Source organism: Rhizobium sp. LC145, from assembly GCF_001005825.1.
In the GTDB taxonomy this organism is placed as follows: Bacteria; Pseudomonadota; Alphaproteobacteria; order Rhizobiales; family Rhizobiaceae; genus Neorhizobium.
Genome location: NZ_LBHV01000001.1, coordinates 612560 through 667295 on the forward strand (window position 1 = coordinate 612560; position 54736 = coordinate 667295).

Here is a 54736-nt window from a genome sequence, read left to right on the forward strand (position 1 = left end):
GGCGCCGTGGCGGCCTATGCGCTTTCGCCCGTCGACCTCATTCCGGATTTCGTACCGGTCCTCGGCTATCTCGACGACCTCGTCATCGTTCCGTTCGGCATCATGCTGGCGATCCGCCTCATTCCCCCGGCCCTGATGGAGGAGTTCCGCGCGGAGGCCATACTGCGGACCACACGCCCGAGCAGCCGCGGCGGCCTGGCGTTCATCCTCGCCCTTTGGGCGGCCGCCCTTATCTTCCTCGGCCTATGGCTCTTGCCGGACGCCTGAGCCGACCGTGCATCAACCGACAGAAAGGAGCACCCGATGCAGAGACTTACAGCCTTCGCCATCCTCACTCTGGCCGCGCTTACCTTCAATGCACCATCGATCCTCGCCGCCAGTTTCGATTGCGAAAAGCCTGAACTTGCACCGGACGAAACGGCGATCTGCGACAACCGGGCGCTCAACGATGCGGACGTGAAGATGGTCACGACCTTCGACCTGCTTGCCGGGCTGCTGGCCATGGGCGCGCGGGGCACGATGCAGGACGAGCAAAGCGCCTGGCTCAAGCGCCGGCAGGCCTGCGGCGGCGATGCCGCATGCATTCGCACCGCCTATGACGAGAGGCTGAAGCAATTGGATGACATCTATAACAACCTGACGCGGCCGCTTTAGCGGCGAACTCCACGATCGTCATGTTCCCCTCATAGCCCGGTCTTAGTATGCTGTTCATACCAGGGCCGCGATGCCGGAGGGGGATATGGAGGCTTTCAAGGTAACATCCTTCAATGTGGAATGGCTGACCAATGCGTTCGACGTCGTGCGCGGCGTCGTTCCGGAGCGATCGAGGCGCGGCCAGCGACGCATGCCCTCGATGACAGATGCGCAGGCGAAGCTCCAGGCATTGCGGGCAGAGATCCTGGAGATCGACGCGGACATTCTGTTCCTCATGGAAGCGGTTCCGGGCAGCGCGGACATGACGGCCTTCCGCGACGAATACCTGCCGGAATATAAGCTCATGACCCATCCGAATGGCGATGACAGGACATACGGCATTCAGGGCGAACAATGGCTGTGGTTCCTCGTCAAACCCGCGCTCGCCCAGGCGACACGGGCAAGCCTCCTCGATATAGCCACCTGGAAATCCTATACGGCCGACGAATCCAAGCTTTCACACAATGACGGCAAGTGGCAGTTTTCGGCTCCCCAACTCGACAACCGCGAGAAAACCGTCGGCGCAAATGTCCGCCGCTCCCATTCGCACTACCGCCACCCGCAAATCCTCGTCATGGATTACGAAGGCGTGCGCGTCGAGATCATCGGCGCACATTTCAAAAGCAAGCATATCGGTCTTTCCGTGCCGGCCCGGCGGCCGGAGGAAACCGACAAGGCCTATCATGACCGGCCGGATGTCGCGTGGTTCATGGCGAATGCACATGTGGCGCGCGCAAAGCTCAGCACCGAGGCCATGGACGTCCGCTACTACATCGACAAGCGGTTCTCACAGGAGGAACTGCCGATCATCATGGTCATCGGCGATCTCAACGACGGCCCAGGCAAGGAACTTCTCGAGCGGGAATATCTCCTGCATGACCTGATCAGCGTGCTTCAGGGCGATGTGTTCTTCGCCCGCAAGTTCCTGAACCACGGTCTGTTCGACTACCCGCAGCACCTGCGCTGGACGGCGATATTCGAGGACAAGCTCGATCCCGGACGCTCGCCGAACATCTTACTCGACCATATCGTCTTCACCGAGGCGCTGAGCCGGCGCGGGATCGGCCCCTTGCTGGTCGAGCCGCGATCCGGCTTCGTGGAGCATGAAATCCACGACCGCATCAACTCCACGCAGCCGGAAAACGCAAAGACGAGCGATCACCGGCCGGTCAGCCAGATCGTCGCCCGGCGGCCGCCTATCGCGTAGTCAACCCGATAACGGCATTTGCCTCGCGCAAGACTTCGTCTAGAACCTGTCGCGAAACTTTACCAACAGCTTCCACATGTTTCGCCTCCACTGTGACGATCTTTACCGGGCGGACGACGGATGGAGCCGGCAATCCGGCTTTCAAATGATCCGGAATACGGACGTCCCCAAGCCAGGGCCGGTTTTCCGCCGAAGTAATCATGACGACCCACAGCAGGGCGGCGTTTTCCCCGATCGGTCCATTTGACACCACGAGCGCCGGCCTGCGCTGCCGGGTGTCACGGTCTGTATAAGGAAAAGGAACGCGGACGACATCGCCTTGCTCAAAAATCGGCATAGGCCTTCCTGTCGGCCTCGCTATCCCACTCGCCGAACGTTGCGAATGGATCTTCTGCTTCCGGGGAGATGGGCGCGCGCGAGATCATCACACGTCCATCAGCCTGGATCGCATAAAGAATTTCGTCGCCCTCCCTGAGGTGAAGAGCGTTCCGGACCGGTTGCGGTATCGTGGTCTGTGCCTTGCTGGTAATTTTGCTCGTTATCATGACCTTACCCTCCCGTGCACAGTAAGGAATTTCCTTACCATGCACAAGACAGAAGCGCGTTTGAGCGGCACCCCGGCGAAGGTTGCGTCACGCCTCGGGCAGGATACGGACTGCGCCCTTGTCGGCGCTGGCGGCGAAGGCGGCATAAGCCTTCAGCGCCGTCGTGACATTGCGCTTGCGGGGCGCGGCCGGCTTCCAGCCGAGCACGTCCTGCTCGGCGCGGCGGGTGGCGAGTTCCGCATCCGGCACCGCGAGGTTGATCGTGCGGTTCGGGATGTCGATCTCGATCGGGTCGCCGTTACGCACGAGGCCGATCGCCCCGCCCTGGGCTGCTTCCGGCGAAGCATGGCCGATCGAGAGGCCGGACGTGCCGCCGGAGAAGCGGCCGTCGGTGACGAGCGCGCAGGCCTTGCCGAGGCCCTTCGACTTCAGATAGCTGGTCGGATAGAGCATTTCCTGCATGCCGGGGCCGCCCTTCGGGCCTTCGTAGCGGATGACGACGACATCGCCGGCCTTGACCTCGTTGCCGAGAATGCCCTTCACCGCCGCATCCTGGCTTTCGAAGACGACTGCCGGACCGGTGAATTTCAGGATCGACTCGTCCACGCCGGCAGTCTTCACGATGCAGCCGTCAAGCGCGATATTGCCGTAGAGAACGGCAAGACCGCCATCCTTGGAGAACGGCTTTTCGACCGAGCGGATGACACCCTTTTCGCTGTCGGTATCGAGATCATCCCAACGCGAGGATTGGCTGAAGGCGACCTGGGTCGGCACGCCGCCGGGCGCCGCCTTGAAGAATTCGCGGACCGTCTCGGAATTGGTGCGGGTGATATCCCAGCGATCGATCGCGTCGCCGAGCGTCGCCTCATGAACCGTGTAGCAGTCGCGATGGATAAGGCCGCCGCGTTCGAGTTCGCCGAGGATGCGCATGATGCCGCCCGCGCGATGCACGTCTTCCATATGGACATCCTGCTTGGCGGGTGCGACCTTGGAAAGGCACGGCACCTTGCGGGAAAGCCGGTCGATATCCTCCATCGTGAAATCGATGCCGCCCTCATAGGCCGCGGCAAGGATATGGAGAACGGTATTGGTGGAGCCGCCCATGGCGATATCGAGCGACATGGCGTTCTCGAAGGCCTTCTTGGTGGCAATCGAGCGGGGCAGAACGGTTTCGTCTTCCTGCTCGTAATAACGGCGGGCAAGATCGACGATCAGGTGGCCGGCCTCTACGAACAGGCGCTTGCGGTCGGCATGGGTTGCGAGCGTCGAACCATTCCCCGGCAGCGACAGGCCGAGCGCTTCGGTCAGACAGTTCATCGAGTTGGCCGTGAACATGCCCGAGCACGAGCCGCAGGTCGGGCAGGCCGAGCGTTCGATCGTGGCGACATCCTCGTCGGAAATCTTGTCGTCGGCAGCAGCGACCATGGCGTCGACGAGGTCGAGCGCGACCTTCTTGCCGTGCAGCACGACCTTGCCGGCTTCCATCGGGCCGCCGGAGACGAAGACGGCCGGGATATTGAGGCGCATGGCGGCGTTCAGCATGCCGGGCGTGATCTTGTCGCAGTTGGAGATGCAGACCATGGCGTCGGCGCAGTGTGCGTTGACCATGTATTCGACCGAGTCCGCGATGATTTCGCGCGAGGGCAGCGAATAGAGCATGCCGTCGTGGCCCATGGCGATACCGTCATCGACCGCGATCGTGTTAAATTCCTTGGCGACGCCGCCGGCGGCCTCGATCTCGCGGGCGACGAGCTGGCCGAGGTCCTTCAAGTGAACGTGACCGGGCACAAACTGCGTGAAGGAGTTCACGACCGCAATGATCGGTTTGCCGAAATCGCTGTCCTTCATGCCCGTCGCACGCCAAAGGCCGCGCGCGCCCGCCATGTTGCGGCCATGGGTCGTTGTTCTGGAGCGATAGGCTGGCATTGTCTTCATATCCTCGGGTGCGATCTTTATGGTTCCGCGCAGTTTAGCCCTTTCCTCCGGCAAGCGCAAAAACCCCTGACTTGGCAGCTTTCTAGGTCAAGTCCGGCAGGCTGTCACTATCAACGCGAGCCAAAGCGGTACGGTTGCTGGGAGCCGTGACCCAGCATTTGTTTTTCGCTGCTGCCGATCGAACCGGCTTGCTCTTCTTCACATAAACGTGGTTCCGTCCGATACCGTGAAACCTTTAGGCTGCGGGATACGTATAGGGAAGAAAAGGTTCGCCCAAGGAGAGTACGATGCCCGCCTTTCGTCCGCCCCATATCGCGGCTTCAGAGATCACGCCGCGTTCGATCTACATGTCTCGCCGAAGCTTCCTCGGCGCGGCCGCGGCGGGAATTGCCTTCGCCGGCGCGGGCGATGTGCTCGCGGCACCCCTCAGCGCCTCGCCGAGCATCTTCAAGACGGATGAGCCGCTGACGCCCAAGGAGGCGATCACCAGCTACAACAATTTCTACGAATTCGGCGTCAACAAGGAGGACCCGGCCGCCAATTCCGGCGACTTCAAGCCGCTCCCCTGGACGGTGAAGGTAGACGGCATGGTAGGCAAGCCGAAGGAATTCGGCATCGAGGAATTGATGAAGTTTCCGCTGGAGGACCGCACCTACCGGCTTCGCTGCGTCGAGGGCTGGTCGATGGTGATCCCCTGGATAGGTTTTCCGCTCTCCGCCCTGCTGGATCAGGTAGAGCCGCTCGGCAGCGCCAAATACGTCGCCTTCGAAACCGTGGTGCGGCCGGAGCAGATGCCCGGACAGCGCGGTTTCTTCCAGCCGCTTCCCTGGCCCTATATCGAGGGTCTCAGGCTCGACGAGGCCCGCCACCCGCTGACCATCCTTGCCGTCGGGCTCTATGGCGAAACCCTGCCGAACCAGAACGGCGCGCCGATCCGATTGGTGGTTCCGTGGAAATACGGCTTCAAGAGCATCAAGTCGATCGTCAAGATTTCGCTGGTGGAAGAGCAGCCGCAGACGACCTGGAAGAATTCCAACGCGCGCGAATACGGCTTTTACTCGAACGTCAATCCGGCGGTCGATCATCCGCGCTGGAGCCAGGCGACAGAGCAGCGGATCGGCGACGGCGGCTTCTTCAACGTCGCCCGGCGCGACACGCTGCCGTTCAACGGTTATGCGGACGAGGTGGCGAGCCTCTACGAAGGCATGGACCTGAAGGCGAACTATTGACGATGCTCACGCTGCCCACTCTGCCCCGCCGTTATCACAGCGCCAGCATATGGGGGCTCTACGCCATCGGACTGGTGCCGGCCGCCTGGTATTTCTACCTTGCGGCGACAGGCGGGCTGGGTTTCAATCCGGTCAAGGAATTTGAGCACCTTCTCGGCATATGGGCGCTGCGCTTCATCGTCGCCACGCTCGCCATCACGCCCTTGCGCGACCTTGCCGGTATCAACTGGATCCGCTACCGCCGTGCACTCGGGCTTCTCGCCTTCTATTACGTGCTGATGCATTTCTCGGTCTATGCCTCGCTCGACCTGCGCTTCAATGTGGGCGCGGTCGCCGCGGATATCGCGCGGCGGCCCTACATCACCATCGGCATGGCCTGTCTGCTGATGCTGATCCCGCTTGCGCTGACCTCCAACAACTGGTCGATCCGCAAGCTCGGGCCGCGCTGGACGAAATTGCACAAGCTGATCTACGTGATCGCGGCCGGCGGGCTCCTGCATTTCATCCTGGCGCGCAAGAGCCTGACGCTCGAGCCCCTCACCTATCTGGCCATCATCACCGGACTTCTCGCCTACCGTCCCCTGCGCAGGCCGATCATGAACTGGAAGCGCGGGAAAAAGTCCGGGGCCGCGCAAGCTGCCCGCTGAAAGCCCTCGCTTCAACGACTTTCAGTTTTGGCAGGTTCGGAAAGCAGGCCCAGCACTTCCGCGATGAACTGCGAACGGCCGCGCTCGGGACGATCGAGGTGGACATAGTGCGTGGCGCCGGGGATCGTGACGCTATGGACACCCGCCGCGTTGACGAGGTGGCCTTCAAGCGCGGTCACGTCATCGGGGCGACTCCAGAAATCGTTTTCCGAACGGATGATCAGCACGCGCGCGGTAATCGAGGCGGCATCCCAAAGCTGTCTTCCCGAAGCGAGATAGAAGCTATCTTCCATAGCCCCTGAAGGCGCGCGGAATGCCGGCGGTTCGTGATCGCCCGAGGCCGGATCGGATGCCAGAGCCGCCTGCTGATAGGCCTCGACCACCGCCGGGTCATGCCAGCTATCCTTGTCCTCGACGGGAATGGATCTGTCCCAGGAGGGGATGAGTGAGGCCGCCGTGTTCAACCGATAGGCACCGAACTTTGCGATGTTGAAACGGCTGCGATCATTCGGATCGGCGTTCTCGCCGTCCGATCCGAGCGTGGGATGTCCGGAAGTCGCCCCGTAAAGTGAATTATAGACGACCAGATGGCTGACCTTTTCCGGGAAAAGAGAGGCATACATGCCTGTCCAATGCCCGCCTGTCGCCCAGCCCAATAGGGCGACCTGCCGCCTGCCGGTCCTATCCTGGATCGCCTCGACCGCAGCATGGATATCTTGGACGACTTCGTTGGAATGAGTCAGCGGCCTGCCTTGCTGCGGGCCATCCTGCCCCGGACGGCTCGATCCGCCGTAGCCGCGGGCATCAAGAATGAACACCCGGTATCCTTCCATTGCCAGATCACCGGCGAGCGATCCCCCTTCCACCGGCAAATCGAAGGAGGCAACGCCCGGAACCCGCGCCCCATGGACGAGCATGACGGGAGGTCCCTTCGGCTCCACCCCGGCATTGCGGACTTCACGGATGGCGAGTTCGATATCGGCTCCAGCCTTTATCCGAAAATCCTCGCGTTCGATTTCCGCTAAGGCGGGAGCCCCGAAGGCAGCCGCGAGGGTAGCGCAATAAAAAGCAAGTCTTTGCATGGTCAACTCCTTGGGAAAGCCTTGTCAGCCATGGCTGACGTCACCCTCCCAGATCGTTGCGGCAGACAAACTTTTCCAATATCAAAACGGAGTTTATTGATACTCTTTCGGTATGATGACGATCGATCTGCACCATATGCGGCATTTCGTTGCCGTGGCCGAAGAACTGCATTTTGGGCGCGCCGCCGCCCGGCTCGGAATGGCTCAGCCCCCGCTCAGCCAGTCGATCAAGAGACTTGAAGACCGGCTGGGATTTTCGCTGTTCGAGCGGACCCAGCGCGTGGTGAGCCTCACCGCCGCCGGGCGTGTGTTTCTGGAGGAGGCGCGGCGAACCATTGCGCAATCCGAAGAGGCCGTCCGTCTGGCCCGCCGCGCGGCGTCCGACGAGCTTGCAGAGATTTCGATCGCCTTTGTCTCGGCAGCTCTCTACCGCCTGCTTCCGGCGACCATACGCGCCTTCCACGAAATTTGGCCGGATACGGCAATTCGGCTCGACGAACGCCCTACGGAAGCGCAATTGGTCGATCTCGCAAGCGGCGATATCGATCTCGGCTTTTTCCATCCGCCGATCCAAACCGTCGATGGCCTCGCCGTGGAACTGATCCACCGGGACAGGCTGATCGTCGCCGTGCCGGCTCATCATCCCCTCGCCGCCCTGGATTCCTGCCGGCTCGCCGATCTGGCCGGACGAGATTTCATCATGTTCCCTTACCAGCAGGGGCCGGTTCTGCACGGCAACATTACAAACGCCTGCAGGGCCGCGGGTTTCGTGCCGAATATTGTGCAGGAAGCTCGGCAGATGCATACCATCCTCAGCCTGGTGGCCGCGGGGCTCGGCGTATCGCTGGTGCCAAAAGGCGCAACGACGATGCAGATCGTCGGCGTGGCATTCGTCCCGCTGCTCGATGCACCGGAAAACGTGGCCTGGGAGCTGGCTATCGGCTGGCGGCCAAGAGGCGCGCGAAAAGCGCTGCGGAACTTCCTGGAGGTCGTGCGGTCGACAAGCCAGGGGCTTGAAGCATGAGGTGACCTCATCGCTCGGCAGCAAAAAGGCCGGGTGTTTCCACCCGGCCTTTTCATGTCCGACAATGCGGAATTATCAAGCGGCTTCGGCAGCTTCGGATTCAGCGGCAACGCGAGCCTTGTCGGCAGCGCCCTTGGCGTTGACGTCGCGCTCGACGAACTCGATGACGGCGAGAGCGGCGTTGTCGCCCTGGCGGAAGCCGGCCTTCATGATGCGAAGGTAGCCGCCGTTGCGGGTGGCGTAACGCGAAGCGATCGTGTCGAACAGCTTGCGGACGGCATCCTGATCCTGGATCTGCGAGATCGCCTGACGACGAGCATGCAGGTCGCCGCGCTTGCCGAGGGTGACGAGCTTCTCGACGATCGGACGGATTTCCTTTGCCTTCGGCAGGGTCGTTACGATCTGCTCATGGGTGATGAGCGAAGCAGCCATGTTGGCAAACATCGCCTTGCGGTGGCTTGCGGTGCGGTTGAGCTTGCGGCCGGCTTTCTGGTGGCGCATCTCTGGTCTCCTTTACTTGCAGGCATGCGCCTGCAGTTTAATGGTTAGTACTGGTCTTCGTAGCGCTTGGCGAGATCTTCGATGTTTTCCGGCGGCCAGGCGGGAACTTCCATGCCAAGATGGAGGCCCATGGATGCCAGAACTTCCTTGATCTCGTTCAGCGACTTGCGACCGAAATTCGGAGTGCGCAGCATTTCCGCCTCGGTCTTCTGAATGAGGTCGCCGATATAGACGATGTTGTCGTTCTTCAGGCAGTTCGCCGAACGGACGGAAAGTTCCAGTTCGTCGACCTTCTTGAGGAGAGCCGGGTTGAACGCGAGTTCGGTGACGGCTTCCTCTTCGGCTTCCTTCTGCGGCTCGTCGAAGTTGACGAAGACAGAAAGCTGGTCCTGAAGGATACGGGCGGCGAAGGCTACGGCGTCTTCACCAGAGACCGAACCATCGGTTTCGATGGTCATGGTCAGCTTGTCGTAGTCGAGAACCTGGCCCTCGCGGGTGTTCTCCACCTTGTAAGAGACCTTCTTGACCGGCGAATAGAGGCTATCGACCGGGATGAGGCCGATCGGAGCGTCTTCGGCACGGTTACGCTCAGCCGGGACATAGCCCTTGCCGTTGTTGACCGTGAATTCCATGCGGATTTCCGCACCCTCGTCGAGCGTGCAGATCACGTGGTCAGGGTTCAGGATCTCGATATCGCCTACCGTCTGGATGTCGCCGGCGGTAACCGAGCCCGGACCCTGCTTGCGCACGACCATGCGCTTGGCATCGTCGCCATCCATCTTGATGGCGATTTCCTTGATGTTGAGCACGATATCGGTCACATCCTCGCGAACGCCGGGGATGGAAGAGAATTCATGCAATACGCCATCGATCTGCACGGCGGTGACGGCCGCACCGCGCAGAGACGACAGAAGCACGCGACGAAGCGCGTTGCCGAGCGTCAGGCCGAAGCCGCGCTCCAGAGGTTCGGCAACCAGCGTTGCCTTGGTGCGGCCGGAAGAGGTGAATTCCACCTTGTTCGGCTTGATCAGTTCCTGCCAGTTCTTCTGGATCATGTTTCATACCTTCCGTTCGTTGCCACCATCCAATCGTGGCAACCGAGCACGAGGAGCGCCGAGCGGAGCACATATCGCTCATCGGCATACGGTCAAAGCCGCCAACCTCCGGGGAGGTAAAGCGGCTATTCCCGAGTTCAATGCAGGACCGCCCGAAGGCGGTCCAAGCGTAATACGACGATCAGACGCGACGCTTCTTGCGCGGACGGCAACCGTTGTGCGGGATCGGGGTCACGTCGCGGATCGAGGTGATCATGAAGCCCGCGGCCTGGAGAGCGCGAAGCGCCGATTCACGGCCGGAGCCCGGACCGCAAACCTCGACTTCAAGCGACTTCATGCCATGCTCCTGAGCCTTCTTGGCGCAGTCTTCGGCAGCGATCTGAGCAGCGAACGGGGTCGACTTGCGCGAACCCTTGAAGCCCTTGGCACCAGCGGACGACCAGGCAATCGCATTGCCCTGCGCGTCGGTGATGGTGATCATCGTGTTGTTGAAGGTCGAATTGACGTGGGCAACGCCCGACGTGATATTCTTGCGTTCGCGGCGGCGAACGCGGGTGGCTTCCTTGGCCATATTATCCCTTTCGTTGATCTCTGCACCGCCGTAATTCCAGCGGCTCCACCTTGGAAAAGCGAATAGCGAATAGTTGGTAGCGAATAGAACAAAAACCTATTCGCTATTGGCTAATTCCTATTCGCTCCCAAATTACTTCTTCTTACCAGCGATCGCCTTTGCCGGGCCCTTGCGGGTGCGGGCATTGGTGTGCGTGCGCTGACCGCGAACCGGAAGGCCACGGCGATGACGCAGGCCGCGGTAGCAGCCGAGGTCCATCAGGCGCTTGATGTTCATCGCGGTCTCGCGACGAAGATCGCCTTCGACCTGATAGTCGCGGTCGATGGTTTCACGGATCTGAAGGACTTCGGAATCCGTCAACTGATGGACGCGCTTGTCGGCCGGCAAGCCAACCTTGTCCATGATTTCCTGCGCAAATTTCGAGCCGATCCCGTGAATGTAGGTCAGCGCGATAACAACGCGCTTCGCAGTCGGGATATTGACGCCAGCGATACGTGCCACGTCTGTTCTCCTTTTCCAGTTGCCATCCGGCAAGTGGTGCTTCTTCCATGACAGCGGCCTGAAAGGCCACCAGTTCAACTTCATCCGGAACAAGTCAAAACGACCAGCTCCGGATGTCCTTTCGGGAAATCCGCGCCGATCGCTTAAAGCTGTCGCGAGTTGGCGCGTCTTTAACGGAATCAGCGCCGAAAAGCAACTGCTCCGCCCAAGATTCTTTAACAAGTCCAAGCCGGCTCAGAGGCCGGCAAGGATTTTCTCGATGTCCGCCGTGACCGTGTCGATCTCGGCCATGCCGTCAACGACCTTCAGCTTGCCCTTGGCATAGTAGTAACCGATCAGCGGCGAGGTCTCCTTGTAGTAGACCTCCAGGCGTTTGGTCATCGTCTCGGCATTGTCGTCGGGCCGGCGCTTGAAATGGGTCGAACCACACTTGTCGCAGACGCCTTCGCTCGCCGGCTTCTTGTCGGTGTCGTGATAGACCGTTCCGCACTGGGCGCAGGAATAACGACCGGACACACGGCGGATAAGCTCCTTGTCATCCACGCGCAGCTCGACGACGACGGAAAGATCGAGCCCCTTGGACTTCAGCATTTCCTCGGTGGCGTCTGCCTGCACCAGGGTGCGCGGGAAGCCATCGAGAATGAAGCCGTTGGCGGCGTCCGGCTGATCGATACGTTCGGAAACGATCGCATTGACGATTTCATCGGAGACGAGCCTGCCCGCGTCCATAACGGCCTTGGCACGTTTGCCGACTTCCGTCTCGGCAGCTACAGCCGCACGCAGCATGTCGCCGGTGGAAAGCTGCGGAATTCCGTGCTTCTCCACGATCCGCTGGGCCTGGGTCCCCTTACCCGCGCCCGGCGGCCCCAAAAGAATCAATCTCATCGTCCCCTCTTTCCTCCGCGCAATTTCGACTTCTTGATCAGCCCCTCATATTGCTGCGCAATCAAGTGGCCCTGAATCTGAGCGACCGTATCGAGCGTTACACTGACGACGATCAAAAGCGAAGTACCACCAAGGGCTAACGGAACGCCCGTGCGAGCCACCAGGATTTCCGGCAGGATGCAGACGAACACGAGATAGATGGCGCCGACGACCGTGATGCGGGTCAGCACGTAGTCGATGTACTCGGCCGTCCGCTCACCCGGACGGATGCCCGGAATGAAGCCGCCGTGCTTCTTCAGGTTGTCGGCGGTGTCCTTCGGATTGAAGACGATCGCCGTGTAGAAGAATGCGAAGAAGGCGATCAGCAGGCCATAGAGCAGCATGAACAGCGGCTGGCCGTGGCCGAGCGCCGAAATGATCGTCGTCGCCCAGTTCGGGAGCTGGCTGTTACCGGCGAAGCCCGCTGCCGTCGCCGGCAGAAGCAGGAGCGACGAGGCGAAGATCGCCGGGATGACGCCCGAGGTATTGAGCTTCAGCGGCAGGTGCGAGGTATCGCCCTGGAACATGCGATTGCCAACCTGGCGCTTCGGATACTGGATCAACAGGCGGCGCTGCGCACGCTCGACGAACACGATCAAGGCGATGACGCCGATCGCAACGACGATGACGGTCAGAATAAGTGCCGTCGAAAGAGCGCCGGTGCGGCCGAGCTCGAGCGTTCCGGCAAGAGCCGACGGAAGGCCGGCCGCGATGCCCGCGAAGATGATCAGCGAAATACCGTTGCCGATGCCGCGCGAGGTGATCTGCTCACCGAGCCACATCAGGAACATGGTGCCGCCGAGCAGCGTCACGACCGTGGAAATACGGAAGAACCAGCCCGGATCCATCACGATCCCCTGCCCGCTCTCAAGGCCGACCGCAATGCCATAGGCCTGCAGCGTGCCGAGCAGCACGGTTCCGTAACGGGTGTACTGGTTGATGATCTTGCGACCCTGCTCGCCTTCCTTCTTCAAGGCTTCGAGCGAGGGGACGACCGAGGTCATCAGCTGCACGATGATCGACGCGGAGATATAGGGCATGATGCCGAGCGCGAAGATCGCCATGCGCTCGACCGCGCCGCCCGCGAACATGTTGAAGAGACCGAGGATGCCGCTCGCCTGGCCACGGAAGGCCTGCGCATAAGCCTCAGGGTTCAGCCCCGGAAGCGGAATATGCGTACCAAGGCGATAAACGAGGAGTGCTGCGAGCGTGAACCACAGTCGCTTCTTGAGGTCCTCCGCCTTGGCGAAGGTCGAAAAATTCAGATTGGAGGCAAGTTGTTCCGCTGCAGAAGCCATGCAATTCTCCGCCTGACCAATTCTCCGGCGGTGGACAAGTGCCGGGTCCGGAAAGCAGTCTCAAAAATTCAGTTTCAGAAAACCGGGCGGGGAGATTGCGGGCGCAATCGGCTGCCTCACCCTGTTTTCAGTATGATCCCGGACAGGCGACCGGCTAGATCGCCCCAGGATCGTGAGGCTCACATATGGAGATAAAATTGCCCGGTGTGAAGCTCACTCCGGGCAATTTCAAACGATTTATTCAGCAGCGGCTTCCACTGCGAGGAGCAGCTTAACGGAACCGCCAGCCTTTTCGATCTTCTCGACGGCAGCCTTGGAAGCACCAGCGACTTCGATCGTGACCTTCGCCTTGAGCTCGCCATCGGAAAGGACGCGAACACCGTCCTTCTCGCGACGGATCACGCCGGCAGCCTTGAGGGCGGCGGCATCGATCGTTGCCTTCGGGTCCAGCTTCTTGGCGTCGATAGCCGTCTGGATGCGGCCGAGCGACACGGTGACGAAGTCGGAAGCGAAGATGTTGTTGAAGCCGCGCTTCGGCAGGCGGCGATAGATCGGCATCTGGCCGCCTTCGAAGCCGTTGATCGACACGCCGGAGCGAGCCTTCTGGCCCTTCACGCCGCGACCACCGGTCTTGCCCTTGCCGGAACCGATACCGCGACCTACGCGGATACGATCCTTGGTGGCGCCTTCGTTGTCCTTGATCTCATTCAGTTTCATGGTCAATTCCTCCGTCTCACTTCTCGTCGACGACGCGAACGAGATGCTGGACAGCCCGGATCATGCCACGAACGGAAGGAGTGTCTTCCAGCGTACGGGTCCGGTGCATCTTGTTGAGGCCGAGACCGATCAGCGTCTGACGCTGGACGGCAGGGCGGCGGATGGGGCTACCGATCTGCTGGACGGTAACCGTCTTCTTTGCGGCTTCTGCTTTCTTAGCCATGATCCGCTCTCCTTATTCTTCCGAGGTCACACCGGAAGAAGCACGGCGAGCCTGGAGCGTTGCATACTTGATGCCGCGCTGTGCCGCGATGTCCTTCGGATGAACCTGGTGCTTCAGGGCGTCGAACGTGGCGCGAACCATGTTGTAGGGGTTCGACGAACCGGTCGACTTGGCGACGACGTCATGAACGCCGAGCGTCTCGAATACGGCGCGCATCGGACCGCCGGCGATGATACCGGTACCAGCCTTGGCCGAGCGCAGCAGAACCTTGCCGGCGCCGTGACGGCCATTGACGTCATGATGCAGCGTACGACCGTCGCGCAGCGGTACGAAGATCAGGTCGCGCTTTGCAGCTTCGGTAGCCTTGCGGATGGCTTCCGGCACTTCGCGTGCCTTGCCATGGCCGAAGCCGACGCGGCCCTTCTGGTCGCCGACGACGACGAGAGCTGCGAAACCGAAGCGACGGCCGCCCTTGACGACCTTTGCGACGCGGTTGATCGCGACCAGCTTGTCGACGAATTCGCTATCGCGCTCTTCACGGGCCTGGCGATCTTCGCGCTGACCCCTTCTTTCCTGTGCCATTGTCCTTTTCCTTTTTTCTTTTCCGGGTGCAATCGGCAGATTACCCATTGAAGCAACTCGGGCACGAAACCCGAGGACGCTCCTCATTTGCGGCGAACCGCAATTCGCCCGGCCTCCCCTATCAGGAAAGGCCGGGCGAAATTCCTTAGAAGCTCAGGCCGCCTTCGCGGGCAGCTTCGGCAAGCGCCTTGACGCGGCCGTGATAGAGGAAGGCGCCGCGATCGAACACGACTTCCTTCACGCCGGCCTTGGCGGCACGCTCGGCGACGAGCTTGCCGACGGCTGCGGCAGCAGCAACGTCAGCGCCGGTCTTCAGCGACTTGCGCAGATCACCCTCGAGCGTGGAAGCGGCTGCGAGCGTGCGGCCGGCCACGTCATCGATGACCTGGACATAGATGTTCTTCGACGAGCGATGAACCGACAGGCGCGGGCGGCCATTGGCGACCGCCTTGATCTGGCGACGCACTCGGCTCGCGCGCTTGGCAAGTACTTGTTTCCTGCTAGCCATTTCGCGTGATCCTTACTTCTTCTTGCCTTCCTTGCGGACGATCCGTTCCTCGGCGTACTTGACGCCTTTGCCCTTATAGGGCTCCGGACCGCGGTATTCGCGGATTTCCGCGGCTACCTGACCGACCTGCTGCTTATTGATGCCGGTGACGACGATTTCCGTCGGCTTCGGCACGGCAATGGTGATGCCCTGCGGCGGTTCATAGACCACGTCGTGGCTGAAGCCGAGCGCGAGCTGCAGGTTCTTGCCCTGCATCGAGGCACGGTAACCAACGCCGTTGATCTCGAGCTTGCGCTCGAAACCGTCCTTAACACCCTTGAAGATGTTCTCGACCATCGTGCGGGACATGCCCCACTTCGAGCGAGCATCCTTGGTATCGTTGATCGGAGTCACCGATACCGCATTGTCCTTGAGTTCAAGCTTGACTTCGTCATTCGCGACGAAGAACAGCTCGCCCTTCGGGCCCTTGGCAGTCACTTTCTGGCCGTCGATAGCAGCCGTAACACCTGCAGGAACCTGAACGGGCTTTTTACCGATACGAGACATGTTTCAATCCTGTCTGTTCGCTATGGAGAACCCCTGCCCTGTCTTAGAAGACCGAGCAGAGAACCTCGCCACCTACGTTCTGTTCGCGAGCCTGGTGATCGGCCATCACGCCCTTCGGAGTCGAAAGGATGGTGATGCCGAGGCCGTTCGCGACCTGCGGAATGGACTTTACCGAGACATAGACCCGGCGGCCCGGCTTGGACACGCGGCCGATCTCACGGATCACCGACGCGCCTTCGTAGTACTTCAGCTCGATTTCAAGCTCGGACTTGCCGTTGCCGTAATCGACCTGGGAATAACCGCGGATGTAGCCTTCCGCCTGCAGAACGTCGAGGACGCGAGCACGCAGCCGGGAAGCCGGCGTGGACACGGTCGACTTGCGGCGGGAAGCACCGTTGCGGATGCGGGGGAGCATATCACCCAAGGGATCAGTCATGGTCATCTAACGATCTCCTTACCAGCTCGACTTGACGACGCCCGGCACCTTGCCGAGGTTGCCCAGCTCGCGAAGCGCGATACGCGACATCTTGAGCTTGCGATAGAAAGCGCGCGGGCGACCGGTGACTTCGCAACGGTTGCGGATGCGCGTCTTCGAGCCATCGCGCGGCAGCGAAGCGAGCTTCAGGGTTGCCTTGAACCGGTCTTCGATCGGAAGTTCCTGGTTCATGATGGTCGCCTTCAGGGCAGCGCGCTTGGCGGCCTGGACGGCGACGGTCTTGCGGCGGCGCTTGTTCTTTTCAACTGCGCTGGTTTTCGCCATATCGGAGTTCCTTCTTAACGCTCGTCGTTACGGTTACTGACGGAACGGGAAGTTGAACTCTGTCAGAAGAGCCCGTGCTTCGTCGTCGTTGGTAGCCGTCGTGCAAACGATGATGTCCATGCCCCACATCTGATCAACCTTGTCGTAGTTGATCTCAGGGAACACAATGTGCTCCTTGATGCCCATGGCGAAGTTGCCACGGCCGTCAAAGCTCTTGGGGTTCAGGCCGCGGAAGTCGCGAACGCGCGGCAGCGCGATGTTGACCAGGCGATCCAGGAATTCATACATGCGGGCGCCACGGAGAGTAACCTTCGCGCCGATCGGCATGTTCTCGCGCAGCTTGAAGCCGGCGATCGAATTGCGTGCCTTGGTGACGACCGGCTTCTGGCCGGCGATCGCCGCAAGATCCGCAGCAGCAACGGTGGGCTTCTTCGAGTCAGCCGTAGCTTCACCGACACCCATGTTGATCACGACCTTGTCGAGCTTCGGGATCTGCATCTCGTTCGCGTAGGCGAACTTTTCCTTCATCGCGCCGCGAATACGGGAAACATATTCCTTCTTGAGCCGCGGCTCATACTTTGCCTCAGCCATCGATTACATCTCCCGTACGCTTGGCAACACGCACCTTCTTGCCGTCAACGACGGAGAAACCAACGCGGGTCGGCTTCCCGTCCTTCGCGACGATCGCGATGTTGGACAGGTGAATGGATGCTTCCTTGTTGATGATGCCAGCCTCAGCGGTCTGTGTCTGACGCTGATGACGCTTCACCATGTTGATACCGCGCACCAAGGCGCGATCTTCCTTCGGCAGGACCTGGAGAACTTCGCCAGTGCGGCCCTTGTCCTTGCCAGTCAATACGACGACGTTGTCGCCCTTGCGGATCTTTTGCATCTTTCCCGCTCCCTTAGAGTACTTCCGGAGCCAGCGAGATGATCTTCATATGGTTCTTTGCGCGCAGTTCGCGCGGAACCGGTCCGAAGATACGGGTGCCGATCGGCTCTTTCTTGTTGTCGATGAGGACCGCTGCGTTGTTATCGAAGCGGATGACGCTGCCGTCCGGACGACGGATGTCCTTGGCGGTGCGCACAACAACCGCCTTCATCACGTCACCCTTCTTCACGCGGCCGCGCGGGATGGCTTCCTTGATCGATACGACGATGATGTCGCCGATCGAAGCGTACTTGCGCTTGGAGCCGCCCAGCACCTTGATGCACATGACACGACGTGCGCCGGAATTGTCCGCCACGTCGAGGTTTGTTTGCATCTGAATCATGTCAGGTCGCCTTTTTCTAATGACCGGAACGACCGGGCGCGAAAACGCCCCGATCCGGCTTTTGGACAGAATTTCGATGTGCGCGGGATGGGTCTTGCCAAGGTGGTTTCCCGGATGGGACCTTCCCTGCGCTCAAAGCAAAAGACGCTCGTTGCCGAGCGTCCTGCGCCAATGGCGTGCTTCATACAGGATTCTGCGCCAGACGCAAGGGCCTGACGCAGAAACCTGGGCAATTAAGCCTGGGCGGCAATAACCGTCCAGCGCTTGTCCTTGGAGATCGGCGCGCATTCCTCGATGGAAACCACGTCGCCAACCTTGTATTGGTTGTTCTCGTCATGCGCCTTGTACTTCTTGGAACGGCGGACCGTCTTCTGAAGCAGCGGATGCGCGAATCGGCGCTCTACCCGGACAACAACGGTCTTCTCGTTCTTGTCGGAAACAACTACGCCCTGCAGAATGCGTTTCGGCATATTATTCTTCCTTTAAGCCTTGGCTTCTGCCGCCTTCTGGCGGGCAATGGTTTTCACGCGGGCGATGTCCTTGCGGACTTCGTTGATGCGCGAGGACTTCTCGAGCTGACCGGTGGCCTTCTGGAAGCGCAGGTTGAACTGCTCCTTCTTGAGCTCGGCGAGCTTGTCCTTGAGCTGGTCGGCCGTGAGGCCGCGTACGTCTTCGGCTTTCATCGTGCCTTCTCCTTACTCTGCGATGCGCTGTACGAAGCGCGTCTTGACCGAGAGCTTGGCAGAACCGAGGCGAAGAGCCTCGCGAGCGATTTCTTCCGAAACGCCGTCGATCTCGAACATCATACGACCGGGCTTGACCTTGCATGCCCAGTATTCAACCGAACCCTTACCCTTACCCATACGGACTTCGGTGGGCTTGGCGGTGACAGGAACGTCAGGGAACACGCGGATCCAGACACGGCCCGCGCGCTTCATGTAACGGGTGATCGCGCGGCGAGCCGCTTCGATCTCGCGTGCATTGACGCGGTTCGGTTCCTGAGCCTTCAGGCCGAATTCACCAAAGGCAAGGTCGAAACCGCCCTTGGCAACGCCCTTGATGCGGCCCTTGAACTGCTTGCGGTACTTGGTACGCTTTGGCTGCAACATTTTCTTACTTCTCCGAGCTTATCTTTCGCCAGCGCTTATCAAGCGTTTTCGCGGCGACGATCGCCACGTTCGCGGCTTGCCGGGCCCTGCGCATCGCCTTCCAGCGCGCGCCGCTCGGAAGCCATCGGATCATGCTCAAGGATTTCGCCCTTGAAGATCCAGACCTTGATGCCGCAGATACCGAAAGCGGTTTCGGCTTCTGCCGTACCGTAGTCGATGTCGGCGCGCAGCGTATGAAGCGGAACGCGGCCTTCACGATACCATTCGGTACGAGCGATTTCTGCACCGCCGAGACGGCCGGCGCAGGTGATCTTGATGCCTTCGGCGCCGAGACGCATGGCCGACTGAACGGCACGCTTCATCGCACGGCGGAAAGCCACGCGGCGCTCGAGCTGCTGGGCGATCGACTGGGCGACCAGAGTCGCGTCGATTTCCGGCTTGCGCACTTCGACGATGTTGAGGTGCGTTTCAGACGACGTCATTTCGGAAAGCTTCTTGCGGAGCTTTTCGATGTCGGCGCCCTTCTTGCCGATGATGAGGCCCGGACGGGCCGAGTGGATCGTGACGCGGCACTTCTTGTGCGGACGCTCGATAACCACCTTGGAGATGCCGGCCTGCTTCAGCTCCTGCATCAGATAGGCGCGGATCTTCAGGTCCTCATGGAGGAGCTGACCGTATTCCGCGTTATCGGCGAACCAGCGGCTGTCCCAGGTACGATTGATGCCGAGGCGAAAGCCGATCGGATTGATTTTCTGGCCCATTATGCGGCCTCCCCTTTTTCCTCGACTTCGCGAACGACGATCGTCAGGTGAGCGAAGGGCTTCTCGATGCGCGAAGCGCGGCCGCGGCCGCGGGCATGGAAGCGCTTCATCACGATCGACTTGCCGACATAGGCTTCGGAAACGATCAGCGAATCGACGTCGAGGTCATGGTTGTTCTCGGCATTGGCGATTGCAGACTCGAGGGTCTTCTTCACCGTGCCGGCGATACGCTTGCGGGAGAACTCGAGCTCCGCAAGCGCGCGATCGACCTTCTTGCCGCGGATCATGGCGGCAACAAGGTTCAGCTTCTGAGGGCTGACGCGAAGCGTACGGGCGACTGCCTGTGCTTCGTTGTCCTTCAGCCGGCGTTCGGTCTTAGCCTTCGCCATGGTTACTTCCTCTTCGCCTTCTTGTCCGCACCGTGACCGTAATAGGTCCGGGTCGGAGAGAATTCACCGAACTTGTGACCGACCATGTCTTCATTGACGCTGACCGGCACATGCTTGCTGCCATTGTAGACGCCGAACGTGAGCCCGACGAACTGCGGAAGGATCGTGGAGCGACGGCTCCAGATCTTGATTACTTCATTGCGTCCGCCTTCGCGCACCTTCTCAGCCTTCGTGAGAAGATAGCCGTCAACAAACGGACCTTTCCATACTGAACGAGCCATTGTGTGACTTTCCTCTTACTTCTTGCGCTGATGGCGCGAACGCATGATGAACTTGTCGGTCGACTTGTTCGAACGCGTGCGCTTGCCCTTGGTCGGCTTGCCCCACGGGGTCACCGGATGGCGGCCACCGGAGGTGCGGCCTTCACCACCGCCGTGCGGATGGTCGACCGGGTTCATGACGACGCCGCGGTTATGCGGACGCTTGCCGCGCCAAACGGTGCGACCAGCCTTGCCGTCGTTGATGTTGCCGTGGTCCGGGTTGGAAACCGCACCGACCGTGGCCAGGCAGGAGCCAGGAACGAGGCGCTGCTCGCCGGAGTTCAGGCGAAGGATCGCCATGCCGGCGTCGCGGCCGACGAGCTGGACATAGGTGCCGGCCGAACGAGCGATCTGGCCACCCTTGCCCGGCTTCATTTCCACATTGTGGACGATGGAGCCGACCGGGATGTACTGAAGCGGCATGGTATTGCCGGGCTTCACGTCGACGGCCTTCTCGGAAGCGATGACCTTGTCGCCGGCAGCAAGGCGCTGCGGAGCGAGGATGTAGGCCTGTTCGCCGTCCGTGTAGGTGACGAGCGCGATGAACGCCGTACGGTTCGGGTCGTATTCCAGACGCTCGACCGTGCCTTCGACGTCGAACTTGCGACGCTTGAAGTCCACGAGACGGTAGGTGCGCTTGTGACCGCCACCGATGAAGCGAGCGGTGATGCGGCCGTTGTTGTTGCGGCCGCCGCTCTTGGTGAGACCTTCCGTCAGCGTCTTGACCGGCTTGCCCTTCCAGAGGCCCGAACGGTCGACGATGACCAGCTGGCGCTGGCTCGGGGTCGTCGGATTGTAGCTTTTCAATGCCATTGTATCTTACCTCAGAGACCGGTGGAGACGTCGATCGTCTGACCTTCGGCCAGGGTGACGACAGCCTTCTTGACGTCCTTCTGCTTGCCGATGAAGCCGCGGAAGCGCTTCACCTTGCCCTTGCGGACCAGCGTATTGACGGCAGTGACCTTCACACCGAAGAGCGCTTCTACGGCAGCCTTGATTTCAGGCTTGGAAGCAGTCTTGGCAACGTTGAAGACAACCTGGTTCTGTTCGGATACCAGCGTCGACTTTTCGGTGATCGAAGGAGATACGATCACATCATAGTGGCGAAGATCGGTCACTTGAAACGCTCCTCTAGAGCTTCAACTGCGGCCTTCGACAGGACGAGCTTGCCGCGACGCAGGATGTCGTAAACGTTGATGCCCTGAACCGGCAGAACGTCCACGTTCGGGATGTTCTGAGCGGCGAGCTTGAAGTTGTTATCGAGCTCAGCACCGCCGATGAACAGGACGTTGGTGAGGCCGAGCGTCTCGAACGAACCAGCGAGAGCCTTGGTCTTTGCTTCCGCAGCAACCAGGTTGTCGATGACGATCAGTTCTTCAGCCTTCAGCTTTGCCGAGAGGGCGTGACGCAGAGCAAGCGCACGAACCTTCTTGGGAAGGTCGTGCTCGTGGCTGCGGACGACCGGGCCATGAGCCTTGCCGCCGCCGCGGAACTGCGGAGCGCGAGCCGAATGGTGACGAGCGCGGCCCGTACCCTTCTGCTTGTACATCTTGGCACCGGTGCGGGAAACTTCCGCACGGCCCTTCGTCTTGTGAGTGCCCTGCTGCTTCTTGGCGAGCTGCCAACGAACCATGCGGGCGAGAATGTCTTCACGAGGATCGAGGCCGAAAATCTCATCCGACAGGGAGACCTTGCCGGCGTCTTTTCCCTCGAGGGTCTTGACGTTAAATTCCATTTGCTTGGCTCCCTTACTTCGCGGCCGACTTGACGGCATCGCGAACGACGATCCAGGCGCCCTTGGAGCCGGGGACGGCACCCTTGACGAGGATCAGGCCACGGTTCTCGTCGGTGGAGACGACTTCCAGGTTCTGGGTGGTGACACGCGTCTGGCCCATGTGACCAGCCATGCGCTTGCCCTTCCAGACGCGGCCCGGATCCTGGTTGGAACCGGTCGAACCATGCGAACGGTGCGAAACGGACACACCGTGCGTGGCGCGCAGACCACCGAAGTTGTGGCGCTTCATGGCGCCGGCAAAACCCTTACCGATCGTGGTGCCGGTAACGTCCACCAACTGGCCAGCCTGGAAATGGCCCGCCGTCAGCTCGGTGCCGACATCGATCATGTTGTCTTCAGAAACGCGAAACTCTACGAGCTTCGCCTTCGGCTCGACGTTGGCGACGGCAAAGTTGCCGCGCATCGCCTTGGAGGTGTTCTTCACCTTCGCCGTGCCCGCACCGAGCTGAACAGCGGTATAGCCGTTCTTCTCGACGGTGCGGTGCGCGACGACCTGGCAGCTTTCCAGCCGCAATACGGTTACCGGGATATGCTCGCCAGCGTCGTTGTAGACGCGGGTCATTCCCACCTTCTGTGCAATTACACCCGAACGCATCGGTTCAATCCTTCTCACTCCGCTCGAGGCGCAAACCTCAGAGCTTGATCTCAACATCAACACCGGCGGCGAGATCGAGCTTCATCAGCGCGTCTACCGTCTGCGGGGTCGGGTCAACGATATCGAGAAGGCGCTTATGCGTGCGCATCTCGAACTGCTCGCGGCTCTTCTTGTCGATGTGGGGGGACCGGTTAACCGTAAACTTCTCGATTCGGGTCGGAAGCGGAACGGGGCCCCGGACGCTAGCACCGGTGCGCTTCGCCGTCGACACGATCTCGCGCGTGGAAGCATCGAGAATCCGGTGATCGAACGCCTTCAGGCGAATGCGGATATTTTGGCCGTTCATTCGACGTTATCCTTGTTTTCTGTCACCCGCATGCCAAACGATACGGCAGGGGTTGTTCGTTTACCTAAGGCGGACCACCGGTTTCAAAGATCGAAGGGACACCGAATCCGGCACCCCTTCCATTCTTCGGGCCATATGACCCACCTTAAATTGTTGGGCAGTCGCCTGTTTCGTACATACGAAGCAGGCGCAAATTACGCTCGCGCGCCATTTGCTACATTTTTGTGTCATAAGCAAGCCGCCTCGGGCCGCTTGCTTAAAGTTTTTCGGACGAAGCCGGCATCCCAAGATGCCGGCTTCGTCTTTGAATTACTCGACGATGGAGGCGACGATGCCTGCGCCGACGGTACGGCCGCCTTCGCGGATCGCGAAGCGCAGCTTCTCTTCCATGGCGATCGGAACGATCAGCTCGACGTCAACCGTCACGTTGTCGCCCGGCATCACCATTTCCGTGCCTTCCGGAAGCGTCACGATGCCCGTCACGTCCGTCGTACGGAAGTAGAACTGCGGACGGTAGTTCGTGAAGAACGGCGTATGACGGCCGCCCTCTTCCTTCGTCAGGATGTAGGCTTCTGCCTTGAACTTCTTGTGCGGCTTGACCGAACCCGGCTTGCACAGGATCTGGCCACGCTCGACGCCGTTGCGGTCCACACCGCGAACCAGTGCGCCGATGTTGTCGCCGGCCTGGCCCTGGTCGAGCAGCTTGCGGAACATTTCAACGCCGGTCACCGTCGTCTTCGAGGTCGGACGGATGCCGACGATCTCGACTTCTTCACCAACCTTGACGATGCCGCGCTCGACGCGGCCGGTCACCACCGTGCCGCGGCCCGAGATCGAGAACACGTCTTCGATCGGCATCAGGAACGGCTGGTCGATCGGACGCTCAGGCGTCGGGATGTAGGCGTCGACCGCTGCCATCAGCTCGCGGATCGCGTCTTCGCCGATCTTCTTGTCCGAATCTTCCAGAGCGGCAAGCGCCGAGCCCTTGATGACCGGAATGTCGTCGCCCGGGAAGTCGTAGGACGACAGAAGTTCGCGAACTTCAAGCTCGACGAGCTCGAGAAGCTCGGCGTCGTCGACCTGGTCGACCTTGTTCAGGAACACGACGATCGCCGGAACGCCGACCTGACGGGCCAGCAGGATGTGCTCGCGCGTCTGCGGCATCGGGCCGTCGGCAGCCGAGCATACCAGGATCGCGCCGTCCATCTGCGCCGCACCGGTGATCATGTTCTTCACATAGTCGGCGTGGCCGGGGCAGTCGACGTGCGCATAGTGACGGTTCGGCGTCTCGTACTCGACGTGCGCCGTCGAAATCGTGATCCCGCGCGCCTTCTCTTCCGGAGCCGCATCGATCTGGTCGTAAGCCTTGAACTCACCGAAATACTTGGTGATGGCCGCCGTCAGGGACGTCTTGCCATGGTCAACGTGACCAATCGTGCCAATGTTGACGTGAGGCTTCGTGCGCTCAAACTTGCTCTTTGCCATTGCGGCTCTCCGTTCTTGTCCCTTGACGGGAAAATTCTCTACTTTTTCAGCGGGTTACTCCGGTCACTTCTGACCGGAGTACTTTGCCTGGATTTCCGTTGCCACGTTCGACGGGACCGGTGCGTAATGGTCGAAGACCATCGAATACTGAGCACGGCCCTGCGACATGGAGCGCAGGTTATCGACATACTTGAACATGTTGGCCAGCGGCACATGAGCGTTGATCACGACGGCGATGCCGCGCGATTCCTGGCCCTGGATCTGACCACGGCGGGAGTTCAGGTCGCCGATCACGTCACCGACGTAATCCTCCGGCGTCACGACCTCGACCTTCATCATCGGCTCGAGGAGCTGAGCGCCAGCCTTCTTCGCAGCTTCACGGAAGCAAGCGCGAGAAGCGATTTCGAAGGCGAGAACCGAGGAGTCCACGTCGTGGAAGGCACCGTCGACGAGGGTCGCCTTGACGCCCAGCATCGGGAAGCCGGCGAGCGGGCCCGAAGACAGAACGCTTTCGATACCCTTCTGCACGCCCGGGATGTACTCCTTCGGAACGGCACCACCGACGATCTTGGATTCGAAGACGAAATCTTCGCCATCTGGGTTCGGTTCGAAGACGATCTTGACGCGCGCGAACTGGCCGGTACCACCGGACTGCTTCTTGTGCGTGTAGTCTTCTTCGTGCTGACGCGTGATCGTTTCACGGTAAGCAACCTGCGGCGCACCGACGCTCGCTTCAACCTTGAACTCGCGACGCATGCGGTCGACGATGATGTCCAGGTGAAGTTCGCCCATGCCGGCAATGATGGTCTGGCCGGATTCCTGGTCGGTCTTGACGCGGAAGGACGGATCTTCTGCTGCCAGGCGGTTGAGCGCGAGGCCCATCTTTTCCTGGTCGCCCTTGGACTTCGGCTCGATCGCGATCTGGATGACCGGCTCGGGGAATTCCATGCGCTCGAGGATAACCGGCTTCAGCGGATCGCAGAGCGTGTCGCCCGTCGTGGTTTCCTTCAGGCCTGCGAGAGCAACGATGTCGCCTGCGAAGGCTTCTTCGATGTCTTCACGGGAGTTGGAGTGCATCTGCAGCATGCGGCCGACGCGCTCGCGCTTGTCCTTGACCGTGTTGAGAACCGACGAACCCTTTTCGAGCTTGCCGGAATAGATGCGTGCGAAGGTCAGCGAACCGACGAAGGGGTCGTTCATGATCTTGAAGGCCAGCATGGACAGCGGCTCGCTGTCGTCGGCATGGCGCTCGATCTCGGCTTCGGTCTTGAAGTCGATGCCCTTGATCGCCGGAATGTCGAGCGGCGACGGCAGGTAGTCGACAACCGCGTCGAGAAGCGGCTGAACGCCCTTGTTCTTGAATGCGGTACCGCAGAACATCGGGTGGAACTTGACGTCAATCGTGCCGCGACGGACGAGCGCGCGGATCTGATCGTTGTCCGGCATCGTGCCTTCGAGGTAGGCTTCCATCGCGGCTTCGTCGATCTCGACAACGGTCTCGATCAGCTTTTCGCGATATTCTTCAGCCTTGGCCTTCATGTCTTCCGGGATCTCGACGACGTCCCACTGGGCGCCGAGCGATTCGTCGCGCCAGACGAGAGCATTCATCTCGATCAGATCGACAACGCCCTTGAACTCGGTTTCTGCGCCGATCGGCAGCTGCATGACAACGGCGGTCGCACCGAGGCGGGTCTTGATCATCTCGACGGAGCGGTAGAAGTCCGCACCGGTCTTGTCCATCTTGTTGCAGAAGATCATGCGCGGAACATGATACTTCTCGGCCTGACGCCAGACGGTTTCCGTCTGCGGCTCTACGCCGGCGTTGGCGTCGAGCAGCGCGATGGCGCCGTCGAGAACGCGCAGCGAACGCTCCACTTCGATGGTGAAATCGACGTGGCCGGGGGTGTCGATGATGTTGAAGCGGCGGGTCTTGCCGTCACGGCCCTTCCAGTAGGTCGTGGTCGCAGCAGACGTGATCGTGATGCCACGCTCCTGCTCCTGCTCCATCCAGTCCATCGTGGCCGCGCCATCATGGACTTCGCCGATCTTGTGCGACTTGCCGGTGTAATAAAGGATACGCTCGGTGGTCGTCGTCTTGCCGGCGTCAATATGCGCCATGATACCGAAGTTACGGTAGTCTTCGATTTTATATTCGCGAGCCATAGGACTGCCTTTCGAAATTCGATCGGATGACGATTACCAACGGTAATGCGAGAACGCGCGGTTGGCGTCCGCCATCTTATGCGTGTCTTCACGCTTCTTGACGGCGCTGCCACGGTTGTTGGCAGCATCCAGAAGCTCACCCGAGAGACGATCCACCATGGTGGTCTCGTTACGCTTGCGGGCGGCAGCGATCAACCAGCGGATGGCGAGAGCCTGACGGCGCTCCGGGCGAACATCCACCGGGACCTGGTAGGTTGCACCACCAACGCGGCGCGAACGCACTTCAACGTGCGGAGCGACATTCTCAAGCGCCTGATGGAAGACCGTGAGAGGCTCCTGCTTCGACCGACCGTGAACGGAATCGAAAGCACCATAAACGATGCTTTCAGCCACGGACTTCTTGCCGTGAAGCATGATCGCATTCATGAACTTGGTGACGATCAGATCGCCGAACTTCGGGTCCGGGTTGATCTCACGCTTTTCTGCACGATGGCGTCTGGACATACTACTTCTCGTCTCTTGAACTGTTAAGGCGCCTTATCACGCGGAGAACCTCGCGCAGCGCCGTGTAAAAAACCTCGGACCGAAGGATTACTTCGGACGCTTCGCACCGTACTTGGAGCGACGCTGCTTACGGTTCTTGACACCCTGGGTATCGAGAACGCCGCGGATGATGTGGTAGCGAACACCCGGCAAGTCCTTGACGCGGCCGCCACGGATCATCACTACGGAGTGTTCCTGAAGGTTATGGCCTTCACCCGGAATGTAGCCGATGACTTCGAAGCCGTTGGTCAGGCGGATCTTGGCGACCTTACGCAGAGCCGAGTTCGGCTTCTTCGGGGTCGTGGTGTAGACGCGGGTGCAAACGCCGCGCTTCTGCGGGTTTTCCTGCAGAGCAGGTACCTTATTGCGCTTTACCTGTGCCTGGCGCGGCTTGCGGATCAGCTGGTTTACGGTAGGCATATAACCATCCCTTGCAAATTTCGTCTCAAACCCTTTTCGGGCCAATCTGATGCCGTTTCCGGCGGCGGCACACACATCCCCTCATGCGCAAAACGTGGCCCGACCCGGTTTTCCGGATGGACCACCCAAGGCAGAGGACGCATTCCTCATGCGTCATGCGTGCAGCATTCGTGTCGTCAACGTGCGTGTTTCGAACCGTGTCTGAGGTTTACTCAAGGAACGACTCGTTCCAAACGGGCAAGCCTCACATCGCTTCCGATGCGGGGCGTTTACTGTTTTCACCCCTTCTCGTCAAGCTAAAAAGCAAAAATTAATAGATGCAAGCCCGGCAGAATAGGCCCGGAGCGCCTTGCCGGATGAAATCTCGACGATTTCATCCTCCCCCCGGCAGATAGTGTTTGGGAATCGGTATGGCCGGCGTTAAGGAAATCCGAGAACCTTCCGGCCGGTTCGGCGTTCAACGTCTTTCCGGCAATCGATACGGAGAACATGATGATCGGCAACCCCGACAACGACAATAACCTCGAAGGGCCGATGGTGTTCATCATTATCGGCAAGGCCTATGAAATCAAGGGCGGCGAAGGCATCGACCTGCATATCCTGTTGAGCGCCGCCGATGACGATTCCGCCGTGCGCGAAGCCTTGAACGCCCTTTCCGAAGAGGGGTTCACCGAAGCCGAGCTCGACCAGATCGGCATATTGACCGATATCCCCACGGAGGAGCCGCATGCCTCCGCCTATCAGGGCGCGCTCGAAGGCGAGGTCGCGATCATCCGCTTCGACTCGTAAAGGCGCCCATCGCGACCGAAATCCCTGAACGGGGATGTGCGGTAGTGACGGTTCTGCATTCCTCACAGTCGAGCCCATAATGCAAAAGCCCGGATCGAAACGATCCGGGCTTTTTTCGTTGACTGATCCGGCGATTGCAGGGGACGCATCCCCTGCCCTCACCTTACTCGGCCGGCGTATTTTCGCCGGCCATGTCCTGCAGCATCGGCGTTGCAGCCGAAGCTCCGGTGCCCTTCTTGCGCTCCTCGAGGATGAGTTCGTCCCGCGAAGTGGCGATGCGGCGGATCTGGGTCATGGTGCCGCCGGTACCGGCCGGGATGAGACGACCGACGATGACGTTCTCCTTGAGCCCCTGCAGAGTGTCCATCTTGCCGGCGATCGCAGCTTCCGTGAGGACCTTGGTGGTCTCCTGGAAGGATGCGGCCGAGATGAAGGACGGCGTCTGCAGCGATGCCTTGGTGATGCCGAGCAGGACCGGATCGCCGTAAGCGGGCTTCTTGCCCTCTTCCGCGAGCCGTTCGTTGGCTTCGTCCAGTTCGATACGATCGACATTGTCGCCGACGATGTACTGGCTGTCACCACTGTCGGTGATCTCGACCTTCTGCAGCATCTGACGGACGATGACCTCGATGTGCTTGTCGTTGATGACAACGCCCTGCAGTCGATAGACTTCCTGGATCTCGTTGACGAGGTAGGAAGCCAGAGCCTCCACGCCCTTGATTGCCAGAATGTCGTGCGGCGCCGGGTTGCCGTCGAGGATGTAGTCGCCCTTCTCGATGTAGTCGCCGTCCTGAAGATGGAAGGGCTTGCCCTTCGGAATCAGGTACTCGACCGGCTCCACACCGTCTTCAGCCGGCTCGATCATGACGCGACGCTTGTTCTTGTAGTCGCGGCCGAGCCGGATCGTGCCATCGATCTCTGCGATGATGGCGTGATCCTTCGGACGACGAGCTTCGAAGAGTTCGGCGACGCGCGGCAGACCACCGGTGATGTCCTTGGTCTTGGCGCTTTCCATCGGCACGCGAGCGAGAACGTCACCCTGAGATACCTTCTGGCCGGGCTCGACCGAGAGGATGGCGTCGACCGACAGCATGAAGCGGGCATCACCACCACGGGTGAGCTTCATGATGTTGCCGGAGGCATCCTTGATGACGATCGCCGGCTTGAGGTCGGTACCACGCGGCGTCGAACGCCAGTCGATGACCTGACGCTTGGTGATGCCGGTGGATTCGTCCGTCGATTCCGAAACCGAGATGGAGTCCACCACGTCCTCGAACTGAACGGTACCTGCGACTTCCGTCATCATCGGGCGGGTATAGGGATCCCACTCGGCGAGACGCTGACCGCGCTTGACCTTGTCACCATCGTCCACAAAGATCTTCGAACCGTAAGCAACGCGCTGCGAGGAGCGCTCGACACCGCGTTCGTCGAGAATGGTGACTGCCATGTTGCGGCCCATCGCGACGAGATTGCCTTCGGAGTTCCGCAGCATGTTGCGGTTCTTGATCTGCACCGTGCCCTCATACGAGGCTTCCAGGAAGGACTGGTCGACCACGGTCGCCGTGCCACCCAAGTGGAAGGTACGCATGGTGAGCTGGGTGCCCGGCTCGCCGATCGACTGAGCAGCGATGACACCGACGGCTTCGCCCATGTTGACGGGCGTTCCGCGTGCCAGATCTCGACCGTAGCAGACCGAGCAGACGCCCGTCTGGACTTCGCAGGTCAGCGCCGAACGAATGCGGATCGACTGGATGCCAGCCTTCTCGATTTCGATGACATCCGGCTCGAGGATCATCTTGCCGGCGTCGACGATGCGCTCACCCGAAACCGGATGATCGATGTTGTCGAGAGCCGTACGACCCAGGATACGGGCGCCAAGCGAGGCCACGACCTGGCCGGCGTCAACGATGGCGGTCATGGTGAGACCGTTCTCGGTGCCGCAATCGACCATGTTGACGATGCAGTCCTGAGCGACGTCGACAAGACGGCGGGTCAGGTAACCGGAGTTTGCCGTCTTCAAGGCGGTGTCTGCCAGACCCTTACGGGCGCCGTGCGTCGAGTTGAAGTACTCGTTCACGGTCAGGCCTTCCTTGAAATTCGAGATGATCGGCGTTTCGATGATCTCGCCCGACGGCTTGGCCATGAGGCCGCGCATGCCGCCAAGCTGGCGCATCTGGTTCGGAGAACCGCGGGCGCCCGAGTGGGACATCATGTAGATCGCGTTCATCGGCTTCTGGCGACCGGTCTCGGCGTCGAACTCGACGGCCTTGATGCGGGCCATCATGTCTTCGGCGACCTTTTCGGTAGCCTTGCCCCAGGCGTCGACGACCTTGTTGTACTTCTCGCCCTGAGTGATCAGGCCGTCGTTGTACTGCTGCTCGTATTCCTTCACCAGGGCTTCGGTATCACCGACGATCTTCTCCTTGGTATCCGGAATGATCATGTCGTCCTTGCCGAACGAAATGCCGGCGCGGCAAGCATGGGTGAAGCCGAGCTGCATGATGCGGTCGCAGAAGATCACCGTGTCCTTCTGGCCGCAATGGCGGTAAACCGCGTCGATCATCTTGGAGATGTTCTTCTTGGTCATTTCCTGGTTGCAGATGTCGAAAGGCACGTTCGGGTTCTTCGGCAGAAGCTCGCCGATGATCATGCGGCCGGGCGTAGTCTCATAGATCTTCGAAACCGGCTTTCCGTCGGCATCGACGGTCTTGTAGCGGCCCTTGATCTTGGCGTGCAGCGTCACGACCTTGTTTTCCAGAGCGTGGTGCAGTTCGCCCATGTCGGAGAAGGCCATGCCTTCGCCCGGCTCGTTCTGGTTCAAGATCGAGAGGTAGTAGAGGCCGAGAACCATGTCCTGCGACGGCACGATGATCGGGGCACCGTTTGCCGGATGCAGGATGTTGTTCGTCGACATCATCAGCACGCGGGCTTCGAGCTGAGCTTCGAGCGACAGCGGCACGTGGACGGCCATCTGGTCGCCGTCGAAATCGGCGTTGAAGGCCGTGCAGACGAGCGGGTGCAGCTGGATAGCCTTGCCTTCGACCAGGATCGGTTCGAAGGCCTGGATGCCCAGGCGGTGCAGCGTCGGAGCGCGGTTCAGGAGAACCGGATGCTCGCGGATGACCTCGTCCAGGATATCCCAGACTTCCGGCTTTTCCTTCTCGACCAGCTTCTTGGCCTGCTTGACGGTGGAGGAGTAACCCTTGGCGTCAAGGCGGGCATAGATGAACGGCTTGAAGAGCTCGAGCGCCATCTTCTTCGGAAGACCGCACTGGTGCAGCTTCAGTTCCGGACCGGTCACGATGACCGAGCGGCCGGAATAGTCGACGCGCTTGCCGAGCAGGTTCTGACGGAACCGGCCCTGCTTGCCCTTCAGCATGTCGGAAAGCGACTTCAGCGGGCGCTTGTTGGCACCCGTGATGACGCGGCCGCGGCGGCCGTTATCGAACAGCGCATCGACAGATTCCTGCAGCATGCGCTTTTCGTTGCGGATGATGATGCCCGGCGCGCGCAGCTCGATGAGCCGCTTCAGACGGTTGTTACGGTTGATGACGCGACGATAGAGATCGTTGAGGTCAGACGTCGCGAAACGGCCGCCGTCCAGCGGAACCAGCGGACGCAAGTCCGGCGGGATCACCGGGATGACCTTCATGATCATCCATTCCGGGCGGTTGCCGGATTCGATGAAGTTCTCGACGATCTTCAGCCGCTTCATCAGCTTCTTCTGCTTGAGATCCGACGTGGTGTCGGCAAGCTCGGAGCGAAGGTCCCCGGCGATCTTCTCGAGATTCATCGAGGCGAGCATCTCGTAGATGGCCTCGGCTCCGATCATCGCGGTGAACTGATCCTCGCCGAACTCGTCGACGGCGATCATGTATTCTTCTTCGGAAAGAAGCTGGTTTTCCTTAAGCGACGTGAGGCCCGGCTCGGTGACGATATAGTTCTCGAAATAGAGAACGCGCTCGACATCCTTGAGCGTCATGTCGAGAAGCGTCGCGATGCGGGACGGAAGCGACTTCAAGAACCAGATATGGGCGACGGGAGCGGCGAGCTCGATATGGCCCATGCGCTCACGGCGAACGCGCGACAGGGTGACTTCCACGCCGCACTTTTCGCAGATGATGCCCTTGTACTTCATGCGCTTGTACTTGCCGCACAAGCACTCGTAGTCCTTGATCGGTCCGAAGATGCGCGCGCAGAAGAGACCGTCGCGTTCCGGCTTGAACGTGCGGTAATTGATGGTCTCCGGCTTTTTGATTTCGCCGTAGGACCAGGAGAGAATCTTCTCGGGCGACGCGATCGAGATACGGATCGAATCGAAATGCTGCGCAGGCACCTGCGGGTTGAAAAGATTCATGACCTCTTGGTTCATGCCTATCTCCTTTAGGGGCGGAAGCCCTCGGCTTGCGATCGGTACGGTCCAATTTCCCGGGACGAACCATCCGACGCTTTAAAACAGTCTTAGCCGCGAAATGCGGCGAAACTTTCCCGATCCTGCCGGCGGGAACCGGCGTCGGGAGCGGCGCGCACCTCCAGGGCGCGCGCCTTCTCGCTTTGTTACTCGGCTGCGTCGGGCAGCTGCTGCCCGGCTTCGGCCGTCTCGAGCTTCGAGTTCTCGAGCTCGACCGACAGGCCCAGCGAGCGCATTTCCTTGACGAGAACGTTGAAGCTCTCCGGAATGCCCGCTTCGAACGTGTCGTCACCGCGCACGATCGCTTCGTAGACCTTGGTACGGCCGGCCACGTCGTCAGACTTCACGGTCAGCATTTCCTGCAGCGTGTAGGCGGCGCCGTAGGCTTCGAGCGCCCAGACCTCCATTTCGCCGAAGCGCTGTCCGCCGAACTGCGCCTTACCACCGAGCGGCTGCTGGGTGACGAGCGAGTACGGACCGATCGAACGAGCATGGATCTTGTCGTCCACGAGGTGGTTCAGCTTGATCATGTACATGTAGCCGACAGTCACCTTGCGGTCGAAGGGCTCACCCGTGCGGCCGTCGTACAGGACGGACTGACCCGACGGATCGAGACCTGCCTTCTGCAGCATGGACGCGACATCCGGCTCATGCGCACCGTCGAAGACCGGCGTCGCAATCGAGACGCCACGCTTGGACTGCTCGGCGAGACGGACGAGCGACTCGTCGTCGAAGTTGGCAACTTCGTCGTTCGCCAGGCTCTCGTAGACATCCCTCAGCTCATGCTTCAGATCGGCAATGTCGTTCGACTTCTTGTACTCTTCGAGCAACTGGCCGATCTTCCTGCCCATACCGGCGCAGGCCCAGGCCAGATGCGTCTCGAGGATCTGACCGACGTTCATGCGCGAAGGCACGCCGAGCGGGTTCAGAACGATATCGACATGCGTACCGTCTTCGAGGAATGGCATGTCCTCGATCGGCACGATGCGCGATACGACGCCCTTGTTGCCGTGACGGCCGGCCATCTTGTCGCCCGGCTGGATCTTGCGCTTAACGGCAACGAAGACCTTGACCATCTTCATGACGCCCGGAGGCATCTCGTCGCCGCGCTGGACCTTTTCGACTTTGTCCATGAAGCGCTGTTCGAGGCGCGACTTGGATTCGTCGTACTGGGCGCGCAGAGCTTCGATCTCGCCCTGCACCTTCTCGTCTTCGACGGCGAACATCCACCACTGCGACCGCGGATATTCCGAGATCACGGCGTTCGAAAGCTCGGCGCCCTTCTTGAAGCCCTTCGGACCGGCAACCGACACGTGGCCGCGCAGCATGTCGATCAGACGACCGTAGACGTTGCGGTCGAGGATCGCCTGTTCGTCATCGCGGTCCTTGGCGAGGCGCTCGATTTCCTCACGCTCGATCGCCATGGCGCGCTCGTCCTTCTCCACACCATGACGGTTGAAGACGCGGACTTCGACGACGGTGCCGAACGTGCCCGGAGGCATGCGCATGGAGGTGTCGCGAACGTCGGACGCCTTCTCGCCGAAGATGGCGCGCAGAAGCTTTTCTTCCGGCGTCATCGGGCTTTCGCCCTTCGGCGTGATCTTGCCGACGAGGATATCGCCCGGCTGGACCTCGGCGCCGATGTAGACGATGCCCGCTTCGTCGAGGTTCTTCAGCGCTTCTTCCGAAACGTTCGGAATGTCGCGCGTGATTTCTTCCGGACCAAGCTTGGTATCACGCGCCATCACCTCGAATTCCTCGATGTGAATGGAGGTGAACACGTCGTCCGACACGATGCGCTCGGAGAGCAGGATCGAGTCTTCGTAGTTGTAGCCGTTCCAGGGCATGAACGCGACGAGCGCGTTGCGGCCGAGCGCCAGATCGCCCAGATCCGTCGACGGACCGTCGGCGATGATGTCGCCCTTGGAGATCACGTCGCCTACGGTCACCAGCGGACGCTGGTTGACGCAGGTGTTCTGGTTCGAGCGCTGGAACTTCTGCAGCCGATAGATATCGACACCTGACTTCGACGGGTCGAGATCTTCCGTCGCGCGAATAACGATACGGGTCGCATCGACTTGGTCGACGACACCCGCCCGGCGTGCGCCGATGGCCGCGCCGGAATCGCGGGCGACGACCGGCTCCATGCCGGTGCCGACGAACGGAGCCTCGGCGCGCACCAGCGGCACGGCCTGACGCTGCATGTTCGAGCCCATGAGAGCGCGGTTGGCGTCGTCGTTTTCCAGGAACGGGATCAGAGCCGCTGCGACGGAGACGAGCTGCTTAGGCGAAACGTCCATCAGGTTGATGGTGTCGCGCGGGGACAGCATGACTTCGCCGGCGTGACGGCAGACCACGAATTCCTCGATGAAGGAACCGTCCTTGTCGAGCGGAGCGTTCGCCTGAGCAACGTAGTACTTCGCCTCTTCCATGGCGGAGAGGTAAAGCACGTCGTTGGTCACCTTGCCGTCAACGATCTTGCGGTACGGTGATTCGATGAAGCCGTACTTGTTGACGCGCGCGAAGGTCGCCAGCGAGTTGATGAGGCCGATGTTCGGACCTTCCGGCGTTTCGATCGGGCAAATACGGCCGTAGTGCGTCGGATGAACGTCGCGGACTTCGAAGCCGGCGCGCTCGCGGGTCAGACCACCCGGGCCAAGAGCCGAGAGACGGCGCTTGTGGGTGATTTCCGAAAGCGGGTTCACCTGGTCCATGAACTGCGACAGCTGCGAGGAACCGAAGAACTCGCGAACCGCGGCAGCCGCCGGCTTCGCGTTGATCAGGTCCTGCGGCATGACGGTGTCGATTTCGATGGACGACATGCGCTCCTTGATGGCGCGCTCCATGCGCAGGAGACCCAGGCGGTACTGGTTCTCCATCAGCTCGCCGACCGAGCGGACGCGGCGGTTGCCGAGGTTGTCGATATCGTCGATCTCGCCCTTGCCGTCGCGCAGCTCAACCAGCATCTTGACCACGGCCAGGATGTCTTCCTTGCGCAGCGTGCGAACGGTATCAGCGACCTCGAGGTCGAGGCGCATGTTCATCTTCACGCGGCCGACGGCGGAGAGATCGTAACGCTCCGCGTCGAAGAACAGCGAGTTGAACATGGCTTCGGCCGATTCCATGGTCGGCGGCTCGCCCGGACGCATGACGCGGTAGATGTCGAAAAGCGCGTCCTGGCGGTTCTCATTCTTATCCGCAGAAAGCGTGTTGCGGATATAGGCGCCGACATTGATGTGGTCGATGCCGAGAACCGGGATCTCGTCGAAGCCGGCGTTCAGGATGATCGGCAGGGTCTTCTCGTCGATCTCATCACCGGCTTCGAGGTAGATCTCGCCGGTCTCCATGTTCACGACGTCTTCGGCGAGGTAGTTGCCGTAGAGATCGTCGTCGGTCGCCTTGAGGGCCTTCAGGCCCTTCTCGGTGAGCGTGCGGAGCAGACGCGGGGTCAGTTTCTTGCCGGACTCGACAACCACTTCGCCGGTATCGGCGTCGATCATGTCGGAGAGGGTCTTGGCGCCCTTGAGCGTCTCGGGCTGGAACGGGATGCGCCAGCCTTCGCCGTCGCGCTGATAGGAGGACTTGGTATAGAACGTGGAGAGGATTTCCTCGCCGTCCATGCCGAGCGCCATCAGCAGCGAGGTCACCGGAATCTTGCGGCGACGGTCGATACGCGCATAGACGATGTCCTTGGCGTCGAATTCGATATCGAGCCAGGAGCCGCGGTACGGGATCACGCGAGCGGCGAAGAGCAGCTTGCCGGAAGAATGGCTCTTGCCCTTGTCGTGGTCGAAGAAGACGCCCGGAGAGCGGTGCATCTGCGACACGATCACGCGTTCGGTGCCGTTCACGATGAACGTACCATTGTTGGTCATGAGCGGCATGTCGCCCATGTAGACGGACTGTTCCTTGATGTCCTTGATGGACTTCGCGCCGGTATCCTCGTCGATATCGAATACGATGAGGCGCAACGTCACCTTGAGCGGCGCCGCATAGGTCAGGTCACGCTGACGGCATTCCTCGACGTCGAATTTCGGCGGCTCGAATTCGTAGGAGACGAATTCCAGCATGGAAGCGCCGGAGAAATCAGTGATGGGGAAAACCGACTTGAAAACGGTCTGCAGCCCTTCATCCGGGCGGCCGCCCTTCGGTTCCTCGACCATCAGGAACTGGTCGTAAGAAGCCTTCTGAACCTCGATGAGGTTCGGCATTTCAGCGACTTCGGGGATCTTTCCAAAAAACTTGCGTACGCGCCTGCGACCATTAAACGAAAGGGTCTGAGCCATCGTCGCTCCTTCAAATCTTGCATCCGGGCCTGCAACGGACGGGGTTCGCTGGCCAGTCGATCCCGTCGAACATGGATATCTCAATCTCGTCCCGCCTCCCGAAGCCGCCGGCCGGATTGCCTGGCGTCCCGGTTCGAGACCATCCTCTTGAGAACCCATTACCCAAAAGCCGTTTTGGACGGCTTTTGGGTAACCGGTTCAGAGGAAACCGACGGGGGAGAGATGCCCCTCCCCCGTCGCATTCCGATATTACTTGACGTCGACCTTGGCGCCGGCGTCTTCAAGCTTCTTCTTGATGTCGGCAGCTTCAGCCTTGGAAACGGCTTCCTTGACAGCCTTCGGAGCGCCTTCGACGAGGTCCTTGGCTTCCTTGAGGCCGAGGCCGGTGATGCCGCGAACTTCCTTGATGACGTTGATCTTGTTGGCGCCAGCGTCCGTGAGAATGACGTCGAATTCGGTCTTCTCTTCTTCAGCAGCGGCAGCAGCACCGCCAGCAGCGCCGCCAGCAGCAGCAACAGCTACCGGAGCAGCGGCGGAAACGCCCCACTTCTCTTCGAGCAGCTTGGAAAGCTCAGCAGCTTCCAGAACGGTCAGCGAGGAGAGGTCTTCTACGATCTTTGCGAGATCAGCCATTTTACTAGTTCCTTTTATTCGGTTCGAACTGGTTGGTTATGAACAGCGAAAAACCGCCTCAAGCGGCTTCGTCCTTCTTTGCATAGGCCGCAAATACGCGAGCAAGCTGAGCTGCCGGAGCCTGAACGACGCCTGCGATACGGGTTGCCGGGGTCTGAATCATGCCCAGCAGCTTTGCACGCAGTTCGTCCAGCGAAGGCAGGGTCGCAAGCGACTTGACGCCTTCCGCGTTAAGCGTGGTCGTGCCCATGGAACCACCGATGACGACGAGCTTGTCGTTCGTCTTGGCGAAATCCACTACGACCTTGGGAGCGGTGATCGGATCATTGCTGTAAGCAATGAGCGTCTGACCCTTGAACAGGTCCGACATTCCTTCCGCTTCCGTGCCCTGAAGAGCGATCTTGGCCAGGCGGTTCTTCGCGACTTTGACGGTGCCGCCAGCAGCGCGCATCTTCGAACGAAAATCGTTCATCTGCGCAACTGTGACACCAGCATAGTGGGCCACGACAACCGAACCGGAAGCCTTGAAGACTTCGTTCAGCTCCGTGACGAATTCGCGTTTTTCCGCTCTTTCCACTGTCTGTCTCCAGTTGACGGGACCGCAATACTGCAGGCCCCATCGGTTTGCCTTTGCCTCAAGGGATCCATTGGTAAGATCCCAAGCGGCGCTTGAGGATCCTGTCCCCTCGCACTGTTGCCTCAACGGCTCCAGGCACAAGGCACACAAGGCTCGAACCGAACTCCAAAAGCGCGAATGCGCCTAACGAAAATCGGGTCTTACCCGTCTCATGCAGGCATGGTGATTAAGGTCGAAACCACCTGCAATCTCGGACAGGAATTCCGGATTTCTCCGGAAATCCCCGGCCCCGAAAGGCCGGGAATCTTTCACCCGGAGCACGAGGCTCCGGAAACTTCAAATCAGACCGTTACGGTCGACGGATCGATCTTGACGCCCGGACCCATGGTCGAGGAGATCGCTACGCGCTTGACGTAGTTACCCTTGGCGCCAGCCGGCTTAGCCTTGATGACGGCGTCAGCGAAGGCCTTGATGTTCTCTTCGAGCGCCTTGGCTTCGAAGGAAGCCTTGCCGATACCGGCATGGACGATACCAGCCTTCTCGACGCGGAACTCGACGGCGCCGCCCTTGGAAGCCTTGACGGCTCCGGCGACGTCCATGGTGACAGTGCCGACCTTCGGGTTCGGCATCATGCCGCGGGGCCCGAGAACCTTACCGAGACGGCCGACGAGCGGCATCATGTCCGGGGTCGCGATGCAACGATCGAAATCGATCTTGCCGCCCTGAACGATCTCGACGAGTTCTTCGGCACCAACGACGTCCGCGCCGGCGGCCTTGGCTTCATCGGCCTTGGCGCCACGGGCGAACACGGCGACGCGAACATCGCGGCCGGTGCCATTCGGCAGATTGACGACGCCGCGGACCATCTGGTCGGCGTGACGCGGGTCTACGCCGAGGTTCATGGCGATTTCGACGGTTTCGTCGAACTTCGCGGTAGCCCGCTCCTTGACCATCGAAATGGCGTCGGAAAGAGCGACGAGCTTGGTCGGATCAACGCCTTCGCGGATCTTCTGAATACGCTTTGCAAGCTTTGCCATGATCAAGCCACCACTTCCAGGCCCATGGAGCGGGCAGAGCCCTCGACCATAGCCATTGCGCCTTCGACGTCGGCTGCGTTGAGATCCTTCATCTTGGCTTCGGCGATCGTGCGAACCTGAGCCTTGGTGATCGTGCCGGCCTTGCCGCCCTTACCAGGCGTCTTGGAACCGGACTGGATCTTCGCTTCCTTCTTCAGCCAGTAGGTCACCGGCGGCTGCTTCATCACAAAAGTGAAGGACTTGTCCTGGTAATAGGTGATGACGACCGGAATCGGCATACCCTTTTCCATTTCCTGCGTGGCGGCATTGAACGCCTTGCAGAATTCCATGATATTGATGCCACGCTGACCAAGTGCCGGGCCGATCGGCGGGGACGGGTTTGCCGATCCTGCCTTGACCTGCAGCTTGAGCTGGCCTGCTACCTTCTTAGCCATTCTCTCTGCCTTTCGTTATGGACCGGCTTCCCGGCCCCGATATGCCGGATCGCTCCGGCGGCTGCGGTTGCGTGGTTCGAACATGGAGCCCGGCTTCAGGCACCCACCTCTCCCACGCGATTGCGGCAAGCGCCGCAACCCGCGATCCGTCAATGACGACCGATCGCGGATTTCAGAAAATCAGACCTTCTCGACCTGACCGTATTCGAGCTCGACCGGGGTCGCACGACCGAAGATCGAAACCTCGACCTTAAGGCGGGACCGCTCTTCATCGACATCCTGCACAACGCCGTTGAAGGACGCGAACGGACCATCGGAAACACGGACCTGCTCGCCGATCTCGAAGGAAATGGAGGACTTCGGCCGCTCCACACCTTCCTGGACCTGGCCGAGAATGCGCTCGGCCTCGAAATCCGGGATCGGAACCGGCTTGTTGTCGGAACCGAGGAAGCCCGTGACCTTCGGCGTGTTCTTGATCAGATGATAAGCCTCGTCGGTCAGGTTCGCCCGGACGAGAACGTAGCCCGGAAAGAACTTGCGCTCGGAATCGACCTTGCGGCCACGACGCACCTCAACGACCTTCTCGGTCGGCACCAGGATCTTTTCGAAGAGATGACCCAGCCCCTTCTGGCGAGCCTTCTCCTCGATCGACTCGGCGACCTTCTTCTCAAAATTCGAATATGCGTGGACGATGTACCAACGCGCCGCCATGTTCATCTCCACAAAATCAGTTGCCGACGTTCAGAACGAGCCTGATCAGCCAGCCTATAAGCTGGTCCGCGGCAAAGAAAAACAGCGCGGCAAAAACCACCATCAACAGCACCATGGCCGTTGAGATCATTGTCTCGCGACGAGACGGCCACGTGATTTTCGACGCCTCAGAGCGAACCTGCTGCAGAAACGTAACTGGATTGGTTTTAGATGCCATCGACTGCCCACGCAATTACGGCGCGTAAAGCCGATCTCGCTCAGCCCCACGCACCGCGTGTCTGTTTTGACCTACATAAACACCCCATTCCCTTTTCACAAGGGGAAAAAGAATGTTCGATGAAATTTTGCCGATTTCCCGGCAGCCGCTTCCCAACGATCCCGCTGCAGATATCCGCGCCCATCGTTCGGGCATGGCAGGGGCAGAGGGGCTCGAACCCCCGACCTGCGGTTTTGGAGACCGCCGCTCTACCAACTGAGCTATACCCCTAAGTCGCCCTCGCGATCGGCCAATCAGCGCCGACCGGGAGACACGCGGGCTTCATATTCAACTTGATCCGCGATGACAAGCACTATTGCGGAGGAAATTTCAAAAGCCCGCCGTTTTGTCGGGCGTGCTTCTCCACTCCCGGAAAGTCACCGGAAGGTGACGCCCGTAAGGCGCCCTTTCCCCGACCAAGCGAAAGGCCCCGCCGTCTCCGGCGGGGCCTTCCTTGCATTCTCTATAGAGAGAATTACTCGACGATGGAGGCGACGATGCCTGCGCCGACGGTGCGGCCACCTTCGCGGATCGCGAAGCGCAGCTTCTCTTCCATGGCGATCGGAACGATCAGCTCGACGTCAACGGTCACGTTGTCGCCCGGCATCACCATTTCCGTGCCTTCCGGAAGCGTCACGATGCCCGTCACGTCCGTCGTACGGAAGTAGAACTGCGGACGGTAGTTCGTGAAGAACGGCGTATGACGGCCGCCCTCTTCCTTCGTCAGGATGTAGGCTTCTGCCTTGAACTTCTTGTGCGGCTTGACCGAACCCGGCTTGCACAGGATCTGGCCACGCTCGACGCCGTTGCGGTCCACACCGCGAACCAGTGCGCCGATGTTGTCGCCGGCCTGGCCCTGGTCGAGCAGCTTGCGGAACATTTCAACGCCGGTCACCGTCGTCTTCGAGGTCGGACGGATGCCGACGATCTCGACTTCTTCACCAACCTTGACGATGCCGCGCTCGACGCGGCCGGTCACCACCGTGCCGCGGCCCGAGATCGAGAACACGTCTTCGATCGGCATCAGGAACGGCTGGTCGATCGGACGCTCAGGCGTCGGGATGTAGGCGTCGACCGCTGCCATCAGCTCGCGGATCGCGTCTTCGCCGATCTTCTTGTCCGAATCTTCCAGAGCGGCAAGCGCCGAGCCCTTGATGACCGGAATGTCGTCGCCCGGGAAGTCGTAGGACGACAGAAGTTCGCGAACTTCAAGCTCGACGAGCTCGAGAAGCTCGGCGTCGTCGACCTGGTCGACCTTGTTCAGGAACACGACGATCGCCGGAACGCCGACCTGACGGGCCAGCAGGATGTGCTCGCGCGTCTGCGGCATCGGGCCGTCGGCAGCCGAGCATACCAGGATCGCGCCGTCCATCTGCGCCGCACCGGTGATCATGTTCTTCACATAGTCGGCGTGGCCGGGGCAGTCGACGTGCGCATAGTGACGGTTCGGCGTCTCGTACTCGACGTGCGCCGTCGAAATCGTGATCCCGCGCGCCTTCTCTTCCGGAGCCGCATCGATCTGGTCGTAAGCCTTGAACTCACCGAAATACTTGGTGATGGCCGCCGTCAGGGACGTCTTGCCATGGTCAACGTGACCAATCGTGCCAATGTTGACGTGAGGCTTCGTGCGCTCAAACTTGCTCTTTGCCATTGAATGCTTCCTGTGAACATAAAGGTGGACCCGGCGACCGGGTTTGGTGCAGCCGTTTAAGGCTTTCCATAAGAATGCGCAAGACATAATTGCGGCCAGCCGCCGGGACAAGGGGAGACGCGCCGCAAGGGCACCTTCCCGGCCACGGACCATGCTTCCGATCGTCCGGCAATCTACCCGCTCCGCACAGAACAGCAGCCCCTTTCGCAGATGATTTCCCCGATCGCTTCCCCTGCCCCCCAGGCACGCAGTCGGCGTCGGCTAGCCACCCGACACTGGCCAACACCGGCAAATGTTCCGGATCGGAACAGATGTTGTGGATATTCACGACCCGCTAACCATACGCCTTAACAGCGCTGGAACCATTTAAGGGGCGGAGACAGCTTGGCGGCGTCGCGGCCAACCCCAGCCAATCCCGGGCCGCGATCTCGAGGCTCGGCACGGCGGATCACACACGAGGTGTGCCGAGCCTCGTAGGCTTACAATTCCAATGAATGAGATTTTTCGCGCCAATGGAGGCGCGGCAAACGGGAATCGTCCCCCCATGCATTCAGCCTGAGAGGCCAACGGAACCGCGAGACTTTTCCATCATCCGCGTCACTCTGCCGGATCTTACCTGACAGCCTCGCCCGTCTTGGGATCGATCCTGATCTCGGCCTTTGCGCCATTCTTCATGAAATACTCGATTTCATAATAGCCCCGATCGTTCCAATCCACTTCATCGACATATTCCACATCCGGAGTCTGTTCGATTTTGGCGACGATCTCCGACAGCTTCGCGCCGTCGGGTGCGGCGGCGTGAGCGTTGAGCGCCGTGATCACGAGTGACAGAGCCGAGGCAAAAAACAGGCGCATTGAGAGCTCCTTCTTCGATAACTTACAGATAGATTTAGATCACCGGGGCCGAACAGACCGCCCCGGTGAGATGGCAGTGGCCCTGCAGGCCACCGCTCGGGCTTACTCGGCGCCGCCGATCGCCTTGATCCCGGCGGCTGCGCAATTGGCGTCGACATCGCCCGAAGGGGCGCCGCCCACGCCGATCCCGCCCACCAGCGCGTCGCCGATCTTGATCGGCAGACCACCGGCCTGGATGACCATCCGCGAATCCATATCGCGCATGCCAGCATTTGCGGGCTGCGAGGATACAAATTCAGAAAGTCCCGCGGTGTCGCGACCCAGTGCGGCGGAGGTGAATGCCTTTCCTTCGGCGCTGGACCCCGTGTGCGGGCCGGAATTGTCGGCCTTGAGCAGCACTTTGGTTCCGCCGTCGCGCCCCACAATGGCGACACTGACCCTGTTGCCCTCGGCGGCGCAGGCCTCCAGCGCGGCTTGTGCTGCCTTGGTTGCCAATTCGAGGGGCAGATAAGGAGCCGTCGGCAGGTCCTGCGCGACAGCGGCGGCAGGAGCAAAAAGCGATACTGCGAGAATGAATTTACGCATCATATGACCTCTCTATTTCAACGAACACGATAAAGAGTAGGGCGCGGTACAAGCCGCGCCAGTCATATGGCTCGAAGAAGGTAAAGCAGGTATGAAGCTTGGCCAGCTTCGGCGGTTCCAGGGTGGGAAGCTCTCCTCCCCGAGCGGCGCGCGAATCAACATTTGCTCATGCGCTCGGTTTCGCCGCGCGACCGAGTGAAATGGGCTATAGCCAAGTGGTTGAAAAGCTTGGAGCGGGTAGCGGGAATCGAACCCGCGTATTCAGCTTGGAAGGCTGCTGCTCTACCATTGAGCTATACCCGCGGGGTGGTCCGATCCGGCGACAGAATGGTGGAGGGAGTTGGATTTGAACCAACGTAGGCTGAGCCAACGGATTTACAGTCCGTCCCCTTTAACCACTCGGGCATCCCTCCAGTTTTCCGTCTGGATCAATTGACCAAGCTCGTCAGATCGGCGGTTCGAAAGGCCGTCCCGCGATCTGCGCCGCGTATATGACCGTACCGTCCTCGTCTGTCAACACGAGCTTTTTGGAAAAATGCGGAAAATAATCATCGGACTGCGGGCGGCCTTTCCTGCACGGGGCTTTGCCGAACGAGCCGGCGCCGCTATAAGGCGCCATGAGCAAAGATGACAAATCCGACAGATCCGGCCGCGACAGCCACTATGCAACGCTGCGCCGGGCCGTGCGCGACGCCAAGCGCGAGCGCGGCGAAATTCCAACGCCTTCCACAAAGAAGCGGCAGAAGCCCGGCGCCGACACCTGGAAGCCGCCGCAGCTGCAGCCGGACCAAGTCTATTTATACGGCCTGCATACGGTTCGCGCCGCGCTCGACAATCCCGCACGGGAGATCATCCGCCTCTCCGTCACGCAGAACGCCTTCGCGCGGCTCGATATCGGCGAGGCACCGGCCCTTCCCTTCCCTGTGGATTTCGTCTCTCCGCAGGAGATCGACAAGGTGCTCGGACCCGAGGCCATCCACCAAGGCGCCATGCTGGAAACGAGGCCTCTGCCCGTCCGGCGGCTGGAAGCCCTGAAGGACAGCCCCCTTCTCCTGGTGCTCGACCAGATCACCGATCCGCACAATGTCGGCGCGATCATGCGTTCGGCCGTCGCCTTCGGCGCCGGCGCGATCGTCACCACCCAGAGACATAGCCCGACCGAATCGGGCGTGCTGGCCAAATCCGCCTCGGGTGCGCTCGAACTCATTCCCTATATCCAGATCACCAACCTGGCGGATGCACTCGGCGAACTGCATGAGCTCGGTTTCCAGACGATCGGGCTCGATTCGGAAGGACCTGCGCCTCTGGAAGGTACTTTCTCCGGCAACCGTATCGCCCTCGTGCTCGGCTCCGAGGGCAAGGGCCTGCGCCAGAAGACGCGGGAGACGGTACAGGATCTGGCGCGACTCGACATGCCGGGCGCGATCAAATCCCTCAACGTCTCGAACGCCGCCGCCGTCGCGCTCTACGCGACGCGCCAGCATCTTCTGAGATCCGGCGCCGTGCCGGGTTGACGGCCACGACGTCTGGCTGCAACCCCGGCGCAAGCTTTGTATGTCCTCATGCACCATCCTTCTACAGGAGCGTGCATGGACCGAGGAAGCTGGAGAAGGCCCGTCGTCCTTGAAGCGGGCGGAAGGCGGGTAACAGTGCCCGACACCTTCGTCGCGGCCAGGTTATTGGTCGGCGCATGGCCGGACAAGGGCGGCGAAACGCATGCCCAGGCGGTCAAGTCCTGTCGCGACGTGCTCAAGGGCGGAGCCATTGCCGGACTTGCGCGAGCCGACTTCATAGAGGCTGCCCTCCAGGCCGGCTTTCACGTGAGGCCGGAAACCTTCCTGGGCGAGAACTGGGCGGCATCGGCCGATACCCGCCCCGCGCCCGAGCCGCAGCTTTCCGGCGCCGATATCTATCCCATCATCAGGAGACAGGCGTTGTGGGAGGCTCCTGCTGCGCCTCCGATCGAGGAGGAACCTCGAATCCGCGAGCTCTTTTCCGAACTCTTCGCGATCCTCGGCATGATCGGGCGCAGGCTTTTGGGAAATGCGGGTCGCATCCTCACCAACGCCCATCGCGCCGCCCCGCATGGAGGCTTGCGGTGATGGAACGCCGGATACGGGCCTAAAAGACTCGAAACCTTGCCGCAAACATGGCATGCGGAAGACAACGAGGATGCCGCAGATGCCGGACATGGGTTCCATGCTTGATATATTCGAAAAGGCCGCCCTGGCGGCCGGCAAGATCATTCTCGATATCTATCGCGCCGGCCCGGATTACAGGTTGAAGGCGGATTGCACGCCGGTGACCGAGGCCGACGAACGCGCCGAAGCGATCATTCTTGCAGCACTTGCCGCGCATTGCCCGGATATTCCGGTGATTGCGGAAGAGTCCGTTGCGGCCGGCCGCGTGCCGGAAATCGCGCACCGTGCCTTCATCCTCGTCGATCCACTGGACGGAACCAAGGAATTCATCGGCGGGCGGAACGACTTCACCGTCAATATCGCGCTGATCGAACAGGGAAGCCCGGTGCTTGGCGTCGTTTACGCGCCGGCCCTGGGCGTTGCCTATTGCGGCGGTCCCGAGGGCGCATGCAAGCTCGAAATCGCCGACGACCTTTCCGGCGCCACCCGGCGGCCGATCCATGCGCGTCCGGCCGCCTCCCCTCCGGTCGCCGTTGCCAGCCGTACACACGGTAATGCCGAAACCGACGCCTATCTCAAGCAGTCCGGAGCGGCCGAAATCTGCTGCATCGGGTCGTCGCTGAAGTTCTGTCTTCTGGCCGAAGGCAAGGCCGACCTCTATCCGCGCTTCAGCCGCACCATGGAATGGGATACCGCCGCCGGCGATGCCGTGCTTCGCGCAGCCGGTGGAATGACGCTGGAACTCGACGGGCTACCGCTTCGCTACGGCAAGACAGGCCAGTCCGAGGATGCCGATTTCGCCAATCCCAGCTTCATCGCGCGGGGGATCGTCGGGTAGGCGGGACCCAGGCCGCTATTCGAGTTGGTTGCTGACCTCTACCAGATTGCCATCCGGGTCCTTGAAGTAAACGGACAGGATTCTTCCCATCGCGCCGGCCCTTTCGCCCGGTCCGTCGACAATCTCCACGCCCTCACGCGTCAGATATCGGACGACGGCATCCATGGGCGTATCGGTCAGTAAACAGAAATTACCGCTGCCGGGGACCGTCTCTCGTGCAATGGCTGGTGATGCGGCGGCATCCTGAATACTGATCTTGTTGGCGCCGAAATGCAGCGACCATTTCCCCGGCCGCTCCTCCCGCGATTCCATGTTCAGCACGCGCTCATAGAAGCGGCGAGTGGCCGCGACATCGGCGACGCAAAGGACGATATGGTCGAGAGCACGCATCTTCATGCCGCCATCCTACTCTGCTGCGCAGCCGGGCGCGCGTGGATGCACCGGAGATCTTCGACCAAGTGGACGAGAACTGGCAGCAGGCTAAAAGGCCAGAATCAGCAGTCCCGCCCAGAATAGTGCTGACAGTTCTGCCGCTACCAGGAATCCGAATATCGTATCGCTCAAATGCTCCTCCCTCAGGCAACCTCCATTGCCTGAGGCCAGAATAAGCGAGAATCAAAAGTTACGCTACGCTAGATTTGAGGCCGACACTTTGAGCGTCATTCAGTTGAGCAGTGAATACATCACAGCGCCGACAGAACTCCAGAAGCCAACCAGCACTAGCGACATAGCCACAAGGAACACCTTAGCCATAGGGCCACTCCACTCATCTATTCGAGAGCCTGGATATCTATCGCTGCCCGGTGAACTTGGCATCGGTATCAGGTCCTAGGTCAGCTTGGGACTATGGTCTCATTCGGGGGAAGTGCGCCCGAAGCGCAGCGAGGCAATCAATGCAACTCTACGACACTGTGCCCCTGGACAGCCTCCGCCGTACCCAGAATGGATGAGACCAAACTGGAAAACGCGAAACGTCCGGTAAAACGCGGTACATTAGGTATCAGGTGGGAACGCTGAAAAGTAAGGATTTACTGGTGCCCCCGGCAGGGTTCGAACCCGCGACCCCCTGATTACAAATCAGGTGCTCTACCAACTGAGCTACAAGGGCATCCAATGACGTGGGGAGTTAGCAGATTTTCCCTTCCTGTAAAGAGAAAACTCGACGCTGGCCGGGCGTCTTTTTCCGGCCGGGGCCGAACTCCGTACCGCTCCGACCGCAAGAGCCTTGTCCGGAAAGCATTCTTTCATGTACCAAGGGCCGGTGGTTCCACGAGGCTTCGCTCCATGTCCCTGCCGAAGAAGACGCTTCCGCCCAAAACATTGGGCTTCATCGCCTCCACCGCGCCGGAAGCGCAGAGCGCATTGGAAGAGCTTCTGCGCCTTTACGGCAACACGTCGATCGAAGATGCCGACGTGATCGTAGCGCTCGGCGGCGATGGCTTCATGCTGCAGACGCTGCACCAGACGATCAATACCGGAAAGCGCATCTACGGAATGAATTGCGGGTCGGTCGGTTTTCTCATGAACGACTATCACAGGGAAAATCTCCGCGAACGCGTGGCGGAAGCCATCGAGAACGAACTTCACCCATTGAAGATGACGACCACCAACGAGGACGGATCGAGTTCGGTCGCGCTTGCCATCAACGAGGTCTATCTCTTCCGGCAATCCTACCAGGCGGCCAAGCTGTGCGTGGAGATCGACGGGCATGTGCGGCTGGAGGAGCTGATCTGCGACGGCTTGATGGTCGCCACCCCCGCTGGTTCGACGGCCTACAATCTCTCCGCCCATGGACCCATCCTGCCTCTCGAGGCGCCGCTTCTGGCCATGACGCCGGTCTCGGCCTTTCGCCCCCGCCGCTGGAGGGGTGCGTTGCTGCCGAATCACGTGCGCGTCGATATCCACATCCTCGAACCGGAAAAACGCCCGGTAAACGCGGTGGCAGACAATGCGGAAGTCAAATCGGTGCTGCATGTCAGGGTGGAACAGTCGACGGAGGTGACCGCCCGCATCCTCTCAGATCCGAACCACTCCTGGTCCGACCGGATTCTCGCCGAGCAGTTCAACAACTGATCCCCGCCGGAATCGGAAGAGCTACCGTTTGCCGAAGGCGCGCAGGAAGGTGCGCGTCGCATTGGCCGCCATCTGCTCGATCTCCTCGTCGGGCGTCTGACGGCCGAGCTGCTGATCGATGCGGAGATCCATCGCCAGCAGGGCTATGAACTGGCGGGCAGCCAGTGCGGGATCATCGAGTTCCAGATAGCCGGCATGGGCAAGTTGGGCGAGACGCGCGGCGACCGCCGGATATTTTTTTCCAGGCCCATATTCCTTCCAGGTCTCGAAGAGCTGCGGGAAGCGAACGCCTTCGGTTTCCACGAGCTTGCGCAGCCAGCGGCCGCTCGGATCGCAGATCGCCTTGCGCAAAAGCCGGACGGAAAACTCCGTCAGCTCCTTTTCGATATCCTTCGGTGCTACCGGAAAGGTATCCAGCACCCGAAAGAAACCCGCCGTCGAGCGCTCGGTGATCTCGGTCACCACCACCTTGAAGAGATTATCCTTATCCCCGAGCTGATTATAGATCGTCTGACGCGACACGCCTGCCCGAGCAGCGATCGCATCGATGCTGGCGCCCGCATAGCCCTGCTCCGCAAAAACATCGGCGGCGGCATTCAGGATCGCCTGGCGCTTGTTGTGCGCCGGCGGCCATGTGGAGGCTTGCTCAATTTCGGCAGACGAATTTTTCATGACACCAACATAACGGCACTTGACGAATTGGACAATTGTGTCCAAAATTATTTACATGAGTGACGATCGCGAGCGATATCGCACTCACCGGCTCTCATTTTTTCCATTCTTTCACAATCGTCCTGCGCATTGCCGTCTCCACGGCGGATGTGGTGACGGGAAAGGTTTTTTCCAATGCAGACCAGAGCTCTTCCCCATGCTCTTACACTCGGGCTGCTCTCGGCCGTCGGGCTTTTCGCGCTCGACATGTATCTTCCAGCACTTCCCACCATCAGCGAACACCTGAACGCCGACAGCCATGCGGTCCAGGCAAGCCTGATTTCCTTCTTCGCGGCAATGGCGGTTTCGCAGATCGTCTACGGCCCGGTGTCCGACATGTTCGGCCGCAAGCGGCCCCTGTATGTCGGTCTTGGCCTATACGCTATCGGCGCCATCGGCTGCGCGCTTTCCCCATCGATCGAATGGCTGATCGTCTTCCGCTTCCTGCAGGGTATGGGCGCCTGCGCGGGCGTGGTGATCTCGCGGGCGATCGTTCGCGACCTGCATACCGGGCCGGCCGCCGCGCAACTGATGTCGCGCCTGATGCTGGTCTTCAGCGTTTCGCCAATCCTGGCGCCGCTGGCCGGGAGCATCGTGACGGTATTCGGCGACTGGCGGCTGATCTTCTGGGTCATGGTCGGGGCTGCCGGCGTAGTCCTTGCGGTCACAATCTTCTTCCTGGAGGAAACGCGGCCCGCCACACTTCGCGCCGAAAGCAGCATCGGCAGCGCAATCAAAGCCTATGCCACGCTCCTGAAAGACCCTTACTACCTGGGGCTGGTCTTCATCGCCTCCTTCGGCATGTCCAGCTACATGATCTATGTGGCCAACTCGTCCTTCGTGCTGATCGAGCACTACGGCCTCTCGCCTTCCTTCTACAGCATCGTGTTCTCGGTCAACGCGGTCGGCTTCATCGGCATGTCGCAGATGAACGGCTGGCTCTCCCGCAAGATCGGCCTCAGGAAGGTCATTCGTGGCGCTGTCGTGGGCTATTCCGCCATGATGGTGGCCTTGGCTTTCGTCACCTCGCTCGGCATCGACCAGTTGGAGGTCATGGCCGCCTTCCTCTTCGGCGGATACGGCTTCCTCGGCATGATCAACCCGACCGCGGCCGTGCTGGCACTCGAACATCATGGCCGAATCGCCGGAACCGCCTCGGCCATGATGGGCATGATCCAGTTCGTGACATCCGCAATTGTGGTGGGAATCGGCGGGTTGTTCGCGGACGGCACCTCGCTGCCCATGGTCACCGTCATCGCCATCTGCTCGGTGATCGTCTTCCTGCTGACGCTCGTCGTGCTGCGCAGCGAGCGCAGCGCCGTCGCCGCCGCCGCGGAATAGGCGCTCCCTTCAACAGGAAAGGCGGCCGGATTTTCCAATCCGGCCGCCTTTTCATCATTTCAAGGCTCGGGAAAGTCAGTCGACGTCCGCCACGGCGGCATCGGGCTTTCCGCTGATGCGATGGGCGAGAGCCGCTTCCATGAACGCGTTGAGTTCGCCATCCAGCACGTCGCCCGGCGCGGTGCTTTCGACGCCGGTCCGCAGGTCCTTCACGAGCTGATAGGGCTGCAGAACGTAGGAGCGGATCTGGTGTCCCCAACCGATATCCGTCTTGGAGGCGGCCTCGGCATTGGCGGCTTCCTCGCGCTTCTTCAGCTCGGCCTCGTAGAGACGCGCACGCAGCATCTCCCACGCTTTCGCGCGGTTCTTGTGCTGCGAGCGTTCCTGCTGGCAGGCAACGACGATACCGGTCGGGATATGCGTGATACGCACGGCCGAATCGGTGGTGTTGACGTGCTGGCCGCCCGCGCCGGAGGAGCGGTAGGTATCGATGCGGCAATCGCTTTCGTTGACGTCGATGTTGATGGAGTCATCGACAACCGGATAGACCCAGATGGACGAGAACGAGGTATGGCGGCGTGCATTGCTGTCATAGGGCGAAATCCGCACCAGGCGATGGACGCCCGATTCGGTCTTCAGCCAGCCATAGGCGTTATGACCCTTGACGAGCATCGTCGCCGACTTGATGCCGGCCTCTTCGCCGTCATGCACTTCCATGAGCTCCACCTTGAAGCCCTGGCGATCGGCCCAGCGGGTGTACATGCGCAGGAGCATGTTGGCCCAGTCCTGGCTCTCGGTGCCACCCGCGCCGGAATGCACTTCCAGATAGGTGTCGTTGCCGTCGGCCTCGCCGGAAAGCATGGCCTCCACCTGCCGGCGGTCGGATTCCGCCTTCAGCGCCTTCAGGGCATCCTCGGCTTCCTTGACGATCGCCTCGTCGCCCTCCTCCTCACCGAGATCGATCAGCTCGATATTGTCGGAAAGCTGCCGTTCGAGGGCCTTGACGCCGCCGATGCCGTCTTCGAGCTGCTGACGCTCGCGCATCAGCTTCTGTGCTTCGGCCGCGTCATTCCAGAGGTTCGGGTCCTCTGCCTTGTTGTTCAACCAGTCCAGTCGTCTTACCGCCTGGTCCCAGTCAAAGATGCCTCCTCAGCAGGCTTATGGCCTGCTTGATTTCGTCGACCACATTGATGATTTCGGCACGCATGGCGCTTTTCTTCACTCTCGATTTTCAGTGTTTCGAAGTGCCGTGGACATAGTTGCGCCGGCCGCGGATGTAAAGTCCCGCGGCCGGCGCGACTGTTCACGACAAGCGACTTAGAACAATCCCGGCATGCCGGAGGTGACCGCCTGCTGAGCCTGCGGCGAGGTCTGCAGAATCTGCTCCGGCGGCAGGTTGTCGGTCATGCCGATGACCGCGAAGACGTCGGCCGGGCCGGTGCCGGGCTTGAAGGCTTCCATGATGGTGTCCGGAGCACCTTCCGCCGCAGCCATGCCGGTCTTGCGATTGACGGGAATGAACTGCATGCCTTCCGGAACGTGGAATTTCTCCGGCGGCGAGCGCTTCACGGCCTCCTCGATGAAATCGGCGAAGATCGGGGCGGCCAGCGAGCTGCCGGTGCCGCCACGGCCGAGCGGAGCCGGCGTGTCGAAGCCGATATAGAGGCCTGCGACAAGGTTGGGGGTGAAACCGACGAACCAGGCGTCCTTCTCGTCGTTGGTCGTACCGGTCTTGCCGGCGACCGGACGGTCGGTGACGTGGATCTTGCCGGCGGCGGTACCGCGCGTGACGACGCCTTCCATCATGGACGTGATCTGGTAGGCGGTCATCGGGTCGAGCACCTGCTCGCGGCTGTCGGCGATGATCGGCTCTTCCTGGCCTGCCCAGTTGCTGACATTGCAGCCTTCGCAGACGCGCTCCTCATGACGGAAGATCGTCTTGCCGTAGCGGTCCTGGATGCGGTCGATAACCGTCGGCTTGATCTGCTTGCCGCCATTGGCGATCACCGCATAGGCGGAAACCATCCGCATCACCGTGGTCTCACCCGAACCGAGCGACATGGCGAGCACCGGCAGCATCTTGTCGTAGATGCCGAAGCGTTCGGCATATTCGGCGACCAGCTCCATGCCCATGTCCTGGGCCAGGCGGACGGTCATCTGGTTACGCGACTTCTCGATGCCGAGCCGCAGGGTCTGCGGGCCCGCCGAGCCGCCACCGTAATTCTCCGGTTTCCAGACCTGGCCGCCCGAAACCAGTTCGATCGGCGCGTCGAGAATGACCGAGGCGGGCGTATATCCGTTGTCGAGCGCCGCCGCGTAGACGAAAGGCTTGAAGGACGAGCCCGGCTGACGCATGGCCTGCGTCGCGCGGTTGAACTCCGACTGGAAATAGGAAAAGCCGCCGGTCATGGCCAGAACGCGGCCCGTATGCGGGTCCATGGCCACGAAACCGCCCTGCACCTTCGGCGGCTGACGCAGGCGGTAGGCATCTCCGCCCTCTTCGAGGGCCTCGACATAGACCACGTCGCCGGGTTCCAGCACGCCTTCCGGCGACCTGGCGGTCCTGCGTTCGCCGGTCGCGTCGCGGAACGCCCACTTCATGTCCGCTGCCGAGATCGTGCCGGTGGCGCGCTTATCCTCGACCTTGCCGCCGCCGTCTGTCTCCGGGCGAAGGCCGATTTCGACGGACTTGGCCGAAACGTTGAGAACGACAGCGAGTCTCCATTCGGGCACGTCGCGAAGGTCGAGCGCCTTGCCGTCGGCAACGGCCTTGATCAGGGCGGCGCCCCAATCCGGTGAGATATCGACCTTCGTGAGCGGTCCATGGAAACCGCGCCGCTCGTCATAATCGACCAGGCCCTTCTGGAGAATGCGGCGAGCCAGGGACTGCAGATCGGGATCGAGCGACGTGCGGACGGAAAGGCCGCCCTCATAAAGCGATTTGTCGCCGTATTTATCGATGATCTGCCGGCGGACCTCCTCGGAGAAGAAGTCGGATGCGAAGAGATGGACGCCACCGCGGCGTGTCTTGACACCGAGCGGCTGCTTCTTGGCGTCGTCCGCCTCGGAAGCGGTGATGTAGCCGTTTTCCGCCATGCGATCGATGACCCAGTTGCGGCGCTCGACGGCGGCCGCTTCGCGACGGAAGGGATGATAATTGTTCGGACCCTTCGGAAGAGCGGCGAGATAAGCCGCCTCGGCCGTCGTAAGCTCTGTCACCGACTTGTCGAAATAGGTGAGAGCCGCGCCCGCGATGCCATAGGAGTTCAGGCCGAAGAAAATCTCGTTGAGGTAGAGTTCGAGAATCTTGTCCTTGGAATAGGTCTGCTCGATACGGAAGGAAAGGATCGCTTCCTTGACCTTGCGGTCGATGGTCTGGTCGCTGCTCAGAAGGAAGTTCTTGGCGACCTGCTGGGTGATGGTGGATGCGCCCTCGGGGCGACGTCCGGAGCCGAGGTTCTGGAAATTGTTGACGACGGCGCGGGCGAGACCCGCCGGATCGACGCCGGGATGCTGGTAAAAATTCTTGTCTTCGGCCGACAGGAATGCCGCCTTCACACGATCGGGAATAGCCTGGATCGGCAGGAAGAGGCGGCGCTCGCGCGCATATTCGGCCATCAGGGCACCGTTGCCCGCATGGACGCGCGTAGCAACCGGAG

Annotated in this window: 62 protein-coding genes and 4 tRNA genes (2 of these 66 cut by a window edge); 12 read left to right on the forward strand and 54 right to left on the reverse strand. The window is 60.6% G+C overall.

Annotated features, from left to right (window positions below):
• From YH62_RS03110 to YH62_RS03120, 3 genes are all read left to right on the forward strand, one after another.
• Window positions 1–267 carry the 3' portion of a YkvA family protein gene (locus tag YH62_RS03110; RefSeq protein WP_046792666.1) on the forward strand. It extends 114 nt beyond the left edge of the window, so the window shows 267 of its 381 coding nt (coding positions 115–381); its start codon lies off the left edge, out of view; the stop codon is at window positions 265–267.
• Window positions 268–303: 36 nt separating this feature from the next.
• Window positions 304–654 carry a hypothetical protein gene (locus tag YH62_RS03115; protein WP_245282031.1) on the forward strand — a complete coding sequence of 117 codons (351 nt, stop codon included), beginning with the start codon at window positions 304–306 and terminating at the stop codon, window positions 652–654.
• A gap of 85 nt (window positions 655–739) precedes the next feature.
• Complete coding sequence (locus YH62_RS03120; protein ID WP_046792667.1) at window positions 740–1900, forward strand: endonuclease/exonuclease/phosphatase family protein; 1161 nt, start codon at window positions 740–742, stop codon at window positions 1898–1900.
• Here YH62_RS03120 and YH62_RS03125 read toward each other — a convergent pair.
• From YH62_RS03125 to ilvD, 3 genes are all read right to left on the reverse strand, one after another.
• Entirely contained in the window at window positions 1890–2237 is a 348-nt protein-coding gene (locus YH62_RS03125; RefSeq protein WP_046792668.1) for a type II toxin-antitoxin system PemK/MazF family toxin, read from the reverse strand. The two genes, YH62_RS03120 and YH62_RS03125, sit on opposite strands and share 11 nt — an antisense overlap.
• Window positions 2224–2445: a type II toxin-antitoxin system PrlF family antitoxin gene (locus tag YH62_RS03130; RefSeq protein WP_046792669.1), complete on the reverse strand. Its 222-nt coding sequence runs from the start codon at window positions 2443–2445 to the stop codon at window positions 2224–2226. The genes YH62_RS03125 and YH62_RS03130 overlap by 14 nt, the downstream gene beginning before the upstream one ends.
• Before the next feature lie 87 nt (window positions 2446–2532).
• Window positions 2533–4371 (reverse strand): dihydroxy-acid dehydratase, encoded by a 1839-nt coding sequence (gene ilvD / locus YH62_RS03135; protein ID WP_046793019.1) that lies wholly within the window; start codon window positions 4369–4371, stop codon window positions 2533–2535.
• Between the two features lie 296 nt (window positions 4372–4667).
• On the opposite strand from ilvD, the gene msrP reads away from it, so the two are divergent.
• Both msrP and msrQ read left to right on the forward strand, forming a co-directional pair.
• On the forward strand, window positions 4668–5609 hold the full coding sequence (gene msrP / locus YH62_RS03140; protein WP_046792670.1) for a protein-methionine-sulfoxide reductase catalytic subunit MsrP: 942 nt from the start codon (window positions 4668–4670) through the stop codon (window positions 5607–5609).
• Window positions 5610–5611: 2 nt separating this feature from the next.
• On the forward strand, window positions 5612–6256 hold the full coding sequence (gene msrQ, locus YH62_RS03145) for a protein-methionine-sulfoxide reductase heme-binding subunit MsrQ (RefSeq protein ID WP_046792671.1): 645 nt from the start codon (window positions 5612–5614) through the stop codon (window positions 6254–6256).
• Window positions 6257–6267: 11 nt separating this feature from the next.
• On the opposite strand, the gene YH62_RS03150 is transcribed toward msrQ, so the two are convergent.
• Window positions 6268–7338: an alpha/beta hydrolase gene (locus YH62_RS03150; protein WP_046792672.1), complete on the reverse strand. Its 1071-nt coding sequence runs from the start codon at window positions 7336–7338 to the stop codon at window positions 6268–6270.
• Window positions 7339–7450: 112 nt separating this feature from the next.
• Here YH62_RS03150 and YH62_RS03155 point away from each other — a divergent pair, with 112 nt between their 5' ends.
• Entirely contained in the window at window positions 7451–8362 is a 912-nt protein-coding gene (locus tag YH62_RS03155; protein WP_245282032.1) for a LysR family transcriptional regulator, read from the forward strand.
• A 75-nt stretch (window positions 8363–8437) separates the two neighbouring features.
• Here YH62_RS03155 and rplQ read toward each other — a convergent pair whose 3' ends face one another.
• From rplQ to rpsL, 31 genes are all read right to left on the reverse strand, one after another.
• Window positions 8438–8863, reverse strand: a complete 426-nt coding sequence (gene rplQ / locus YH62_RS03160; protein ID WP_046792673.1) for a 50S ribosomal protein L17 — start codon at window positions 8861–8863, stop codon at window positions 8438–8440.
• 44 nt (window positions 8864–8907) lie between these two features.
• The gene (locus YH62_RS03165) at window positions 8908–9918 is read right to left on the reverse strand and encodes a DNA-directed RNA polymerase subunit alpha (protein WP_046792674.1); all 1011 of its coding nucleotides are present in this window, start codon (window positions 9916–9918) and stop codon (window positions 8908–8910) included.
• A 181-nt stretch (window positions 9919–10099) separates the two neighbouring features.
• Window positions 10100–10489: a 30S ribosomal protein S11 gene (rpsK, locus tag YH62_RS03170; RefSeq protein WP_007766864.1), complete on the reverse strand. Its 390-nt coding sequence runs from the start codon at window positions 10487–10489 to the stop codon at window positions 10100–10102.
• 132 nt (window positions 10490–10621) lie between these two features.
• On the reverse strand, window positions 10622–10990 hold the full coding sequence (gene rpsM / locus YH62_RS03175; protein WP_046792675.1) for a 30S ribosomal protein S13: 369 nt from the start codon (window positions 10988–10990) through the stop codon (window positions 10622–10624).
• A 234-nt stretch (window positions 10991–11224) separates the two neighbouring features.
• Entirely contained in the window at window positions 11225–11875 is a 651-nt protein-coding gene (locus tag YH62_RS03180; protein WP_046792676.1) for an adenylate kinase, read from the reverse strand.
• Window positions 11872–13212: a preprotein translocase subunit SecY gene (gene secY / locus YH62_RS03185; RefSeq protein WP_046792677.1), complete on the reverse strand. Its 1341-nt coding sequence runs from the start codon at window positions 13210–13212 to the stop codon at window positions 11872–11874. The genes YH62_RS03180 and secY overlap by 4 nt, the downstream gene beginning before the upstream one ends.
• Window positions 13213–13449: 237 nt before the next feature.
• Entirely contained in the window at window positions 13450–13929 is a 480-nt protein-coding gene (rplO, locus tag YH62_RS03190; protein WP_046792678.1) for a 50S ribosomal protein L15, read from the reverse strand.
• A gap of 16 nt (window positions 13930–13945) precedes the next feature.
• On the reverse strand, window positions 13946–14152 hold the full coding sequence (rpmD, locus tag YH62_RS03195) for a 50S ribosomal protein L30 (protein WP_046792679.1): 207 nt from the start codon (window positions 14150–14152) through the stop codon (window positions 13946–13948).
• 12 nt (window positions 14153–14164) lie between these two features.
• A complete protein-coding gene (gene rpsE, locus YH62_RS03200; protein ID WP_046792680.1) occupies window positions 14165–14734 on the reverse strand; it encodes a 30S ribosomal protein S5 in 570 nt (189 codons plus the stop codon).
• A gap of 145 nt (window positions 14735–14879) precedes the next feature.
• Window positions 14880–15242 carry a 50S ribosomal protein L18 gene (gene rplR, locus YH62_RS03205; protein WP_046792681.1) on the reverse strand — a complete coding sequence of 121 codons (363 nt, stop codon included), beginning with the start codon at window positions 15240–15242 and terminating at the stop codon, window positions 14880–14882.
• A 12-nt stretch (window positions 15243–15254) separates the two neighbouring features.
• Entirely contained in the window at window positions 15255–15788 is a 534-nt protein-coding gene (gene rplF, locus YH62_RS03210) for a 50S ribosomal protein L6 (protein ID WP_046792682.1), read from the reverse strand.
• Between the two features lie 43 nt (window positions 15789–15831).
• Window positions 15832–16230 carry a 30S ribosomal protein S8 gene (gene rpsH / locus YH62_RS03215; RefSeq protein ID WP_046792683.1) on the reverse strand — a complete coding sequence of 133 codons (399 nt, stop codon included), beginning with the start codon at window positions 16228–16230 and terminating at the stop codon, window positions 15832–15834.
• A gap of 12 nt (window positions 16231–16242) precedes the next feature.
• Complete coding sequence (rpsN, locus tag YH62_RS03220; protein WP_046792684.1) at window positions 16243–16548, reverse strand: 30S ribosomal protein S14; 306 nt, start codon at window positions 16546–16548, stop codon at window positions 16243–16245.
• 33 nt (window positions 16549–16581) lie between these two features.
• Window positions 16582–17139: a 50S ribosomal protein L5 gene (gene rplE, locus YH62_RS03225; protein ID WP_046792685.1), complete on the reverse strand. Its 558-nt coding sequence runs from the start codon at window positions 17137–17139 to the stop codon at window positions 16582–16584.
• Window positions 17132–17440 (reverse strand): 50S ribosomal protein L24, encoded by a 309-nt coding sequence (rplX, locus tag YH62_RS03230; RefSeq protein ID WP_046792686.1) that lies wholly within the window; start codon window positions 17438–17440, stop codon window positions 17132–17134. The genes rplE and rplX overlap by 8 nt, the downstream gene beginning before the upstream one ends.
• A 13-nt stretch (window positions 17441–17453) precedes the next feature.
• The gene (gene rplN, locus YH62_RS03235; RefSeq protein ID WP_007770138.1) at window positions 17454–17822 is read right to left on the reverse strand and encodes a 50S ribosomal protein L14; all 369 of its coding nucleotides are present in this window, start codon (window positions 17820–17822) and stop codon (window positions 17454–17456) included.
• A gap of 233 nt (window positions 17823–18055) precedes the next feature.
• Window positions 18056–18292: a 30S ribosomal protein S17 gene (gene rpsQ, locus YH62_RS03240; RefSeq protein WP_046792687.1), complete on the reverse strand. Its 237-nt coding sequence runs from the start codon at window positions 18290–18292 to the stop codon at window positions 18056–18058.
• 12 nt (window positions 18293–18304) lie between these two features.
• The gene (gene rpmC / locus YH62_RS03245) at window positions 18305–18505 is read right to left on the reverse strand and encodes a 50S ribosomal protein L29 (RefSeq protein ID WP_046792688.1); all 201 of its coding nucleotides are present in this window, start codon (window positions 18503–18505) and stop codon (window positions 18305–18307) included.
• Between the two features lie 12 nt (window positions 18506–18517).
• Window positions 18518–18931, reverse strand: coding sequence for a 50S ribosomal protein L16 (rplP, locus tag YH62_RS03250; protein WP_046792689.1), 414 nt, complete (start codon window positions 18929–18931; stop codon window positions 18518–18520).
• 38 nt (window positions 18932–18969) lie between these two features.
• Window positions 18970–19692, reverse strand: a complete 723-nt coding sequence (gene rpsC, locus YH62_RS03255) for a 30S ribosomal protein S3 (RefSeq protein WP_046792690.1) — start codon at window positions 19690–19692, stop codon at window positions 18970–18972.
• Complete coding sequence (rplV, locus tag YH62_RS03260; protein ID WP_037151099.1) at window positions 19692–20081, reverse strand: 50S ribosomal protein L22; 390 nt, start codon at window positions 20079–20081, stop codon at window positions 19692–19694. Before rplV ends, rpsC begins: the two co-directional genes overlap by 1 nt.
• A gap of 2 nt (window positions 20082–20083) precedes the next feature.
• The gene (rpsS, locus tag YH62_RS03265; protein WP_045230774.1) at window positions 20084–20362 is read right to left on the reverse strand and encodes a 30S ribosomal protein S19; all 279 of its coding nucleotides are present in this window, start codon (window positions 20360–20362) and stop codon (window positions 20084–20086) included.
• A gap of 15 nt (window positions 20363–20377) precedes the next feature.
• Window positions 20378–21214: a 50S ribosomal protein L2 gene (gene rplB, locus YH62_RS03270; protein ID WP_046792691.1), complete on the reverse strand. Its 837-nt coding sequence runs from the start codon at window positions 21212–21214 to the stop codon at window positions 20378–20380.
• Between the two features lie 11 nt (window positions 21215–21225).
• Window positions 21226–21519 (reverse strand): 50S ribosomal protein L23, encoded by a 294-nt coding sequence (locus YH62_RS03275; protein WP_046792692.1) that lies wholly within the window; start codon window positions 21517–21519, stop codon window positions 21226–21228.
• Window positions 21516–22136, reverse strand: a complete 621-nt coding sequence (rplD, locus tag YH62_RS03280; protein WP_046792693.1) for a 50S ribosomal protein L4 — start codon at window positions 22134–22136, stop codon at window positions 21516–21518. The genes YH62_RS03275 and rplD overlap by 4 nt, the downstream gene beginning before the upstream one ends.
• 13 nt (window positions 22137–22149) lie before the next feature.
• Entirely contained in the window at window positions 22150–22791 is a 642-nt protein-coding gene (gene rplC / locus YH62_RS03285) for a 50S ribosomal protein L3 (RefSeq protein ID WP_046792694.1), read from the reverse strand.
• A 37-nt stretch (window positions 22792–22828) separates the two neighbouring features.
• Window positions 22829–23137 carry a 30S ribosomal protein S10 gene (gene rpsJ, locus YH62_RS03290; protein ID WP_003547547.1) on the reverse strand — a complete coding sequence of 103 codons (309 nt, stop codon included), beginning with the start codon at window positions 23135–23137 and terminating at the stop codon, window positions 22829–22831.
• Between the two features lie 309 nt (window positions 23138–23446).
• Window positions 23447–24622, reverse strand: coding sequence for an elongation factor Tu (tuf, locus tag YH62_RS03295; RefSeq protein WP_046792695.1), 1176 nt, complete (start codon window positions 24620–24622; stop codon window positions 23447–23449).
• 63 nt (window positions 24623–24685) lie between these two features.
• Window positions 24686–26785: an elongation factor G gene (gene fusA, locus YH62_RS03300; protein ID WP_046792696.1), complete on the reverse strand. Its 2100-nt coding sequence runs from the start codon at window positions 26783–26785 to the stop codon at window positions 24686–24688.
• Between the two features lie 33 nt (window positions 26786–26818).
• Window positions 26819–27289, reverse strand: coding sequence for a 30S ribosomal protein S7 (gene rpsG, locus YH62_RS03305; RefSeq protein ID WP_046792697.1), 471 nt, complete (start codon window positions 27287–27289; stop codon window positions 26819–26821).
• A gap of 87 nt (window positions 27290–27376) precedes the next feature.
• Window positions 27377–27748 (reverse strand): 30S ribosomal protein S12, encoded by a 372-nt coding sequence (gene rpsL, locus YH62_RS03310; protein WP_003507760.1) that lies wholly within the window; start codon window positions 27746–27748, stop codon window positions 27377–27379.
• 492 nt (window positions 27749–28240) lie between these two features.
• Between rpsL and YH62_RS03315 the strand changes: the two genes are divergently transcribed.
• Window positions 28241–28537 carry a hypothetical protein gene (locus tag YH62_RS03315; protein WP_046792698.1) on the forward strand — a complete coding sequence of 99 codons (297 nt, stop codon included), beginning with the start codon at window positions 28241–28243 and terminating at the stop codon, window positions 28535–28537.
• 163 nt (window positions 28538–28700) lie between these two features.
• Here YH62_RS03315 and rpoC read toward each other — a convergent pair whose 3' ends face one another.
• The 14 genes from rpoC to YH62_RS03385 form a co-directional block, all read right to left on the reverse strand.
• Entirely contained in the window at window positions 28701–32909 is a 4209-nt protein-coding gene (rpoC, locus tag YH62_RS03320; RefSeq protein WP_046792699.1) for a DNA-directed RNA polymerase subunit beta', read from the reverse strand.
• A 185-nt stretch (window positions 32910–33094) separates the two neighbouring features.
• A complete protein-coding gene (rpoB, locus tag YH62_RS03325; protein WP_046792700.1) occupies window positions 33095–37234 on the reverse strand; it encodes a DNA-directed RNA polymerase subunit beta in 4140 nt (1379 codons plus the stop codon).
• A 249-nt stretch (window positions 37235–37483) separates the two neighbouring features.
• A complete protein-coding gene (gene rplL / locus YH62_RS03330; RefSeq protein ID WP_046792701.1) occupies window positions 37484–37867 on the reverse strand; it encodes a 50S ribosomal protein L7/L12 in 384 nt (127 codons plus the stop codon).
• Window positions 37868–37925: 58 nt separating this feature from the next.
• Window positions 37926–38444 (reverse strand): 50S ribosomal protein L10, encoded by a 519-nt coding sequence (rplJ, locus tag YH62_RS03335; RefSeq protein WP_046792702.1) that lies wholly within the window; start codon window positions 38442–38444, stop codon window positions 37926–37928.
• 341 nt (window positions 38445–38785) lie between these two features.
• On the reverse strand, window positions 38786–39481 hold the full coding sequence (rplA, locus tag YH62_RS03340; RefSeq protein WP_046792703.1) for a 50S ribosomal protein L1: 696 nt from the start codon (window positions 39479–39481) through the stop codon (window positions 38786–38788).
• A 2-nt stretch (window positions 39482–39483) separates the two neighbouring features.
• A complete protein-coding gene (gene rplK / locus YH62_RS03345; protein ID WP_046792704.1) occupies window positions 39484–39915 on the reverse strand; it encodes a 50S ribosomal protein L11 in 432 nt (143 codons plus the stop codon).
• A gap of 180 nt (window positions 39916–40095) precedes the next feature.
• A complete protein-coding gene (gene nusG / locus YH62_RS03350) occupies window positions 40096–40626 on the reverse strand; it encodes a transcription termination/antitermination protein NusG (protein WP_046792705.1) in 531 nt (176 codons plus the stop codon).
• 16 nt (window positions 40627–40642) lie between these two features.
• Complete coding sequence (secE, locus tag YH62_RS03355) at window positions 40643–40843, reverse strand: preprotein translocase subunit SecE (RefSeq protein ID WP_046792706.1); 201 nt, start codon at window positions 40841–40843, stop codon at window positions 40643–40645.
• A 194-nt stretch (window positions 40844–41037) separates the two neighbouring features.
• A tRNA-Trp gene (locus tag YH62_RS03360) sits at window positions 41038–41113 on the reverse strand.
• Window positions 41114–41357: 244 nt separating this feature from the next.
• Window positions 41358–42533: an elongation factor Tu gene (tuf, locus tag YH62_RS03365; RefSeq protein WP_046792695.1), complete on the reverse strand. Its 1176-nt coding sequence runs from the start codon at window positions 42531–42533 to the stop codon at window positions 41358–41360.
• A 612-nt stretch (window positions 42534–43145) separates the two neighbouring features.
• On the reverse strand, window positions 43146–43388 hold the full coding sequence (locus tag YH62_RS03370; RefSeq protein WP_046792707.1) for a PepSY domain-containing protein: 243 nt from the start codon (window positions 43386–43388) through the stop codon (window positions 43146–43148).
• A 102-nt stretch (window positions 43389–43490) separates the two neighbouring features.
• Window positions 43491–43976, reverse strand: a complete 486-nt coding sequence (locus YH62_RS03375) for a heme-binding protein (RefSeq protein WP_046792708.1) — start codon at window positions 43974–43976, stop codon at window positions 43491–43493.
• Between the two features lie 226 nt (window positions 43977–44202).
• Window positions 44203–44276: transfer RNA gene (locus YH62_RS03380), tRNA-Gly, on the reverse strand.
• Window positions 44277–44301: 25 nt separating this feature from the next.
• Window positions 44302–44386, reverse strand: a tRNA-Tyr gene (locus tag YH62_RS03385).
• Between the two features lie 204 nt (window positions 44387–44590).
• On the opposite strand from YH62_RS03385, the gene YH62_RS03390 reads away from it, so the two are divergent.
• The 3 genes from YH62_RS03390 (at window position 44591) to cysQ (ending at window position 46952) form a co-directional block, all read left to right on the forward strand.
• Window positions 44591–45487: an RNA methyltransferase gene (locus YH62_RS03390; protein WP_046792709.1), complete on the forward strand. Its 897-nt coding sequence runs from the start codon at window positions 44591–44593 to the stop codon at window positions 45485–45487.
• Between the two features lie 75 nt (window positions 45488–45562).
• The gene (locus YH62_RS03395; RefSeq protein ID WP_280950036.1) at window positions 45563–46075 is read left to right on the forward strand and encodes a DUF982 domain-containing protein; all 513 of its coding nucleotides are present in this window, start codon (window positions 45563–45565) and stop codon (window positions 46073–46075) included.
• A 97-nt stretch (window positions 46076–46172) separates the two neighbouring features.
• On the forward strand, window positions 46173–46952 hold the full coding sequence (gene cysQ, locus YH62_RS03400; RefSeq protein WP_046793021.1) for a 3'(2'),5'-bisphosphate nucleotidase CysQ: 780 nt from the start codon (window positions 46173–46175) through the stop codon (window positions 46950–46952).
• A gap of 15 nt (window positions 46953–46967) precedes the next feature.
• Here cysQ and YH62_RS03405 read toward each other — a convergent pair whose 3' ends face one another.
• Together YH62_RS03405 and YH62_RS03410 are read right to left on the reverse strand one after the other, a co-directional pair.
• Window positions 46968–47348 (reverse strand): VOC family protein, encoded by a 381-nt coding sequence (locus tag YH62_RS03405; protein ID WP_046792711.1) that lies wholly within the window; start codon window positions 47346–47348, stop codon window positions 46968–46970.
• Window positions 47349–47984: 636 nt separating this feature from the next.
• Window positions 47985–48060, reverse strand: a tRNA-Thr gene (locus tag YH62_RS03410).
• Between the two features lie 176 nt (window positions 48061–48236).
• Here YH62_RS03410 and YH62_RS03415 point away from each other — a divergent pair.
• Window positions 48237–49025, forward strand: a complete 789-nt coding sequence (locus YH62_RS03415) for an NAD kinase (protein ID WP_046792712.1) — start codon at window positions 48237–48239, stop codon at window positions 49023–49025.
• A gap of 21 nt (window positions 49026–49046) precedes the next feature.
• On the opposite strand, the gene YH62_RS03420 is transcribed toward YH62_RS03415, so the two are convergent.
• Window positions 49047–49697, reverse strand: coding sequence for a TetR/AcrR family transcriptional regulator (locus YH62_RS03420; protein WP_046792713.1), 651 nt, complete (start codon window positions 49695–49697; stop codon window positions 49047–49049).
• A 174-nt stretch (window positions 49698–49871) separates the two neighbouring features.
• Between YH62_RS03420 and YH62_RS03425 the strand changes: the two genes are divergently transcribed.
• Window positions 49872–51077 carry a multidrug effflux MFS transporter gene (locus YH62_RS03425; protein ID WP_046792714.1) on the forward strand — a complete coding sequence of 402 codons (1206 nt, stop codon included), beginning with the start codon at window positions 49872–49874 and terminating at the stop codon, window positions 51075–51077.
• Window positions 51078–51152: 75 nt separating this feature from the next.
• Here YH62_RS03425 and prfB read toward each other — a convergent pair.
• Together prfB and YH62_RS03440 are read right to left on the reverse strand one after the other, a co-directional pair.
• A protein-coding gene (gene prfB / locus YH62_RS03430) for a peptide chain release factor 2 (protein WP_170986333.1) occupies window positions 51153–52284 on the reverse strand; the annotation gives its coding sequence in 2 pieces (ribosomal slippage) (window positions 51153–52214 and window positions 52216–52284; 1131 coding nt in all).
• Window positions 52285–52394: 110 nt separating this feature from the next.
• Window positions 52395–54736, reverse strand: partial view of a penicillin-binding protein 1A gene (locus tag YH62_RS03440; RefSeq protein WP_046792717.1) — the 3' portion only. Its footprint extends 133 nt past the window's final position; only the last 2342 of its 2475 coding nucleotides appear in the window; its start codon lies off the right edge, out of view; it ends in the stop codon at window positions 52395–52397.

Coding starts and splice junctions, on each gene's coding strand:
- YH62_RS03115 (WP_245282031.1), top strand. CDS start 304: ATGCAGAGACTTACAGCCTTCGCCATCCTCACTCTGGCCGCGCTTACC.
- YH62_RS03120 (WP_046792667.1), top strand. CDS start 740: ATGGAGGCTTTCAAGGTAACATCCTTCAATGTGGAATGGCTGACCAAT.
- YH62_RS03125 (WP_046792668.1), bottom strand. CDS start 2,237: ATGCCGATTTTTGAGCAAGGCGATGTCGTCCGCGTTCCTTTTCCTTAT.
- YH62_RS03130 (WP_046792669.1), bottom strand. CDS start 2,445: ATGATAACGAGCAAAATTACCAGCAAGGCACAGACCACGATACCGCAA.
- ilvD (WP_046793019.1), bottom strand. CDS start 4,371: ATGCCAGCCTATCGCTCCAGAACAACGACCCATGGCCGCAACATGGCG.
- msrP (WP_046792670.1), top strand. CDS start 4,668: ATGCCCGCCTTTCGTCCGCCCCATATCGCGGCTTCAGAGATCACGCCG.
- msrQ (WP_046792671.1), top strand. CDS start 5,612: ATGCTCACGCTGCCCACTCTGCCCCGCCGTTATCACAGCGCCAGCATA.
- YH62_RS03150 (WP_046792672.1), bottom strand. CDS start 7,338: ATGCAAAGACTTGCTTTTTATTGCGCTACCCTCGCGGCTGCCTTCGGG.
- YH62_RS03155 (WP_245282032.1), top strand. CDS start 7,451: ATGATGACGATCGATCTGCACCATATGCGGCATTTCGTTGCCGTGGCC.
- rplQ (WP_046792673.1), bottom strand. CDS start 8,863: ATGCGCCACCAGAAAGCCGGCCGCAAGCTCAACCGCACCGCAAGCCAC.
- YH62_RS03165 (WP_046792674.1), bottom strand. CDS start 9,918: ATGATCCAGAAGAACTGGCAGGAACTGATCAAGCCGAACAAGGTGGAA.
- rpsK (WP_007766864.1), bottom strand. CDS start 10,489: ATGGCCAAGGAAGCCACCCGCGTTCGCCGCCGCGAACGCAAGAATATC.
- YH62_RS03180 (WP_046792676.1), bottom strand. CDS start 11,875: ATGAGATTGATTCTTTTGGGGCCGCCGGGCGCGGGTAAGGGGACCCAG.
- secY (WP_046792677.1), bottom strand. CDS start 13,212: ATGGCTTCTGCAGCGGAACAACTTGCCTCCAATCTGAATTTTTCGACC.
- rplO (WP_046792678.1), bottom strand. CDS start 13,929: ATGAAACTGAATGAGATCAAGGACAACGAAGGCGCCACCAAGGATCGT.
- rpmD (WP_046792679.1), bottom strand. CDS start 14,152: ATGGCTAAGAAAGCAGAAGCCGCAAAGAAGACGGTTACCGTCCAGCAG.
- rpsE (WP_046792680.1), bottom strand. CDS start 14,734: ATGGCACAGGAAAGAAGGGGTCAGCGCGAAGATCGCCAGGCCCGTGAA.
- rplR (WP_046792681.1), bottom strand. CDS start 15,242: ATGGCTAGCAGGAAACAAGTACTTGCCAAGCGCGCGAGCCGAGTGCGT.
- rplF (WP_046792682.1), bottom strand. CDS start 15,788: ATGTCTCGTATCGGTAAAAAGCCCGTTCAGGTTCCTGCAGGTGTTACG.
- rpsH (WP_046792683.1), bottom strand. CDS start 16,230: ATGACCATGACTGATCCCTTGGGTGATATGCTCCCCCGCATCCGCAAC.
- rpsN (WP_046792684.1), bottom strand. CDS start 16,548: ATGGCGAAAACCAGCGCAGTTGAAAAGAACAAGCGCCGCCGCAAGACC.
- rplE (WP_046792685.1), bottom strand. CDS start 17,139: ATGGCTGAGGCAAAGTATGAGCCGCGGCTCAAGAAGGAATATGTTTCC.
- rplX (WP_046792686.1), bottom strand. CDS start 17,440: ATGCAAAAGATCCGCAAGGGCGACAACGTCGTCGTATTGACTGGCAAG.
- rplN (WP_007770138.1), bottom strand. CDS start 17,822: ATGATTCAGATGCAAACAAACCTCGACGTGGCGGACAATTCCGGCGCA.
- rpsQ (WP_046792687.1), bottom strand. CDS start 18,292: ATGCCGAAACGCATTCTGCAGGGCGTAGTTGTTTCCGACAAGAACGAG.
- rpmC (WP_046792688.1), bottom strand. CDS start 18,505: ATGAAAGCCGAAGACGTACGCGGCCTCACGGCCGACCAGCTCAAGGAC.
- rplP (WP_046792689.1), bottom strand. CDS start 18,931: ATGTTGCAGCCAAAGCGTACCAAGTACCGCAAGCAGTTCAAGGGCCGC.
- rpsC (WP_046792690.1), bottom strand. CDS start 19,692: ATGGGCCAGAAAATCAATCCGATCGGCTTTCGCCTCGGCATCAATCGT.
- rplV (WP_037151099.1), bottom strand. CDS start 20,081: ATGGCGAAGGCTAAGACCGAACGCCGGCTGAAGGACAACGAAGCACAG.
- rpsS (WP_045230774.1), bottom strand. CDS start 20,362: ATGGCTCGTTCAGTATGGAAAGGTCCGTTTGTTGACGGCTATCTTCTC.
- rplB (WP_046792691.1), bottom strand. CDS start 21,214: ATGGCATTGAAAAGCTACAATCCGACGACCCCGAGCCAGCGCCAGCTG.
- rplD (WP_046792693.1), bottom strand. CDS start 22,136: ATGGAATTTAACGTCAAGACCCTCGAGGGAAAAGACGCCGGCAAGGTC.
- rplC (WP_046792694.1), bottom strand. CDS start 22,791: ATGCGTTCGGGTGTAATTGCACAGAAGGTGGGAATGACCCGCGTCTAC.
- rpsJ (WP_003547547.1), bottom strand. CDS start 23,137: ATGAACGGCCAAAATATCCGCATTCGCCTGAAGGCGTTCGATCACCGG.
- tuf (WP_046792695.1), bottom strand. CDS start 24,622: ATGGCAAAGAGCAAGTTTGAGCGCACGAAGCCTCACGTCAACATTGGC.
- fusA (WP_046792696.1), bottom strand. CDS start 26,785: ATGGCTCGCGAATATAAAATCGAAGACTACCGTAACTTCGGTATCATG.
- rpsG (WP_046792697.1), bottom strand. CDS start 27,289: ATGTCCAGACGCCATCGTGCAGAAAAGCGTGAGATCAACCCGGACCCG.
- rpsL (WP_003507760.1), bottom strand. CDS start 27,748: ATGCCTACCGTAAACCAGCTGATCCGCAAGCCGCGCCAGGCACAGGTA.
- YH62_RS03315 (WP_046792698.1), top strand. CDS start 28,241: ATGATCGGCAACCCCGACAACGACAATAACCTCGAAGGGCCGATGGTG.
- rpoC (WP_046792699.1), bottom strand. CDS start 32,909: ATGAACCAAGAGGTCATGAATCTTTTCAACCCGCAGGTGCCTGCGCAG.
- rpoB (WP_046792700.1), bottom strand. CDS start 37,234: ATGGCTCAGACCCTTTCGTTTAATGGTCGCAGGCGCGTACGCAAGTTT.
- rplL (WP_046792701.1), bottom strand. CDS start 37,867: ATGGCTGATCTCGCAAAGATCGTAGAAGACCTCTCCTCGCTGACCGTT.
- rplA (WP_046792703.1), bottom strand. CDS start 39,481: ATGGCAAAGCTTGCAAAGCGTATTCAGAAGATCCGCGAAGGCGTTGAT.
- rplK (WP_046792704.1), bottom strand. CDS start 39,915: ATGGCTAAGAAGGTAGCAGGCCAGCTCAAGCTGCAGGTCAAGGCAGGA.
- nusG (WP_046792705.1), bottom strand. CDS start 40,626: ATGGCGGCGCGTTGGTACATCGTCCACGCATATTCGAATTTTGAGAAG.
- secE (WP_046792706.1), bottom strand. CDS start 40,843: ATGGCATCTAAAACCAATCCAGTTACGTTTCTGCAGCAGGTTCGCTCT.
- tuf (WP_046792695.1), bottom strand. CDS start 42,533: ATGGCAAAGAGCAAGTTTGAGCGCACGAAGCCTCACGTCAACATTGGC.
- YH62_RS03370 (WP_046792707.1), bottom strand. CDS start 43,388: ATGCGCCTGTTTTTTGCCTCGGCTCTGTCACTCGTGATCACGGCGCTC.
- YH62_RS03375 (WP_046792708.1), bottom strand. CDS start 43,976: ATGATGCGTAAATTCATTCTCGCAGTATCGCTTTTTGCTCCTGCCGCC.
- YH62_RS03390 (WP_046792709.1), top strand. CDS start 44,591: ATGAGCAAAGATGACAAATCCGACAGATCCGGCCGCGACAGCCACTAT.
- YH62_RS03395 (WP_280950036.1), top strand. CDS start 45,563: ATGGACCGAGGAAGCTGGAGAAGGCCCGTCGTCCTTGAAGCGGGCGGA.
- cysQ (WP_046793021.1), top strand. CDS start 46,173: ATGCTTGATATATTCGAAAAGGCCGCCCTGGCGGCCGGCAAGATCATT.
- YH62_RS03405 (WP_046792711.1), bottom strand. CDS start 47,348: ATGAAGATGCGTGCTCTCGACCATATCGTCCTTTGCGTCGCCGATGTC.
- YH62_RS03415 (WP_046792712.1), top strand. CDS start 48,237: ATGTCCCTGCCGAAGAAGACGCTTCCGCCCAAAACATTGGGCTTCATC.
- YH62_RS03420 (WP_046792713.1), bottom strand. CDS start 49,697: ATGAAAAATTCGTCTGCCGAAATTGAGCAAGCCTCCACATGGCCGCCG.
- YH62_RS03425 (WP_046792714.1), top strand. CDS start 49,872: ATGCAGACCAGAGCTCTTCCCCATGCTCTTACACTCGGGCTGCTCTCG.